Source organism: Rickettsia honei RB (genome assembly GCF_000263055.1).
Taxonomy (GTDB): domain Bacteria; phylum Pseudomonadota; class Alphaproteobacteria; order Rickettsiales; family Rickettsiaceae; genus Rickettsia; species Rickettsia rickettsii.
In genome coordinates this window covers 57,672-115,342 of record NZ_AJTT01000004.1, presented here as the reverse complement: position 1 = coordinate 115,342, position 57,671 = coordinate 57,672, and the positions used below count along the sequence as shown (strand labels likewise).

Genomic DNA, 57,671 nt, shown 5'->3' with positions numbered 1-57,671 from the left:
ATGGAGGATTGAGTTTTCATAAAGAAGATGCCGTTAGAAATTTTGTATGCTTGATAAATGAAGGGGCGACAATAATTGAGCTTGGATCACAATCAACACGTCCTTCTGCTTTAATTATTAATGAAGATGAAGAATATGCAAGGCTTAATAATGTTCTTGAAGAGCTTAAGGAAGTTATAGTCAGTATTGATAGTTTTACTCCTGAAGTAATTAAACGTGTTTAAAAAAAATACCCTATTTCCTGTATCAACTTGGTTAAAAATAATCTAGATGATTATACATTACGATTAATTGCCGATTATAATTGTAAAATTATTACTATGCATTCATTAACCGTTCCACCGCAAAAACAAAAATGTCTTGATTTCGATAAATCTCCGATTGCTAGCTTAAATATATGGACAGAGCAAGAAATAACAAAATTAGAAAAATGTGGATTTGATAGAAAAAATATCATTCTTGATCCTGGAATTGGTTTTGGAAAATCCGTTTATCAAAATTTATATATTACAATATATTAAAGAATTTAAAAATCTAGGATGTGAGATATTGTTAGGACACTCACGAAAATCTTATATTTCCTCTTTTTATAATTCCAAAGCATCGGAAAAAAACTTAGAAATAATAGCAATATCAAAATATTTAATGGAAAACGTAGTTGATTATTTACGAGTGCATAATGTTATAGAGCATCAAAGATTTTTTGTAGCAGACCATATGATTAACTATATTTTATGAAAAATAGAAAAATCATCGGTATAATGGCATGTGACCCACAAGGGGTGATAGGTAATAAAGGTCAGATGCCTTGGTCTTATACTAAGGAGTTTGAATATTTTTATCAGACGGTAAAAAATAATATTATAGTCATGGGATGAAAAACCTTTGACTCTATACCTACAAAGATTTTAAAAAATTGTATTTGTATTGTTTTTTCAAGAAATACACCATTACAATCTTATAATAATATATTTTTTATTAAATCCTTAGATGATTTTGGCAGGTAATAAAACCTTTTACTGATAAGAAAATTTTTATGGTTGGAGGGGCAGAAATAGCAACTCTTTTCCTAGAACAAAATCTTATTGATGAATTTTTACTTACAAAAATAAATAAAAATTATGATGGAGATACTTTTTTGCCTCTTAATCTTTTAGCAGAATGGCATTCTGTAATAATAGATAAAACAAACAATTATCAGATTTATAAATTTACTAAGAGGAGGTAAGATGAAATTTTTAGAACAGCTTAATATAAAAATCTTGAGCAATATAACCTCTTAAATCATCCATTTTTCAATTATGGCATATGGGAAAACTTACTCATTCTACTTTACAAATTTACACAAAAGAATATTATCATCACGTTACAGCTTTCCCACGTTATATTAAGTGCAATACATTCCAAATGTAGTGATATACAAGCTAGACAAATATTACTTGGTAATCTTATAGAAGAAGAACAAGGTGAAGAAAATCACCCGGAACTATGGAAACGTTTTGCTAAAGGACTTGGATGTTTAAGAAACCAACGCACTGCAGAACCTAAATTAGACTCAACTCAAAAACTTGTTCAAGGTTATTAAATTAACAGAGGAATCTTTTTCTATAGGTCTTGGAGTACTTTATGCTTATGAGCGTCAGACTCCTAAAGTATCTGACTCTAAAATTCAAGGATTACAAAAATTTTATGGAAATTCAGATTACAGAACTTTACAGTTTTTCATTGTTCATAGTAAAGTTGATCAATGGCATACACAAGAATGTGCAAATTTGATTAATAATTTAAGCTCAAAAGAACAAACATTAGCATATCAAGGAGCAAAACTACTATGGCAATTTCTAGACAGTATAAATGCAACGTATCAATAATTTAACTATTATTCTTTCATAAAATGAAAAATATCTTCCTACATTCCTTAAATCTTGAGAATTATCGTAATTTTAAAAATCTTGAACTAAAAACAGATAATACACCAATAATTTTAATAGGTGAAAACGGTAGCGGTAAAACTAATATTTTAGAAGCTATATCGCTATTTTATCCAGGAAGAGGGCTGAGATCAGCAAAACTTGCCAATGTATGCAAAACTTCAGAAGATCATTGTCTAGTTAAAACTCTATTGCAAAGTAAGCTAGGACTTGCAGAATTTACCACCCAATTTAAACGTAGTTCTAATAGAAGGATAACTGAGTATAACGAAAGTAAAATAGCCAATAATGAGTTAAGTAAATTCACTAGCATGATATGGCTGACTCCACACATGGAAGGAATCTTTACAAGCGGTAGCAGTGATAGAAGAAAATTTCTTGATAGAATAGTTTATAATTTTGATCCAAAGCATGCAGAGCTAGTTAGTAAATACGAATATTACATGCATGAGAGAAATAAAATTCTAGTAGAAGATATAAGAGATGATAATTGGCTTAAAATTATTGAAGAAAAGATGGCTGATATTTCTAACCATATTGCTAATAATCGCTTAAAAACCTTAGAATTTATGCAGCAAGCAATAGATGACCTTGAAAATGAATTTCCAAAAGCCGATTTATCGATTGACGGCATTGTTGAACAAAAAATATTAAACGGCAAAGAAAATATTGTTAGTTTTATTACTGCAGAACTTTATCAAACAAGAAGCAAAGATAAACTACTTGGTCGCACTAGTTTTGGAGTTCATAAAAGTGACTTTTTAGTAAAGCATCAAAAGAAAAATATCTTAGCCAAATTCTCTTCTACCGGTGAACAAAAAGCTATATTAATTGCAATAATCCTTGCTGAAATGAATTATGCTATAAAGCTAACTAAAATAGCACCGATTTTACTTTTAGATGAGGTCTTTGTGCATTTAGACGACAAAAGACGTCAATATTTAATCGAATTTTTTACCGGCTTAAACATGCAGCTATGGGTTACCACTACCAATCTAGAGGGAATAGAAAATTTTGCAACTAAAGCACAATTGATTAAGTTATAGTTTGTTTAATAATGTCATTCCTAGCTAAAAGCGGTGTTGTTTCATGACTCTTGATGTCATTCCTGCTTTCGCAGGAATGACATCAAGAGTATTTTCTGATCCATACAATAAAGCACTATCCCAATCAGATTCACAAGAAAAATTTCATCCTTCTTGATTTTTATCGCACCTCTTAAAAAACCAAAATAACTATTATTATTTTTCATAAAATAAAATTACACTTCACTTACATAATTATATGAGCATTAGTTAAATTTAAAGTTTTTTGTATATAAATAATATATTGCTTAATCTTTTGAAACTGCTTAAAATTGATTTTTAATTTATGTAAATAATGTAAATACTATGACAAAACAAGCTAATAAAATATCCTATGATGAAGTACCTTATTCTCCATTTACTTTCAGTTATACCTCCCCACCTTATTTAAGAACTATCGGTAAGCTATTCGGGCTAAACCCTCCACCTCTTGAAACTGCTAAAATACTTGAACTCGGTTGTGGAATCGGTGTTAATCTGCTTAACTTTGCTGAAACATATCCTAAATCACAATCTCTAGGTGTTGACTTATCCAAAACACAAATAGAATTAGGTAAAAAAATTATCAGTGATTTGAAAATAAAAAATGCCGAACTAAAGGCATTATCTATATTGGACCTTGATGAGTCATACGGTAAGTTTGATTACATAGTTTGTCACGGCGTATATTCATGGGTACCTGAAGAAGTACAAGATAAAATACTCAAAGTCTGTAATAAACTGCTAAATCCGAACGGCATAGCTTTTGTAAGCTATAATACGCTCCCAGGCTGGAATATGCAGAGAACAATACGTGAAATGATTATATTCCATTCAGAGCTATTTAATACTAGCCATGATAAATTACAGCAAGCTAAATTACTTTTAAAGTTCATCAATGACTCATTAGAAAGCTCCACAACGCCTTATTCTAATTTCTTACGAGATGAAACAAAATTATTATCTGCATATACGGACTCATATGTATTACATGAATATTTAGGCGAAATTAATACAGGTATATATTTTCACCAATTCATAGAAAAAGCTCAAAAAAATCATCTAAATTACTTAGGTGATACGTCGCTTACTGCAATGTTTATCGGTAATTTACCTACTCAGGCAGCAGAAAAGCTACAAGCCGTTAATGATATTGTTCGTACTGAGCAATATATGGATTTTATCACTAATAGAAAGTTCCGCTCGACATTATTATGTCATCAAAACATACCTATAAACAGAAAAATTGAATTTAACAATTTAAAAGAGTTTTTTACTAGCCTTAATATTAGACCGGTAATTCTAGAAAAAGCTGTTGATTTAACTAACGAACAGGAAAATGTTAGCTTCTATTACGAAAATTTACCTGAGCCTTTTATTTCAACCACTTCGCCGATCATGAAAGCTATTTTATATGTATATGCCGAAAATATTAGCAATCCGATAAGCTTAGAACAAGTAGCAAAAGAAGCTTTTAAAAAGCTTGGTAAATATCAATTACAAGATTTCTTAGCAGCATTAGAACAGCATTTTATCATATTCATTTTTCAAGGTTATCTCAAAATATTTGAGACAAAACCTCATGCTATAGCAACTATCACCGAAAAACCTAAAACTAGCGAATTTGCAAGATACCAAGCAAAACAAGCATATTTTAATAATGTAACTAGCGTGTTTAGCGTCACTAATAGACTTAACGATATGGTAGGTATACCGATACATGAAAAATATATTTTAGAAATGTTAGACGGTACGCATAATATTGATGATATTAAGAAAGGCGTTCTTGAAAAAATTAATTCAAAACTTTTAACTGCTCGTGACGATAAAGGACAGGAAGTAACAGATCCAAAATTATTAAAAGAATTTGTTGACTATGTAGTTAATACATCCCTTGAGAAATTCCGGATGAATTATCTGTTAGTAGAGTAATTAAAATGTTCGTGATCAAGTCTGCTTTGTTGCATGGATCAGCTTTTTCGTTATTGCAAGTAGTCGTAGACTACAGCCAATCCATAAAAATATAATCCGAGTAAATGAAGAGTAGCTATACGAAGATCAACTTGGAAAAGAGCAAGGAGCCTGTAATCCGAGGAGCAGAGCGTATACTTAATACGTGAGCATCCGAGGACTTACAAAGACGACACAGTCAATTTTTCAAGTTGAACGAGTATAACTATGCTACTAATTTTTCACGCAATACTTCAACTAACTTATTAATTGCTTCGGTTGGGTGGATGTTTTCAAGGATAGCAAGCTCGCCTGCAAGTCTATTTAAAGCTGATTCGTAGAGTGTTCTTTCACTGTAAGAACGATCATTATCAACATTTTTATGTAAGTCCCGTAATACTTCGGCTATAGCTACAATATTACCTGAGTTAATTTTGCCTTCATATTCTTGGGCTCTTCTACTCCACATTCTATTTCCTTGTTTTGGTTTACCTTGAAGAGTTGAATATATGACATCTAAATCTTTTCTGCTTGCAACCGCTCTAAGACCAACAACCGCAGCTCTACTAACAGGCACTTTTAATGTCATTTTATCCTGCGAAAAGGAAATTACATATACTTTAATTTCAGTACCTGCAATAGTATGATATTCTATATTTGTTATTTCACCAACTCCATGTGCAGGATAGACAATTCTCTGCCCTATTTTAAACTCAGATTTTTGTTCGGATTGTGTTGTATTTGCCATTATTAATTCCTCCGTAGTGGTTTTAGTGCCTAAGAACTTATATGTTAGACTATTATTTTCTATAGCATAGCACATTTTGCTTTTATTATAAAGTAGAGATTTTTATTGAAATAAAATTGATACGATCTTATTGTAGATAATATTAATAAGTTAAAGGAATAAATATGCGAAGTATTTTTATTATACTAATATTTTTATTATTTTTGAGTAGCTGTTCAGAAGAAAAAGCACAAGATAAGAACCATGAGGAAAAACAAATAATAGAGCACGAAACTCAAAATAACGAAACTTCTAAAGAAACGAATCAGGAAGCCGTAAATTCTGAAAATACGGCTGAATCAATAGTTCCTGCTAATGATAATAATCAGACTGATGAAGTATCAACGCCGGCTTCACAAAAACAAAAAAATCCTGCAATAAAACCTGTTAAAGTCACTTTTAAAGTTGATGATAATGATATGGTTCTTGGTAACAAAAAATCAAATGTTATAGTAGTCGAGTATTTTTCTCCTACCTGTCCGCATTGTGCTTATTATCATCAAACAATTTTTCCGGAACTTAAGAAAAAATATATTGATACTAACAAAATTGCATATGTGGTTCGTGAATTTATTGCTACTAAACAAGATTTAGATGCTGCAATTTTAGCCCGCTGCAAGGGGGATACAAATAGTTTTACACAACTTCATAATATCATATTAATACAACAAGATAAGTGGGCATACAGCAATAAATACAGAGAATTATTAACTGATATAGGACAACTTGGCGGTATTTCTCCGGAAGAATATAAACAATGTTTAAATAATGATAAAATTACTGCAATACTAATTGCTAATACCAATTTTGTAGCAAAAGCACCCCAATTTATAGGTACTCCTTCTTTCTTCGTTAACGGAGTACAAACAGGAAGTTATAGCATAGATACTATTTCCACAGCAGTTGATAAAGCTTTAGAGGAGCAGAAAGAAAAAGCAAAAAATGAAATGAGCTTGTAATTTAGATCGTCATTGCGAGCAGTCGTAGACTGTGCGGCAATCTCGTTAAATATCCTGAGATTGCTTCGTCGACGGCTATGGCGTCTTCTCGCAATGACGGAGATAAACTAATGAATACGGAAAAACTAAAAGATATCAAAGCAAGAATTAAAGACTTAAAAACTCCTAAGTTTTCTAATCCTAAAATTCGGCAAGCAATTAGCCCCTTCACTATCGCTGTAGATTTAGTTTCAGGTACAATGGTAGGTGTCGTAATTGGAATATTTACGGATAAAATTTTTAATTCTAAACCTTTATTTCTTATTATATTTACAATAATAGGAATGATTGCCGGCTTTAACATTATAAGGCAAAAAGTAAATAATAAAAAGTAAGGAAATGACTCATAGCCCTTTAGCACAATTTGATATCAAAAAATTAATAGACATCAAAATGTTCAGTTTTGACGTCAGCTTTACTAATTCGAGTATCTATATGTTACTTGCTAGCATCTTAGCTCTAACTTATTTTTACTTAGCTTTTTATAACCGGAAATTAGTACCTTCTAGATTACAAGTGAGTGCTGAAATAGTTTATAATCTTGTAGCTGATATGTTAAATCAGAATATAGGAGTAAAAGGACGTAAATTTATTCCGTTAGTTTTTAGTTTATTTATTTTCATTTTATTCTGTAATTTACTTGGTATGACACCTTATAGCTTTACTGCTACTAGTCATATTATCGTTACTTTTACCTTGGCAATTCTAGTATTTTTAATGGTAACTATAGTCGGTTTTGCAAAACACGGCTTACGTTTTTTAACCCTTTTTTTACCGCATGGTACTCCTTTATGGTTAGCACCGTTGATGATAGTAATTGAACTATTTACATATTTAGCAAGACCGGTTAGTTTATCATTACGACTTGCCGCTAATATGATGGCAGGACATGTTTTATTAAAAGTAATAGCCGGTTTTACCGTGTCATTAATGATTTACTTGAAATTTCTGCCAATCCCTATTATGGTGATACTAATTGGGTTTGAAATTTTTGTTGCAATACTTCAAGCTTATATTTTTACTATTTTATCTTGTATGTATCTTAATGATGCTATTAATTTACACTAGGCTTTTTGCACAACTTGCTTCTAAAGGTAATTTGTACGTCAATCCGATGCTTGAATCCTCAAGTACTTTTTTGTACTCTGCAGTTCTGTGCTTCGTGTTTCCTGCAAATTCCTCTTTATTAGCTTCGTTGTGCAAAAAGCCTATTATACAGATAATTAGATAAAATTTTTTGATTAATTAAAAGTGAGTTTTTTATGGACATGGTTTCTTTAAAATTTATTGGTACAGGACTTATGGCTATCGGCATGTATGGTGCAGCTTTAGGCGTTAGTAACATATTTAGCTCTCTACTTAGTGCAATAGCACGAAACCCTTCGGCTACAGAAAACTTACAAAGAATGGCTCTGATCGGTGCAGGTCTTGCTGAAGCAATGGGACTTTTTTCCTTTGTAATTGCTATGTTACTTATTTTTTCTTAAAATTCATTTTTAAATAAGATGCCTCAATTTGATATTGCTACCTATTATTCACAAATTTTTTGGCTTATCGTTACTTTCGGCTTATTGTATATCTTTGTTTATAAATTTATAATTCCAAAAGCTGAAGAAATTTTTAATAATAGACAGACAAATATTCAAGATAATATTACGCAAGCCGATACATTGACCATAGAAGTAGAAAAGCTAAATAAATATTATAACGAGGAAATAGACAAAACAAATGCTGAAATAGATAGACTAAAAAAAGAAAAAATAGACTCTTTAGAGTCAGAATTTTTAATTAAAAAAAAGAATCTAGAGCAAGATTTAAAAAACGCTATAAATCAAAACATTGAAGATATAAATTTAGCTGCTAAGCAATTTAGAACTAATAAAAGCGCAGCAATCATAAAGCTTGCCGTTAATATTATTGAAAAAATAGCTGGCACTAAAGCAGATATGAATTTACTACAAAATATAAAAGTAAAATAATGAATTTCCTAGATGAGAGCTTCTGGCTTGCCGTTAGTTTTGTAATTTTTTTATATTTAGTTTATAGACCGGCAAAAAAAGCCATTTTAAATTCTTTAGATGCTAAGATTTTAGAAGTCCAAGAAAAAGTTCTACAAGCTGAAAAGTTAAAAGACGATGCTGCTTTGCTCTTTAAACACACCAACGCACAAATAAAGAAATTAAAAACTTTACGCTCTCAAATGATAGAAGAAAGTAATGAAGTTACCAAGAAAATCATTCAAGAAAAAACTAAAGAAATTGAAGAATTTTTAGAGCATAAAAAATCTGATGCTATACAGTTAATGCAAAACCAAAAATCAACCGCAAGTAAAGAGCTACAAGATGAATTTTGTGATGAAGTGATAAAACTTGTATCCGAATATTTTAAATCAGTTAAGCTTTCAGAAAGCAATATTGCTAAAAATTTAATGGATAAATCTGATTTTCCTCAGGATGAGGGTAAAGCTACATAGCCACACTAACCACTAGCTAGCAATTTATTTAAAATTGCTTCATCATTAACACATACCCGTAATATTGAGCCATCAATAAAATATTCAGAATGTGCGTTTGTTATCTTATTTGTTAATTCAGGATAGGCTCTAACAAATTCTTTTACACAAGTGAAGTTTTTGCTAGAGCTGTTAATCGCTCCTAAGCAAATCGCTTCAAAACATAACATTTTAGCTATTTCTATATTTTTAAGGTCAGATAAAATTCCTAGTTGTTTTGCTATAAATATCTATCACCTAAATAGCCTTGCACCCCCAATTTCCTAAGATTGAGAACTTACTATTCCACTTATCTTTAGCAGCATTAATATATATTTTATTCAAAACATTCTTTTGTATTTTTTGTTTAATTTCTAATGTAACTTCCTCAAAATCGCCTCTTTATAATATAAACTCCCTAGTTTCATTATTTTTTATAAATTCTGGTGCAATTTTTTTGAGATAAGTTTTTAGCCTTGTAGTGACCTAAACCTAAAGTTTGACGTACATTAAATAAGATTGTTTATAAAACTCTATAGCTTCGTATGTATTATCTAATTTTCATAAATCACTCCGATATTATTAAGAGAGCTAGCAATATGAACTAATTCTTGATCGATTTTTAAAGCTTTCTTATAATATTTTAACGATTCTTCAAATTTACATAATATATATTCATTATAATAACCCATTTTTGATATAAATTTGCCTTTCTACATTTATCCATTTCAATATCATAATTTAATATTTTTACTACATGGGGATAAAATATTTTAGAATTTTCCCAGTCTTCACTTGGAACATCTGTTAATATTGGAAATAAATCATCTAAGATTTCATCTATCGCATGTTCTTTATTTTATTTATATATTGCTTTGTTATAAATTGCATTAATCTATGTAATTTAAAAATAATTCTTCAAAAATCTCTATACTGATAAACTCAGGGTCTAAATCTGCAGAATATTGTAAAATATCTGCCAAGCTAAAGGTGATTTTTCTAATAATTGTATTAATAAAACGGTTTCTATATGATCATCTTTGCTATTTTTAAAGTAATTATGTAATCATTTACTTTAAGTAATTTATTTGCTTTTAAATATGCTACTGCTTTAGATAGCCTATAAGGTGATGCAGCATCGTTACTACCAAAGTCTTCTACTAATTTATCAATATCTTTCTTGTTTAATCTATTTTTTAGAGATTTCTTTAAATATAATATCGCTTCTTTTTTACTAAAAGACTCTACTAATATAATATTTTCTATATCATTACTTAAATTATTATTTTTAGTAGTAATTATCACTTGTGCCTTATCATTAAGTATATTAATTATACTGTTAAGATAAGGCTCTATATCTTTATGATCTTCAACATTATCAAAAATAAATAATATAGCTGAATTTAAATTAGCAATCCTCTCATGGACTAATCTTATTATGTTTTCTTCCTTTTCATCTATTACATAAATAGTAAATTCTTTAGCAAGTTGTCTATATGCTTCAAGGACTTTGTCTACAGAATCTGCGTTAATAAAACGTACTATTTTCTTTTTCGCTTGTGTTTGTCTATCTCCATATTTTATAGCTAGCGTGGTTTTACCGGCTCCAGCGAAAGCACTAATTGTTACAAATCGTTTTTCGTTTAAAGTTTCTTCTATTTGTTGTAATATTTCATTATGGACAATCAAATTATAAGTTGATAAACTTACTTCAATTAACCTTAAAATTTGCTCTCTTAAGTCATCTACTTTAACTTTAGGTAAGTTTGTAAAGATATAATATTTGCCATATTGAGGTTCATATAGTTCTTTTATTACTTTTAACTGTTGTTTTATTAAATTTGGTATTTCTTTTACTCAATTTGCTCAACTGTGCTAGATACCAATCACTACTGCCCTTATTATTTGTATTTGCTATATCTACAGACAAATTTACTTCTTTTATACAATAATGACCTTTGTAAGAAAGTTCAAATGTTCCCTCAGGGGTTATGATCTCTTTTGATGGGCAACCTTGTGCGGCATTATTTTCTAAATGCTTATAAACCTCTAAAAATTGTCCGGTTGCAATATTACCGCTTATAAGCTGATCGATTACCTCTAAGAAGTTTCCAAATGTCGTTGCAGTAGCATTTTTATATATTAGATTGCTTGCTAAAGGTAATAAATATCAAGTGCTTTATTAATATGCGGATTACAGACATTTACAAAATTTGGAGCTGATAAATAAGTTGTTATATTTAAAATTTTTACGTCAAAGGTAGTTTCATGGCTATACATCTGCGGCTAAAGATTTTCTGTAGCTAAACCCGGGCTATCGAATGTGATTGCCTTTACTTTTGGATAATGAAAATCTCTATGAGCAAAATATAAACTAAGCTCTGCGAACCATACACCTAAAAAATGACCTGTGAAAAAAATTATAATTATTCTCTTCAGCATATTTGGTAATCTCCTTTGTAGCTTCATTTGCGGCCGCTTGCTGTGCCAATCTGTCCACCTAAAATACTTTTAAAATGAGCTTTAAACGGTGAATTAGTTTTGAGCAAATCTAATTTTTCAAATGTAGTACCTCGATAGGTAAGTACAATTTGTTTTACTTTTTCATTTACATATGCTACTGCGTAATATCTACCTATTTCTCAGGCTCCAGTCTTTTAATTGTTCATTTCGGGTTTTGACCTTTTCATTATTTTCTTTTTCTACAGCAAACTCTACAATATCATTTTCCGTAGAATCCATATAAGCATGTAAACTAAATAACCCATGGACAAAGTCGGTAGGGTGGTGCTTTATAGTTTTGATTATTTAAGATAATTTTACTTTCAATCTTTTGTACAAGCTCACTAGAAGCATTAGGCATCTTGCCCTAGCTTACATTACCGATAAAATTATTATTTTGGATTTTAGCAGCTATTTCCTCTAGCTGCGGAAGCGTTAAATGTAGATTGCTAAAATCTAAATGAACAAATGAAGAGGCATGCTTTTCTAGACACACTATAATTGTTTGATAGTCACTTATAGTTTGAGAATTCTGAATTTAAAATTAGATTATTTAAGATCTTATATTATAGGAAAATATAGAATGGTGACCCCTACGGGACTCGAACCCGTGTTCCCACCGTGAAAGGGTGGTGTCCTAACCGCTAGACGAAGGGGCCTTAATTTTAAAGTAAGCAATATAGTTAGCCATACCGTGGCTATGACCACGGCATGACATTAAGTTAGAAGTTTTATATAACACCTTTGCAAATATTGCAAGTATAAAAATTATAGGTTTACCTTAAGCTTAACACTACCTTGATGACTTCTATAATGTTTATTTAGATAATAATTATAATCCAACGAAATAGTAGTATTTTTGATACTGCCTATAATACCCGTTCCTAAATTATAGGATGTTTTCGGTTGCTTCGGTATTAGATAATTATGTTTGAATGTATTATCAAATATTTTAACAACTCTATTTATTCTTTGGGTTTTCTCTTTAAAATTATGTTCTACCGCTCCTTGGAATGTTAGACCTAAATTATTAAATTTTAGAGCATCTTTTAAAGGTACTGTGACTTTAGTACCGACAATTCCAGACAATATATTATTCTCTTTCATTGTAAGAGCTATTTCTTGTACGTTAACACCGGTTTCATTATATACCCCGTCTCGTGACTTCCCGTATCTTAAGCCGATATTCGGGGTAATAACGAGCTTGCTCTGCAAAAGATAATTATAATGCAGTAATGCTTCCGCATTATAACTATGATTACGATGTTTTACATTACTTCTAATTTTAGTATCACCATATGAATAAGTTGTTTTATCTTTAATAAAGTTTTTGGAAGCAGATACTAAAGCTTGTAGTGCAAAATTCTTCGGTAATTCTTTTTGTCCGTAAATAGAAACCACATGACTATTAATAAGTTCTTTATCATTATTTTTACTATTTTTAAATTTAAATACTGAATGAACATTACTATAAGCTATACCTACGATATTATTGTCGATTTCAGCATCGAACCCGATAGTAGCACCTTTGTTAGTACCTCTATAACCGGTCATATTCTCAACGCGTCCATGATTATTAGTGCCGTATATACCACGCATCCACAAACCTCTTTTTATATGAGACTCTTCTTCATCACCGGCTCCCACTGCTACCATATTATTAGATATATTCATAGATGCATCTAATCTGTTACGAATCATATTATTTACAATAGTATTAACAACTTTCGCTTGATTTAAAGTAGGAGCGTTTTCTGAAATTTGCGTTTGCATTTCTTTTTTTGCTTCCTGTTCAAGAGGAATAACCGTATCAACTTCCGTTATTTTAAGATTACCCCCATCGGAATCGGATAATTGCCCTATTGTTTCTTCTTCCTCTTCAAACCCTGAATCATAACTTTCTTCATCTTCGCTACCATCGCCTAATGCTAAACATTCCTTTTCTCTATCATCACTTAATGCTAATGCACTCTCATTACTTGATGCAAGTGCAGGTAATGAAGATAATTGTCTACTTACTTCTGTGTCTTCTTGTTCTTCATCTCCTGCAGGTAAGGTAGATTCTGATTTACCATCCGACACTAACATTTCTTGTAACAATAACTGAGCAAGAATATCTGTAGCTTCTTCGCGAAGTAACGAAGAAATTTTTTTATCATGTTCTTGTAATTGTGCATTTATTGCTAAAAGCACTTTTTCATCTAATTCCTCTACATCCTGTATACGATTACTTATATAAGCCATTGCTTCTTTAATATGATTAAGTTCCTCTCTAGAACTTGAACCAGACAATTCTTCTATTTCTTGTATTTTATTGCTTAATACTCTTATATAGGTATCTACATAATCTTTATTAATTTCTATATTTAGAGTATCTACCGGAGTTACAACATCACGACTACTCAAATCATCATCATTAGAGAAGCTGTTTATGCTACCAACTGAAGATGAACATGAAAATACTGGCTTACTCTCAGTTACCTTAGGTTTAGATTCAGTATCTAGATGCTTTATCTTCCCTTCTAACCAAATCTTTTCTTTATTTAAATTATCTAAACCACTAACCGAAGGTGAATGGGATAGATTTGATTCTGCATCACTAAGTACATTGCTTATGTCATCAATTGAATAGGAACGTAATATTGATACATCTGTGCTTGAAGACTTTTCATTTAAAGAAAATTCTGCTTCTATGGCTTTCCTTTTTTCTTTTAATTGTGATTCTTTTGAAGATAAGTCTAGTGCTTCCATAGCTAACCGCTTAAATTCTAGGTTTTCTGGATCTTGATATTGATTCAATTTGGCAATAGCTTGCTTTTCCTTAACTATTCTAGCTTCCTCTACTTCTAATAGTTTATCTTCTAAATCCAAATACTCTAATTTCTTGTCAAGCTCGGCACTTTTGAATAATGGTATAGGTAATTTTCGTTTACTAGTATTCGTGTAACTTATAGATGGCTTAGGTTGCTCTGTCTTATATATTGTTTCTGATGCTAAATTCTCATAACTAACCGACTCATATATAGTAGATAAATTAGATAATGGCTGTGTACCTTTTTTAATAGTACTATCAACCAAATTTAGTCTACCTTGTGATCTATCAAGTAAAGCTTCAGCTTCTTTTAGTACCTCAGGGGGAGCAGTATTATATATTGAAGCATCTACATCTGTAAGTTCTTTTACTATAGTACTATCAACCAAATTTAGTCTACCTTGTGATCTATCAAGTAAAGCTTCAGCTTCTTTTAGTACCTCAGGGGGAGCAGTATTATATATTGAAGCATCTACATCTGTAAGTTCTTTTACTATAGTACTATCAACCAAATTTAGTCTACCTTGTGATCTATCATTTATTATAATATTTTTATGATCTTCTCGAAATTGTTGAGCTTGCGGAGAGTTATATAGTGACCCTACATTTATAGGTGGGGTTACAGCTAAATTTTTTGGTAAGCTATCCATATTAGTAGTCACCATAGAATGACTATTTCCCCCATTTGGATTAAATCCAACATCTACATCTGTTTCTATATTATTAAAGTGTTTATCTGCTCTACTTTTAATAGCATCCAATTTTTTTTCTACTTTTGCATTATAAGCTTTTATATCTTTCGGTTTGCGTATTAATACCTGCTGTAATTCTTGAGAGATTTTAATTGTTTCTTGGTAATCATTTTCTATTTCCTGTAAAACTAAACTAAGTGATTTTCTTTGTGAAGGACTGGTTGTTTGCAGTATTGCGGTTCTCTTTGCATCTAAAAGGCTTATAAGCTGAGTTGCCTTTTTTGTGAATCCAATAACTACACTTAAACTAGACTCCTTATGATTCTCATTTCCCCAAGCGTGGCCAAATTTTCCCTCTTGATCTACTGTTCTTTGCTTTGAGGTTTCTCCATCTCTTTTCCTTTTTCTGTTCTCTGCATAATTTATTTGCAAAATTGACCCTACTTTTGATACAGCTCTCTTTATTATATTACCTTGTTTTTTCTTACTAGAAACTAAATAGGTACTTTCTTCAGTTAAAGTTTCTTGAGGTACATAATGTAAATCTAGCCCTAGATCATCCTGCACACCTAAAGTTTCTGTACGCATTTTTTCTGATTGCAGTTGTTGTATCTCCGGAATACTTCCACTTACATTATTTTTCCTCGATGAGTCACTTTTAGCAACAGTTGTATTTGGTGCTGGCGTTATTAAACCAAGAGTTTCTATAGTTAACGTATCAGGTTGTTTTAGATTCTGAACGAACGCGTCGCCAGCTAAATCTAAATATTCTAATCCTTTTTTATCAAGCTTTGGACTTGAAGAATATGGTGCAGAATTTTTCCAATTGTTGTCAGATCTCAAGCTTTCATCTGTAGTTGTGGTTTGTAACAATGCTGATTTTTCTTCAAAATTTGATGATATTACACTTTTAGCTGAAGACGAGCGTGATAATACTGGAGTACTGCTTTTTCTTGAATTCTCTTCATACTCTGCATAAGACTGAGATATTTCCGCTTGCTCATATACTTTTTGAGTTTCTGGAATTCTAGCTTGCTGAATTTCATATAATTGCTCGAACAAACCTTCATATGCCTTTATACTGGCAAGATGTGCAACCTCACCTAATTTTTGACTAAATTGATCCGCACTAAACTTTTTCATTTCTGTTGCTAAACTATCTATTACACTATCTATTTGAGCTTGATTTGACTGATTTGGCTGTATGCTATTCAAATAATTAATGTATTGTGAAGCCTTAGCCTCATAAATATCTTTTGAATGACTTGGAATAGGGTCCTCTATTGTATAAGGTTGCTGCTGAACTTTTATTGGCACTAAGTACCCCTCTTCATCCTCTGGTTGTTCACCTAAAATTCTCTGAAGCCCATGACTTAATGGTATAATTGGCTTTGCTTTTGGCGACTGCTTATAAGTAGGACCGGTAGAACTATTATAAACAACAGGAGTTACTAACTTTAGATTTTCCTCTATCTTATTTAATTGTTCAGAATCACCATTCATTTTATCTTGCATGACTCGTAATGCCGTTCTACTTGTTTCTTTTTTCGCACTAGCAGCTACTTCTTTAGCTTTTTCTTGTTTCTTTATTTCTGATAACTGCTTTTGTGCTTCTTGTTTTTTCTTTTCTCTTTTTGTTCCAGCACTACTTTTTCTTGCATTATCTCCGCTTGATTTATTTCTATTAAATACACCTTGCCGAGCCTCATTAATTCTTGCTTGCTGTGCTTGAAACGCACTAACTTCGGTTGACGCCGTTGTAACCGGAACTGTTTCCTGCGATTTTATCGAAACTTTATTTGCTGGAATATCTATTTTTTCTATTTTCTGAAATAATCTATCTGCTTTATTGTTTTTACTTGTTAACTCTTTTTCAAGTTTCTTTATTTTATCTTTATTTTCACCTATTTTGATTTTTGTTTCTATCTCTTCAGCTCTTGACTTGAGTGCTTCTGTTGTTTTTTGTGTTGAAGTTAGCTTCGTATACAACTTCTGCAATCGTTCTTTATCTTTTTTATCTGTGGTATCTTTAATAGCCTGTGTTACTTCAGCTAACTTGATTCCTATCATCTCATTAACTCGTGATATATTACTTACCATTCCTGCTACAATTTCAGTACTGCTTTTTTTTATAGGCAACGGTACAAATGTCGGCTTCGGAGGAACTTCTGGTTTAACCTGTGAGCTAGATTGCACTGCCTGTTGTTGCGGGTCGCTACTGCTAAACGATAATCTTCGTGCTGCCTTTGAGTTTGTGTTTATGTTTGGTGGTGTATTAGCTCCTAAACTATCATTTGGTTTAGAATCTGAAGTAGGCTGATACAGAGTCGCCGGTATTGATGATGGAGTACCAGGTGCCGTAGTATAATGTTCAGGTGATGTCAGGGTAGTATTTGGTGTATTAGGTGCAGTGATAAAACTATTTGAAGCTGGGCTAACAGTAGGCGAAGACGCTGTTATTATAATCTCTGATTTTTGAAGCATTTGTTCTGTCGATTCAGGAGTACTTTGTTCTGTTTTTTCAATGCCTGCAAATGTTTTGCGTCTAGTAATTGGTCGTACTTTTCTTGCTTTCCCGACATCAGACTTACTACGTGCTACCACTTTATAATGATCCTCTATAGGAACATCTTTTAATGGATTAGATGCCTTAGGTTTGTTAGATATTTTCATTTCTCTTATTTCAGATGGAGTATATGTGTTTATTTCTGGTTCCGGTACAATTACTGTTCCTATCTGCTGCGGGGTATTTGTCGTATCTTTGTGTCCGTTTAATTGTGACACGTGATTCAACAATTTATTACTGAGATCGATACGAAATGCTTCTTTACTCATCGCCATACCCTCAAAAGGTATTGCAGCTCCTACTGAAATGGAGGCAAGCAGAGAATATTTTAAAAATCTTGATTTTTTTAGTAAATATTGTCCTGTTAACTTATTCATTACAAATATCTCAATTTAAATTAAAATTTTATGTACATAACGTTGGAAATTATAATGAATAAGTTAATAAAAAGCAATATATAAGTTAATTTATCTTAACTTATAATTACAAGAGAATTTTGTTCTAATTATTGAAAATATAACAGATATAACGTATAATGTATTTTTAACTTTTGATAAAAAACACTGCGATATTTTAAAATAACTTTGGAAACAGAGTATAATGGTATTTTGTTAGTTTTATTTACGGTATTATTGTTTATTTTTCGCTTGATTTTGAGCTTTCATTTACAACAATTTTTTTCATTTTTTGTGTTTGTTTAATATTAACCTTTACTAGAAATTCTAATATATTTTTACAGTTACTTACTGAATGATTATTGCTTTTATTTTTGGCATATTCATCTCTAAATATCGTGTAACAAATTTACATAGCGAAATGCTTTATAAAGCTATCATCACTAAAATTAGCGGTAAAATAGGATCGATAAAACCGACTATTATAGGAGGATAAGTAGTGTTAAGTCGCATAAAGATAAAACAAATTAATAGTAACTTACAAAAAGTTAAAAAATTAGTATACCGAAAAAATATATACAAGAAATTAGGGTAAATAACCGAATTACTTTGCTTGCTAAGCTCTATAAGCCGCAAAATAGTATACTACCCGGGGGTTATGATTTTGGTTTTTACCCTTATCTATCCGATATTGGAGCAAACGGCTATGCGATGTCTGAGCCGCAAATTATAGAACATAATGAAACAAATTTTGATAGTTTTATTTATAGAGTGCGTTCCTATATTTATAATAATTTAATAGAAAAGCTAGGAAAAGATAAAGGGAATTTTCAGCTGCAATATTACTTGGCGAAACAAAAGGTTTAAACAGGCAAATAATGCAGGATATGAGGCAAAACGGTATATCACACGTGCTTTGTGTTTCAGGATTTGCATCTATCTTTAGTTGTGATGATTATTTTCCTTACTACAAGGTTTTTATTAAATCTTTCAAATTATTTGACATATAATTTCAATATAAAATTAATCTCTGCTTATTGTTCGCTAATAGGAAGCTTTGGTTATTTAGAACTAAGCGGTATGCAAATAGCAGCGACTAGAGCTTTTATTACTGCTGCAATTTTTATTTACGGTATTATATATCGGACGCTCTTGCTTTCCCCTTCATTCACTTGCAATTGCGGCTTTTATAATATTATCGTTAAATCCCGAATATATTTTTCATCCAAGTTTCTAATTATCTTTTATCGCCGTATTATCGCTTGTTGCCGGTTATGAATTTTACTTAAAGAATTCATGGTTACTTGGAGAAAAGAAAGGCATTTTTGGAGCAGTAAAATTTTATACAGCCTCAAATATTTATTCAAGCTTCTTAGCAAGCATCATAACGGCACCTGCAGTAATTAATCAATTCTTTATATTTGCTATTTACTCAGTACCAGCTAACCTCATTGTCGTTCCGATAACGTCATTTTGTCTTATGCCTCTTGCTTTGTTATCTCTGCCTTTTACCATGATCAGGTTTGATAACTATATTCTAAAGCTTATGGGATTCTTTATTGATATAATAATAAAATCAGCCGCCTATTTTAATAGTTTACCAACTGCTGTATAGTATTTCGGTTATATTACCAATTTCAGCATATTACTCTTTTTTATTCGGCTTTTTTGGCTTTGTATATGGAAAACTGCTTGGCGTTTGCTTGGTCTTGCAATCATGGCAATATCTTTTATATTTATGTCCTACTCCCCAAAGCCGGAATTAATATTTGATGCAAATCATATGGCGGTAGGCGTTAAAGATAGAGAAAATAAACTAGTAATACATGCTGATAAAATACCTGCTTTCAATAGAACTTACTGGGCTAATTGGTTTGGACAAAAAGATAGTATGGTGTTACCTTTAGAGAATAATATTTTTTAACCAACTACGGACAAAAAATTGTCATTAATAAAGATAATCATTGTGAGAAAGCCGAAATTCATATTAATCTCAATTATAAATCTAAGCCGCGGGAGCTTAATAACGATTAATAAAGATTTAAAAAAAAGCCCTATTATACTTATCTTTTGCAATAAAAAGGAATGTACGTAAAATCTTAGTACCGGACTGTTCTTGTTCTATGTCATTCCCGCTTGGCATTGTTGTGTGGATACTGAGTCGTCATTGCGAGGAAAAACTGTAAGTTTTGACGAAGCAATCCAGTAAAAAATGCTAGTTTTTAACATTTTTTTATTATTTTTCTGGATTGCCACGCTCCTTACAGTCGCTTGCAATAACGACTCAGTATCCACACAACAATGCCAAGCGGGAATGACATAAACGAGCCATATAACAAGGTCCAGTTTTTAGCTAGGATGACATCAAAGTCTTTTTAAAAACTATCCGATACTTTAGGTAAAATCGAATAATGCAAGTTACACACAAAATACTAAAAATCCCCTCAAAAGGATATAGAAAAATCTTGAGTCTCTTAAATGAAAAAGGACAAGCAAGACTTATAGGCGGCTGCGTACGTGATGCGTTACTAGATCTCTTGCATAACAAAACTAATAAAGAGGAATTTGAAGGAGACACGGAACGCAGAATCGCAATGTACATAAACGTACGTGAGGATTCGAGTACCGGATCGACGTACAAATTACCTTTAGAAGCAAGTTATCCAAGAGATCGACTTGAGAAAGGTAGCTGCGATATAGATATAGCTACTAATTTGACACCTAGTGAAGTAACAAATATTTTATCTGGAGCTAAAATAAAAACTATTCCGACCGGTTTAAAATTCGGCACGATTACGGCTACTTTAAATAATGAAAAATTTGAGATCACGACTCTTAGGAAAGATATTGAATGTAACGGCAGACATGCCAAAGTAATATTCACCAACGATTTTGCCGAAGATGCCGCAAGACGAGATTTTACTATTAATGCTTTAAGCTATTGTCCCTTTAAGAACGAGATATATGATTATTTTGAAGGGTTTAAGGATTTGCAGCAAGAAAAGGTTGTATTTATAGGAAAAACTCTAGATAGAATTAAAGAAGATTATTTGCGAATTCTACGCTTTTTTCGGTTTTCTAGCTATTATGCGAATCAGCTTGATGATGGCAGCTTTAAAGCATGTAAAGCTTTAAAAGACGGCTTAAAAACTTTATCACGAGAACGAATTAAAAGCGAAATGGATAAAATTATTGTTTCAAAAAGAGCAGCACAAATTTTAAAAGCTATGTTTGAAATAGGAATATTAGAACTAATATTCTCTATCCAAAATTATGAAATAAAATTTTTTGAGCAGGCAAATGATTTTAAATTAGAATTAGTTACTCGATATGCACTCTTATTATATTGTCAAAAAGATTTAAATTTAAAGGTCTTTCTAGATTGGAAATTCTCAAAACATGAAGCAATGCAAATATTATCAATAACGAACTTTCTGAATGACGCTAAATTTAACATGAAAAAAATTTGGTTTGAAAAAAAGAATTATAAGGAATATTTATTAGCAGCTAGAATAATCGGTAAATTAAATCATTCACAAGTAAAAGAATTTATTCTTAAATATGATGCGTTATTACGTCCTAAATTCCAAGTAAACGGTAATGATTTGTTAAATATGAATATAGAAAAAAAAAAGATAGGAGCAAAACTAGAATATCTAAAAAATTTTTGGATAGAGCAGGATTTTAAACCTAGTAAATTAGAGTTGTTGGCGAAATTATGAGAGCTAGTACGTCAAACCGTCATTGCGAGGAAAAATTGAAAATTTTGACGAAGCAATCTCGTGCCAAAATCCTGAGATTGCCACGCTCCTTTCAGTCGCTAGCAATGACGATTTGGTATCAACGCAAGCAAGCCTTCACAGAGATGACATACCTAGCATTACTATTTCTTACATTCCTCAGTCTTACTAGCTATGCTAAGCCTAAGATAGTTGTAAGTATTACGCCAATCGGCAGTATTGTTTCGATGCTTGTTAAGGATAAAGCGGATATCGAGAGCTTAGCTATTAGTAGTGACTGTCCACATCATTATAATTTAAAACCTAGTGATTTAGTAAAAGTCAAAAATTCTGATATAGCAATTTATATTAATGAACAATTTGACGGTTTTGCCGAGAAATTAATTGATAATCATAGCAAAAACATTATAAAAATCAGTGATATTAAATCTTTAACCACTATAAAAGATAATTGGCATATTTGGCTTGATCTTAATAATGCTGTGATTTTACTACAGGAATTTGCACAAATATTTAGTGAAAAATTTCCTGAGCTACAAGAAGATATTAATAATAACCTTTCAACAGCACTTAAAGAATTAAATAAGCTACAAAAGATTAAAAATAATGAGCTTGCAACGATAAAAGACGTAATTTTATTAAGTGACAGTAGCGAGTATTTTTTTCTTAATACTAATATTAAAACTGCAAAATTATATAGCGAAAGTCAAAAAAGCCTCCGATATATAAGCAAGCTAGAAGATTTAATTAAAGAGTCTAATAACAAATGTCTTGTTTTAAGTAATGAACAAAATTCACGATTATACGACAAATTAAACGCTAAAATAATAATATTAAATAGCGAAAATTGGAATATGCAGAATATAGGTTCCAACACTTTTCAAAATCAATATTTACAAATGATTTATCAAGTTAAAAAATGCATACACTAAATAGCGAAGAAGAGACAAAGAAGCTTGCAAAGCTTTTAGCACAAAGCTTAAAACCAAATGATATAGTTTTACTTAACGGTGACCTTGGAGCAGGTAAAACATTTTTTTGTCGTGAAATTATTAAATATTTTTGCGGTGAAAATACAAGCATTATAAGCCCTACTTTTAACTTACTGCAAACGTATAAAGCATCTAACTTCACTATATATCACTATGACCTGTATCGCCTTAAATCACCTGAAGAAATCTATGAACTTGGATTTGAAGAGGCATTAAACAGCAATTTAATTTTAATAGAATGGTCTGAAATTATTAAGCATTTACTTACTCCGCCTTTAATCGAAGTAAATCTAGAAGTATTAGATAATAATAAACGTTTATGTAGTATAATAACAAATTATAAAGAAAATTCACAAGAATCTTCCCTTATTGATTTTTTACAAGATTCTCCGCTATTCGATACAAAACTTGATATTCAAAGAGATAAAAGCCCTACTAGAAAAGTTAAATTATAATTATGAACTATTTAATTTTTCTTTTAAATAATTTATAAACTTCTCCATCATTTCTTTTTCCTATAAGAAAGATATTTAATATCTTATTTAAAAAATCCTTACTCTCTTCCTCTGACAAAAAACCACTTTTACTCGCATTTTTTGCTTGCATTGCCCAATACATATCTTCAAGCTGATTAATTTTCTCATATTCTTCATGTGATATAAGAACAACTATGAGCTTACCGTATTATTAATATCTAACTAATCAATTGTCATGTAATAAAAACGCCTTTTCAATAGGAAGTAATTTTAATTCCGGTAACATCGGCATAATTAAATCTATTCCGGCTTTTTCGTTACTATTACCGTGTACCAATATAAAAAAAAGAACCATTTTGAACTTTTTCGCCTTTAGCAAGCCATGCATTACTCCCAAGCGGAATAAATCCCAAATCTTTTAATTTTTCTATTAATGTTTGATCGGAAACTAATCCAGGAAAACGAAAGAAAGGTGACGGAGCAATATTATAACTTACTAATATTTTGCCTGCTTCTAATACTTCATTTTCAAAATCATCTTTATTTGAAAGAAGGAAATTATCTTCAAGAGGTTTATCTTTAAAATAAGGATGACTAAATGAATGATTAACCCATGTTATTTGTAAATAACCGTTTTCTTGTTGTTTTAATAACCATAAGAATTCTTCTGTATGCTTATTAATCCATAATCCTGAAACACATATAGCAATCGGAATAGGTTTATTTAGTTTGATCGATAATTCTACGAGCTTTTAAAAAAAATCTTCTTCAAAGCTTTTGGAAGAAGAACACATGTCAATTGTCAAGAACTGTCCTTTTACTTTATACATGCTACTCGTAGCACCGTAATTTTGTTGTATATAAGGTGTAGAGCTATATTTATTTAAAACTTTAATATACGGAGTTTTACTTAATTTTTTTAGAAGATTTTCTTTTTCTATTTTATTCGTAGGTAAAATTACCAGCTCTTGTAGGACTATTTCAGTTTTAAAAGAATTCGGATCTACTAAAACGAAATATGATTTTTCATTATTTAAATAAGAACGAATAGCAATTCTTATTTTTTTATTTTCAGCAATTACAGGCAAAAATACCGGTTTATAATCAGTTATAATTACTGCTTTTTCACTTGCATAGCTTAAACTAAAAAACAATATTACAAAAATAAAACTTAAAATTCTTTTAATTTATTCGTCTCCATAACGCTCGTATAAAATTCCGCAATTTTCTCTTTTACAGCTAGAGGATCGTTCATTAAATTAACAGCACCTCTAAACTCTGCTGAATTCGGTAAACCGCTACTATACCAGCCAATATGCTTACGTGCAATAGGTACGCCCACAGATTCACCATAATAATCAAGTATTGCCTCATAATGCTCGGTTACGATATCTAGCTGCTCTGCTATAGAGGGAGCAGATTTTTCTTCACCTGTTTTAAGATAATGATCAATTTGTGAAATAAGCCAAGGTTTGCCATATGCTCCTCTACCGACCATAATACCGTCTGCACCGGATTTTTGTAGGGCTTCTTTTGCCTTAACAAAATTAGTAATATCACCATTAGCAATAACCGGAATCTTTACCGATTCTTTAACTGATCGTATAAAATCCCAATCGGCATTACCGGAATAAAACTGGCATCTAGTTCTACCGTGAACGGTAATCATCTGAACACCTGAGCTTTCAGCAATTTTGGCTAAAGTCGGAGCGTTTTTCGTATTATCATCCCAACCCATACGCATTTTAACGGTTACCGGCAGCTTAACCGCTTCAACGGTAGCTTCAAAAATTTTAGCTGCCAGCTGCTCATCCCTCATTAGAGCCGAGCCTGAATAACCGCCTACTACTTTTTTCGCCGGACAGCCAAAATTAAGATCGATAATTTTTGCCCCCATACCCTCATTCATTTTAGCAGCTTCTGCTATCACATTCGGCTCACAGCCTGCTAACTGTACGCAAGCACTTGTTGCATCATCACACATAATGGCACTTTTTTTTAGTGACTGCCTAGATTCCACAATCATTGCTCTACTTGCTACCATTTCAGAAACTACAAGCCCTGCACCAAATCTTTTCACTAATCTTCTAAATTCCAAATCCGTAACACCCGACATTGGAGCTAGTATAATATTTGAAGAAAGCTCAATATTGCCGATTTTGATCATAAAAACCGTTATAAAAATAAACACTCATGATATCATAATTAAGTATTTTTGTCTAATATTACTAATTAAGAATAGACAAAAGCCGATTAATCTATTATAAAGCTTAAGTTATATTTCCTTACACCCTAATAAATGAAAGAATAGTATAGACGAAGATCAACTTGGAAAAGAGCAAGGAGTCTGTAAGCCGAGGAGCGGAGCGTATACTAATACGTGAGTATCCGAGGACTTACAAAGACGACGAAGCCAAATTTTCAAGTTCATAGAGTATATACGGCCACGTAGCTCAGTCGGTAGAGCAAAGGACTGAAAATCCTTGTGTCGTTGGTTCAATTCCAACCGTGGCCACCACTATTCCTTACTTTAAATCCAGTTATTTTATATCTTCAATTAAATTTCTATTGCATCTGTAAACTTATTTTTGTAATTAACTTTAGGTTAATAAAGATAAATTATGTTTATACGTATAAAAAAATTTTTGGAATACATAAAGAATCAACACCTGAAGAATCAGATGAAATATTATATAATCAACTAATATCTTTACTAGAAAAATTAATTGATAAAATAAAAAATACTAATTTATTTAATCAATCCGATGAGGATGGTAATACAGCCTTAATTTTAGCTGCTGATGCAGGTTTAGAAGAAGGTTGTTTAAAAATTATTCCCAAGATGTCTGACGAGGCTATTAATACGATCGAGAATATACGTGGTCAGCCTGCATTAACAAAGGCTATGTGGCGTGATTTAGATAATGTTTGTATAGAGCTTATTCCAAGAATGTTTGAGGAAAATATTAACTCTATTGATAAATTCGGAAGGACATTGTTAATGCTTGCATCCAAAAAAGGCATAATAGCAGTTTCTCTAGAGTTTATTAAGCTGCTGCCACCTGAGATGATTATTCGTGCTGATAATAATGGGAATATGGCTGCAAGCTACGCAGATACGGACAAAGCATTTGCCGAGGTAAGGGAATTATTGCAAGAAAAACAACAAAACTTATTAAAAAATTTAGCTTCATTTCTAAATAAAACTTTTTTATAATAATAGTTTAGATAATTTTTTTAAAATTGCATATGCTACAAAATTCTATAAAAAAGTGAAAGTAAATAAGGAACTATTAGCATCTTATTTACAAGAACAAAATAATAATCCTGAATCTATTATAATAACGATGAATAATTTTATGAAATTATTCCCATTTGCCATTGCAGGAGTATATACAACCGGAAATTCAATCGGATTCTACCCCCCCTTTTTTACATTTATCATGCTTACCAAATGAAGCAATATGTTGTATTATCTCCGACTTAGAAAATGAAAAATGGGGGATAGATGTTGAGTTGTCTGGAAAAAGTAACGCTACATAGAATTAATAAAAAGGGACCATTTTGCCTTCATCTTTAATTTTTATGATGCTTATAAATTTTGTTATATAAAAAAGTATTACTTAATATACTGTCGCTTAGTGGAGCAAATCGTCTATACTCTTCTGCTTTCAAAAATTGCTCTCTCATTTTATCAAGGATTCGCATCCTCACCTCTCAAAATAAAATTCAATTCTTGAAAGCATTTGAGTATACTTGCCTCCACCATTTAAATTCTGCTTATCTAATTACTCCCAGTTAATCAGTTTTTTAAAGTAATTAATTTTAATGTAACAAAAAGTAATTTTCATTACTTTTTAAAGCTCGTATGTTCAATACAAAATCATTCTTATCATAGATAAAAAATTTAACTAAGTTTAGATATAATACAGTGCCAAGAATAATTGAACGAAATAAACCAAGCGATGCTTTTAAAAGTTGTTTATCGATTATACGTATAATTTTCGGTATGGTAAATTGAATAAATTTCTAATTAATTTGTAGTAAGAATATTATGTGTAAAGTTTTTTAACTAAAATAAATTCTATTCTTAATTCCCTATTTATACCATTTGGATAAATTTCACGTAATAATTCTTTGTCTTTAATAAAAAAAATCTAGATATGGCTCAATAATAGCTATTTCTACTGTTTTAGTGTTCATAACGGCTTAGTTCTTCATTAGTTAAACTTAAATGATTCAAGTTTGATCACCAAGAAGCTAAGTTAAAGCCCGATTGGTGATCAGGGAGTTAGAAACACCGTCAACAAGAACAGCTGAGTAGTTTTTTAGGCTTAAAGTTAATACTCTAAGCCCTGAGAACACGACTACTACCTCCCCGACCGTAAAATATCGAGGAATAAACCAATTTAACGGTGATTTTACCGCCTGTTGATGGAGGTTTCTATACTCCAGAACAACCTTAGCTGTTCCAAGATGATTCTAAGCAAAACTTTAAACAATTAGAATCGTTTATTCCTAGTCCTGCAAGCATTATATTCTCTATTCTCGTCACATAATCATAAGTTGCAGAATAACCTGAATTTATTAATGCTTCTTTTTGTTCAGCTGTGATATCAAAACTTAAAGCTGATATATTATGATCATCAATAAAAACTGTTCTATCATGATTCTGAAAACAACTTATCAAGTCAAAGCTTGTGAGAACTTCAGCTAATGCATATAGTTGATCCACAACAGTAGTAGTATCCACAAACGGTTTTTAGGTTCTGTACCATTCTGATAAGCTTCTAATATTTCTTTATTGATTGGTTTAAACCCAAGAGTTTTATAATTTTTATTATCTGTTTGAGGGAGGCTTCGTACTGCAGTTTTATCATCAAACACCTCAACCAGGTAATTATTCGTAACTCCACCATCCACATATGTTGAAACTACTACTCCTTGAACAGTTTTTTGTACGGGCTGAAAATATATAGGAAAAGCCCCTGAAGCGTATACGAATTTTACAACTTTCTCATCAGGAGCATTTTCATAAGATAGAATTTCCGGAAATTTTGAGTACTGAGATTAGTACACACTACGTATAAATCTATATTTGTTTTTTGACTGTCATGTAGCTGTTTAAAAGTAATATCGGGGTCAAATCCCTTGTCTTTTAATATTGCCTTAAAAATTCTTCTAGATATTTCTCAGAATTTAACCCTCCGTAGAATACAAGATTATACACTTGGTCCTATTTACTAGTATGATCTGAAAATTTATTAAAATCAATTTTCTTAAGTATATCCTCAATTTCTTCCGGTTGATATCCTAGTGCTATGGAGAAAGCAGCTATTGCACCACCGGAAGCTCCAACTACTTTTCTGGATATTTTTTTAAACAATCTTTGTCTTTTAATGCCTTTAGAGCCCCTGCATACGCTATGACTTTTACTCCACCACCTGCAAAGGCTAAGTTGTTTATTTCTAACATTTTCAATACCTTGACTTAGTTAATATAATTTAGGCTTTATTAAAAGACATTAGATTATTAATATTTTTGTAAAAATTGATAAGATTTGTACTAAAATAGCTACTTCTATTTCAAAAAAGCTTTATAATTCAGTAACAAAAAATAGCTACAATATATTAATTTAATTCTTCTTAATAAAACGTAAATTAATATTTGTGACTTTTTATCTATTTTTTTCCTAGATCTTACAATCAAGTAGACGTTGTTGCGTGGATCGGTTTTTCCGTCATTGCGAGGAATTTGCATAGCAATTGACGAAGCAATCTCAGGAGTTTGTTATTATTTCATGAGACTGCCACGCAGCCTACGGCTCTACGGCTGCTCGCAATGACGACATCATTCTTTACTTAGCAATACCTTTTATTCCACCTGTAAATTTTGTTGCATAATAAAACTATCACTTATATACTGTCGCTAATGATTAATTTGCTTAAAGTTATATGGTAAGTAGTAATTTTTATAAAAATCTAGGGCCACGAAAACTAACAGCAATTATAGATTTTTTACACGATATTATAGCACCTCCTAAGATTCATGAAGATATAGCTATTCATGATATTAAAATTCTGCAGGAAGCATCACCAAATGATATTAGCTTTTTAAGCAATCCTAAATACTCCGAATTTTTAAAAACTACCAAAGCTGCTGCTTGTATAGTGCCGAAAAATTTTACGGGAGAAGCAAATCCAAATACTGTTTTATTACACGCCCAGAACTCATATTTTGCTTACGGCAAATTAATAGATTTTTTTTATGCTCCTATTAAATCATACCCTGCTAAAATAATGAAATCCGCTATTGTTGCAGATTCGGCGACTATCGGAAAAAATTGTTATATAGGTCACAATGTAGTTATTGAAGACGATGTTATTATAGGTGATAATAGTATTATAGAAGCTGGAAGTTTTATAGGTAGAGGAGTAAATATCGGCAGAAACGCTAGAATAGAACAACATGTTTCAATAAATTATGCAATTATAGGCGACGACGTCGTAATACTTGCAGGTGCAAAAATTGGACAGGACGGGTTTGGATTTTCTACCGAAAAAGGCGTACATCACAAAATATTTCATATAGGAATAGTTAAAATCGGCAATAATGTTGAAATTGGTGCAAACACTACTATTGATAGAGGATCACTTCAAGATACAATTATAAAAGATTTATGCCGCATAGATAATTTAGTACAAATAGGGCATGGCGTCAAAATAGGTAAAGGCTCTATTATCGTAGCACAGACAGGTATAGCAGGAAGTAGCACGATCGGTAAATATTGTGCTCTTGGAGGGCAAGTAGGAATCGCCGGACATCTAAATATAGGCGATGGGGCACAGGTAGCGGCACAAGGCGGTGTAGCACAAAATATAGAAGCAGGTAAAATTGTCGGCGGCAGCCCTGCAATTCCTATTATGGATTGGCATAGACAATCTATTATTATGAAACAATTACTAAAGACCTCTAATAGCAAATTAAAAAAGTAGATTGCTATTGAAAAGAGCTTTGTTGTTGCATAAATACCTGAGCCGTCATTGTGAGCAGCCATAGGCTACGGTGGCAATCCAAAAAAATTAGCAAAAAGTGCTGATTTTAGTACTTTTTACTAGATTGCTTCGTCAATTATTTCATAATTTCCTCGCAATGACGGAAAATTTACATTAAAGAAGAGATCTAAATAAATGATCATAGATATTACCGAAATCATGGATTGGATACCTCATCGCTATCCATTTTTATTAGTAGATAGAGTACTTAAAATCGATCCTAACAAATCAATAACAGGTATTAAAAACGTTACTGTTAACGAACCGCAATTTACAGGACATTTTCCGGCAAGGCCTGTTATGCCCGGTGTTCTAATGGTTGAGGCTATGGCACAATTAGCTGCTATATTAGTTGCTAAATCTTTAGGTTTTACTAAGAATAAAGAAGTGTTTTTAATGACTATCGAAAATGCAAAATTTCGTAGAATTGTTCAGCCGGGGGATACTATGCATATCCACGCTGTTATTGATCAGCAAAGAGCTAACGTATGGAAATTTTCAAGTACGGTTACGGTCGAAGGTGAAATAGCTGTAGAAAGTAAGTTTACCGCAATGATTAAAGATAAAACATAGGGACATAGTGTCAAATTCTAATATCCATACTACAGCTGTAATTGCAGAAGGTGCAAAGCTTGGTAAAAACGTAAAAATCGGACCGTATTGTATTATAGGTCCTGAAGTTGTGCTTCATGACAATGTCGAGCTAAAATCCCATGTAGTAATTGAAGGGATTACCGAAATCGGCGAAAATACCGTAATCTATCCTTTTGCATCAATAGGTCAACCTCCACAAATCTTAAAATATGCTAATGAGCGATCAAGCACGATAATTGGCTCTAATAATACTATTAGAGAATATGTTACGGTACAAGCAGGAAGCCAAGGCGGCGGAATGATGACAAGAGTAGGAAATAATAATTTATTTATGGTCGGCGTCCATATAGGTCATGATTGTAAAATCGGCAATAATGTAGTATTTGCTAATTATGTAAGCCTAGCAGGTCATATTGGGGTAGGTGATTATGCAATAATCGGCGGACTGTCTGCCGTACATCAATATGCTAGGATCGGTGAATATTCGATGATCGGCGGGCTATCGCCGGTCGGAGCAGATGTAATACCGTTTGGGCTTGTAAGTAGCAAACGTGCGGTGCTTGAGGGCTTAAATCTAATCGGTATGAATAGAAAAGGGTTTGATAAAGTAAAGTCTTTAAGTGCTTTAAAAGCTATCGAAGAAATCTTCTCAGGTGAAGGTAATTTTGCTGAGCGTATAAAACAAGTTGCTGAGAAATATAACAATAATTCTATAGTAATACAAATTATCGATTTTCTTAATCAAGATAGTAGTAGAGCATTTTGTCGTTTTGAGAAGTAAATTTATTTAACTAGCGATATGTAACACTTTGTGTTACAATTAAATATTATAAGGAGGATAAAAAGTATTACGACTAGTATACGCTTAGAAATAAATTTAAGTAAAAAACTTGAAAAAGCAACTTATGATTTACACCGTGAAAAAAGCTGGATAATTAGTGAAGCAATACATAATATCTTAAACAACTAGAAAATTCAGACCTAGACAAAGAAGCTAAACGTCAATCCTTATTAGCTAGTAAAGAAAACAATCCTGATGCCAACTTATGGTTAAAACACAATGAAGAAAGTTGGTTAGATGAATGGAAATAATAGAAATTAAAAAAGATATATTGTTGCTTGGTGTAATATCTGGAGATTATGGTAAACCTCGCCCCGTTGTTGTTCAATCTAATTTATATAAAAATCATCCCAGTATAACAGTTTGCCTTCACAACGTATTTAATAGATGACCCACAACTTTTCACCTGTTATTGACTCCTACAGAGCTAAATGGTTTTAATTTAGAATCTCATATTATGGTTGATGAAATTAGTGCTATAAGAAGTGATAAAATTCAAAAAAATTGGTGAATTATCACCTGAACAACTAGAAGAGTTAATTGAAGCTATTATATTAAATTATGGATGAATTAGCCACTAATTTTCTCATTTTTTCTTGCAAAGAGTTTTGGCGTAAACGAGTTTTCAAGCTCTTAAAATCAACTATTTCTGCATTTTGATTTTGCTGGCTACATGCAAAAATATATTTCTGCTCTCCTTTAACTTTTTGAATACATTGTCCGCAAATTCCTTTCATCATACATTGCATCGATGAATTAACGCTAACTATTATTTTTGTATTTTCACTGAATATTTCATTTTTTAGACTTTGCAATTCTTCTATTATTTCAGGAGAAGCATTAATTATTACTATATCCACTGAAACTAATTTACGGATTTTTATATCAGGATAGGTAACAAATATAACTTCATTATTATTTTCTTTTAGAACTTTTAATAAGCCTATAATATTACCGACTTCGAAATCAACAATAACTATTTTTTTATTTTGAGGTATTTCTAGCGGCGAACCTGTCGGTCCCATTAAAACTACTTTCTCATTTTCGGATAATGTTTTACATAAGCTAGTAGATTTACCGACTTCAAAAACTATAAAGCTTATTAAGCCTTTTTCTACATCAATATCGATAGGGCTTAAGGCTACAGGCTCTATTAACTTAGCAGCATCTTCAGAATAATTTTGTAAGCGAAAAAACTGTCCGAACTTAAAATTTTTAGCAGCAAGCGGCGAATGAATTATCAACTCAAAAGTTTTATCATCTAAAATATTTATTTTATTAACCCTAGAAGTCAGCAAATAATCAAGCTGCGTACAAAAATCTTTATAACTACCTTTAAAGCTAGGATTATTATTTATAAGCTTTTTGTTAATAGCGTCGTACCCTTCTTTGGTACTAGCAAGAGCCTTCACTACACTACCCGAATATTTAGGATTACAATCACCGAAATAGCTATATTTATCCTCATCGAATTGAGTGTTATTTTCTATACCGATTGCCATAATCACGGTTTTGGTTTTGATGTCATTGCGAGGAAATGCGTAGCATTGACGCGGCAATCTTGTTAAGCCAAACTCCTGAGATTGCCACGCAGTCTTTGACTGCTCGCAATGACGGTTTCGATTCTCAAACTCCACAGATTCCACATGACCGTATTTATTAACATTAATCCTTAAAGGTTGCATATTTTCCTTAAAATCAACACCGAGTGCTAATGCATATATTAGCTCCTCGTGATTTAATTTATATGCCGGCGAATCTTGCAATCTTCCACGATAGTAGACAGTAGCACCCCCAAGCTTATTAAAAACCTTTCTTAATTCTTCATTATTCTTAGCTTCTTTAAACAATTTTGCATGAGCAATAAATTCTTCAGCTATTTCTTTATCTTCCTCCGTCAAATCTTTTTCTATATAATCTTCGGCAAATTCCTCTACTTGTTTTTTATAGTAATATAAACTTTCCGTTGCTGCGTCTAAGGAAGTAAGACCGCCGCCTATTACCGCAATCGGCATCCTAATTACCATATTAGTACTAGAATTTTTCAAAAATGCCCCTCCGTTTTGCAAAGTCATTAAGAAATCAGAAGCCGTTTTTACGCCCTTAGCTTCAAAATTTTCTATATCCAAAACTTTCGGCTGACCTGCTCCAATGCAAAAAGCTATATAGTCAAAACCCAAATCGAAAGCTTGTTCTTTCGTTATATTAAAATCTAAAGCTACTCCGTCATAATATTTGAAATTATTATTTCTCTCTAATATTAGCCGCAATATATCGAGATTGTTTTTATCCCACCGAACGGTAATCCCATATTCCGCTACCCCTCCAAATCCTCTTGGCATTCTTTCCGATAACAAATTTTTATATTCATGCCAAAATTTTATAGGCTTATGAACGTCAAAAGGCAGTAGAGTAATTCTTAAACCGTCAATAGCCACAACATTATGACCTGACCGTAATAAATAATAGCTAAGACTAAAACCTGCAGGACCAAGACCGGTAACTAAAATATTATAATTAGTAGGTTCTTTCGGAAGCGGTGCATAAATATTAAGCGGATTCCAACGAGTAAGCAGTAAATATATCTCTAAGCCGTAAGGTAATTTAAGTGTTTCTTCTAAAATATTTGATTCTATTAATGGGATATTTACCGGATCTTGCTTTTGGTAAATACAAGCTTTTGAGCAATCATTACAAATTCTATGACCTGTTGCTGCAACCATCGGATTATCAATAACGATAATAGCAAGAGCACCTAGGTTAAAACCTTGTGCCTTAATATAGTTCATTTCAGAAATTTTTTGTTTTAACGGGCAGCCTTGTTTTAAATCCGTCATTGCGAGCGACTGCAAGGAGCGTGGCAATCTCGTCAAATCTCCTGAGATTGCCACGTCGCTTCGCTCCTCGCAATGACGATTCTGAGGTTGCAGTAATCCCTTAGAACAGCTATCCTTATCTTGCTTATGGCAATAAATACAATAATGAGAATGGTTTAAAGCTTCATCTAGATTTAAAAAAGAATCTGTATAGTCAAAATCTACTCTCTCATTTTTTTGATATTTTAATATTTTTTTATCGTCTATTAGATTTTCTTTATCTAGTTTTTGTGGGAGGTTGAATAGGATGTTATCCTGTGGCTTGATACCCCCACACAAATAAACCCTATACGCAGCATACCTAGCTGCTATGTCTAATTCTTCTGCAAAACTTTCTTCTGCCTGTTGCCATATAATTATTTGTTTGGCAAATTCTCTAGAAGTAAAATTCGCACCTATTAAATCAGTTAGTTTTAAATACACATCTTCAAAATCAATATCTTTTATTTTTTCCGGTGGATATTTTTTTACGGCAACACGTTGAACAAATTTTCTTTTACATTCATAAATAATATCAAAATCTTTATGTTTTAACCTTGATATCGTTATTTCTTTTGAAATACAAAATAACTCTGCTAAAAAATCGTCTAAATGAGGGGAAATTTTTAGCAAAAATTCGGAATAATCTTTTGGAATAATGGAGAGAGGAGTCGATCTAAATAACATTAAATCTTTATGCAAAGATCTATCGGCTTTAAAGAGATAATCTAAAAATATTTGATCTAATTTTTTAAGTCCGGTTAAATCTAATTCATTAAAATCTAGATTAAAACCAAGTTTCATAAATAATAAATAACTCTTTTAGAAAATTGTCTATAAATTAAATAACTGATACAAACAGTAATAAATGCAACTATAATAGACTTAACTATCAGCATCATATCCGGTAATGTTCCGTCAATCACCAACGCTTGTACGGGTCTTATAACTAAAAAGAACGGATTAAATTCAAAATATATCTTTTTAGACTCCGGAATTAGCGAATATGGATAAACTATCGGTATACTCCAATAAATAACTCCAAGAATAACACTCAACATTTGCGGAATATCTCGAATATACGGCGTTAAAAATGCTACTGCGATAGAACCGCTAATCACACATATTATTAAGGGCAAAATTAATATCGGCATAAATATTATTTGCCAAGAAAATTTTTCTGGAAATAATAAAATAAAAGCAAAATACATTGCCGAAAATGAGCAAATTAAAGTATATAATTGCCCTAAACTATCCGCAACAGGAAAAAAAGTCTTAGAAATTCTAACTTTTTTTATTATTTGATCACGTGTAACTAAAGAACTTGAACAAATCGTTAAGCTGCTTACTATAAAACTCCACAAAGGAATACCACCGACTAAGTTCATTACCATAAATTCTCTCGGCTGTCTTAATAAAAAACCGAAAAAATATGAAATTACCATTATGTGAATAAAAGGCTGAATTAAACTCCATAAAGAACCTAAAAAAGAATCTTTATTTTGCCTAATTATAGAAGCTTTAACTAGTAATGCTATTGCCCGCCAGTATTTTTTAGAAAAAAAATACTTTATCATTTATGAATTTCCTTGTTGTTGGTTATAGATTTTAAACATTTCCGATGGTGTACCATCACCTATAATATTGCCGTCTTTTAATAAAATACATCTATCGCAATTATCTTTTATAATTTCTTCTTGATGGCTTACTATTATTGAAATAGGAGTATTTTTAAATTTATTCTTCATTAAACTAAGAGATTTTTCTATAAAATAGCTATCGCCTGCCGCAAAAACTTCATCAAGTAATAGAATCTGCGGATTTTGAAATATCGATACAGAAAAAGCAAGACGTGATAACATACCGGAGCTATAAATTTTTATTGGTAAATCAATTTTACTACCAAGTTCTGAAAAATCTATAATTTCTTTTTCAATTTTTTTGCTATATTTATCCAGCATATTATTATATAACATTAACATTTTTATATTTTCACGACCAGTTTGCTCAGACTCAAAACCAACTCCCATATCTATAATTGCCGCAATATCTCCATGAACTTTGACTGTACCGGATTTTAACGGATATATTCCGGCGATTAACTTTAGAAACGAACTTTTTCCCGAACCGTTACTCCCTATAAAAGCTATTTTTTCTCCCTCATAACAAGAAAAATTAATATTGTTTAATATAGGTATATTTGGAGAAAGAGAGACTCCTTTTTTCAAGAAGAAATGCTTTAAACCTTGAGCTCTTTTATGAGTATCAATACCTTCAACATAACCATTAGTTATCTCTATAAATACTTTTGGATAGCTAAGTGACATAAAATAAATATTAAATAGATTTATTAATCCAATCTAAAAGAGAATTTTTTTGTTGCAAACCTATTTTAGTATCTTTTTGTTCACCATTTTTAAATAACATTATCGTTGGAATACTACGAATACCGTATTCTGAAGGAGTGTTAGGATTTTCATCAATATTCATTTTAAGTACTTTTACTTTGCCTTGTAATTCTTTACTGATTTCATCTATTATCGGTGTTAACATTTTACACGGTCCGCACCATTCTGCCCAAAAATCAACCAGTACAGGTAAATCCGATTCTAATACTTCCTTTTTAAAAGAGCTATCCATTACGTTATTTGCCATAAATTCCTCTATGTTTTTGTAGCATTGTGTCCATATATGGCTTTTATGTCATTCCCGCTTTTAACAGCCTTATTGCATGACTCGTTTATGTCATCCCGCCTACACGCGGGGATGACATCGAGTAGGTTTTTCAATCTATACAACAAAGTTGCTTTTAGCTAGGAATGACATAGTGTTGCTTTTGGATTTATATGGACAACATCTATATTTATAAATAAAATTATAAAGTACAGGCTTCTACTTGTAAATAATGAAAATCTTTTTATTTATTATATTTATTTTTTCTATTATAATATATTCGCATTATTAAAGCTGCTGTTTCCTCTATTGATCTAGTCGACACATCAATTACCGGCCAATTTCTTTTATCACAAATTTTTCTGACTTCTAGGCACTCTTTTTGTACTATATTAAAATCCGTATAGCTTTTATTTTCGTTAATTTGTAATAGATTTAATCTAGCTTCTCTTATCTCAATTAACCTATTTGGATTAATAACAAGTCCTACTACCAATTGATCTATATCTTTTTCTATAAAATCAGGAAAGGGGCAATTATAAACATAAGGAATATTAGCAGCTTTTAAACCGTTATACGCTAGAAATACGGAAGTCGGTGTCTTAGAAGTTCTAGAAGGACCTATTAATATTATATCAGCCTCTGATAATTCATTAAGCATTTGTCCGTCGTCATGTCTTATAGCATAATCTATGGCATTAAGTGTATCAAAATAAGTTTTATCAAATTTATAATTGTAATTCTGTTCTTTTTCTATTTCAATACCTGAAAAAACAGACATTTCTTTAATAATTTTACCTATTACAGAAATACATGGAATTTTTAATTCATAGCAAAATTTCGTTAAAGTTTTTCGGAGTTCTTGATCGGCAATCGTGTATAATACTATCCCATGTTTATATTCTATTTTACTTAATACTTCATTTAGCAATTCCAAATTTCTAATCATTGGCCAATGATATAATTTTGGTTTTACGGAAGTAAATTGTGCAAGGGCAGAATTTGCTGCATATTTTGCAGTTTGCACGGAAGAGTCTGAAACTAAGTGAATAATTAGCTTTGTCATACTTTACACATGTAATTGTGGATAAATTTTTTAATAACTTATTATTTTTCCTATTAAAACCTATTAAAAATTTCCTCAAATCCTTATTAAATCAAGTAAATCTAGTGTATTTTCTTTTAAATAAATAGTTTGTGGATAAAATTGTGAATAAATATCATTTTTCTTTGAAAAAATAGTCTTTTCTAAGCTAGAAATGAATTTTACACTTAATTATCCACTTGTATAAATTCATTACAAACTTATGTGAATAATAATTAAAAATACCTATATTTTTAAGAAAATTTTAATGAAAATTTTGTTGATAACTCTGTTTAAAACATTTAATCTACATAATTCTATTTACATAAACAACAAATAATAAATATATTTATTATTAATATTTTTAGCAATAGCATGAAGCAAATTATAAATCCGTTAAAAGGAAATAGTAATAAAGTACCTATTTGGTTTATGCGTCAAGCAGGTAGATATTTGCCGGAATATAAAAAAGTAAGAGAAACAACAAAAAATTTTCTAGATTTTTGTTATGATGTTAGCAAAGCAACAGAAGTAACCTTACAACCGATAAAACGTTATGGATTTGATGCAGCTATTATTTTTTCCGATATATTAGTTTTACCTCATGCTCTTGGATGGGAAGTGGATTTTAAAGAACATATAGGGCCTATATTAAAGCAATTCAAATCACAAGAAGATTTTAAATATCTGCAAATCAATCCGAATTATAAATTAGAAAAGGTTTATGAAATAATAAAAAAAGTAAAAAAAGAATTACCATCCCCCATTTCTTTAATAGGATTTGCAGGTAGTCCTTGGACAGTGATGAGTTACATGCTAGAAGGAAAAGGAAAACAGGATTTTAAAACGAGCAAAAAATTCATATATGAAAATAAAATACTTGCTGAAGAATTATTAAATTTTATTACGGAAAAAACAGCTGATCATCTTATAAATCAAGCAAAATCTGGAGCAGATGTTTTAAAGCTTTTTGATTCATGGTCAGGAGTACTTGCAGAAGAGGAATTTACTAAATTTGTAATAGAGCCGACAAAAAAGATTATACTAAAAGTAAAAGAAGTTTTTCCAAAAACTCCTGTAATTGCTTTTCCTAAAGGAGCAGGATTATTGTACGAAAACTTTATAAAAGAAGTACCGATAGATGTTTTAGCCGTAGATCAAATGGTCCCTCTTGAAAAAATGAAAGAGTGGAGTAATAAAGTAATAGTACAAGGTAATTTAGATCCGGTTGTATTATTAACTAATAAAGAAATTATTAAAGAAAAAACTTATAAAATTCTTCAGGCAATGAAAGGAAAGAATTTTATCTTTAATTTAGGACATGGTATTTTGCCTGAAACACCTACGGAAAATGTAGAATTTTTGACAGAGTATGTTAGGTTATATGAAGAAAAGAATAGCAATAGTACTTTTTAATTTAGGCGGTCCAAAAAACCTTAAATCAGTGAAGCCTTTTCTATTTAATCTATTCTATGACAAAGCTATAATTAATCTACCAAATCCTTTGCGTTATATTATCGCTAAAATAATTTCTATTACTAGAGAGAAAAAATCTCAAAAAATTTATTCTTTAATTGGTGGTAAATCTTCTTTACTTCAGGAAACAGAGGAGCAGAAATTAGCACTAACCGAAAAGCTAAAGCAACTTATAAAAGAAGATTTTGCTATTTTTATAAATATGAGATATTCAGCACCGTTTGCTAAAGAAGTAATAGGTCAAATAAAAAAATATAATCCAAGCGAAATAATATTATTGCCTCTATATTCTCAATTTTCAAGTACTACGACAGGATCATCGGTTAAAAATTTTTTACAAAACCTTGATATTGATATTCCAATTAAAACAATTTGCTGTTATCCTCTAGAAAAAGATTTTATAAAAGCCCATGTTTCATTAATTAAAGAAAAACTATACTATAAAAATTTTCGTATATTATTTTCTGCTCACGGGTTACCCGAAAAAATAATAAAAGCAGGCGATCCTTATAGTTTTCAGATAAAAGAAACAGTACAAGCAATAGTTAAAGAATTAAATATAAAAGATCTAGATTATAAGATAACTTATCAAAGTAGAGTAGGACCTATAGAGTGGTTAAAACCGAATACGGAAAACGAAATAGAGCTAGCAGGGAAGTTAAAAAAAGACATAATTATCGTACCTATATCCTTTGTATCCGAACATGTTGAAACACTAGTAGAGCTTGATATTGAATATAAATTAATCGCAGATAAATATGAAATTCAATATACCCGAATTCCGACACTTGGAACAAATAAAATTTTTATTAATAGTTTGACAAATATATTGTTACGATTTATTAATAAGGTTGATACTAATTTAGTTATGAGTAGCTCTAGTACAAGAATATGTCCAAACGAATTTACTAAATGTTTGTGTAAATTAACAAGTTAATAAGGAAAAGAATGGCAAGTTACTATCTATGGTTTAAGTCAGTCCATCTGATATCTGCTATATGTTGGATGGTAGGGCTTCTTTATTTACCTAGAATATATGTTTATCATATCAAAGCTAAAATAGGTAGTGAGCTAGATAGTACTTTACAAGTAATGGAGCTAAAATTATTCAGATTCATTATGAATCCAGCAATGATTAGCACATTTATTTTTGGTTTAATAAATGCTCATATTTACGGGTTTGTTGCTCTTGATACTTGGTTTCACATTAAAATGTTTGCAGTATTAGTTTTAGTGATATTTCACGGTTTACTTGCAAGATGGCGAAAAGATTTTGCAAATGGTAAGAATGTCCATTCAGAAAAATTTTATCGCATAGTTAATGAGATTCCGGCTATTTGCATGATTGTTGCAGTGATTATGGTTATAGTGAAACCATTTGACTAGTATACTCTTTGTTATTTGAAAAGGGATTGTTAAAGATATATCGTCATTGCGAGCAGGAAATAATAACAAACTTCTAAGATTGTGTTTCGTCAATATTTTCTTTTGAAGTAAACTCTGATACGAGTTCAGGTAGGCTCTTGTTAGTTTGGTTGGATATGTAGTTACTCCCGATTAATTAAACTAAAGCATTGCTTTTAAGCTCTGGACATACCCATTATAGCTGACTTTTGGTAGAGATTGCTACACCCCGAAATAGTGTTTTACTAATGGTGGTTTTCAGGTAGTAGGAGCATTGACTGATAGTAGTGACCCTGGAGCTTATTGAAGAAAACTAAAACAAAGGTTAAACGAAGAAAAAAGTGAGGTCATGACAAATTGTCACGGACTGAAATTAACTGCCACAGATGGAAAAAAATATATAACAGACTGTGCAAATACAGAGTCATTACTTCGTATTATACAATCTATTCCGTCTCCAAAGGCAGAACCATTTAAACAATGGCTTGCTAAAGTCGGTTATGAGAGGATTCAAGAAATTTCTGATCCGGAAAAGTCAATTGATAGAGCAAGGGATAAAAGGTTGCAGGTAAAATAGGAGGAAGTATAGCTAAAAACGCTAAAACGGCCTTGGAAAATAAAACTGGTAAAAAAGTAATCTCAACAGAACATTATTTACCGCCTAAACTTACAAAGTAAAAAATTTTGTTATAGTGAAATGCATTGAATTAGGTGAGATTTTTTAATTTTTAAATAATATATCTCATATCGTAAATGGGTTGGCATTCGCTATATCCTTAAAAAAATAAAATATTTCTTATAAATATCATCTAATTCAATGCATTTCACTATAAACCAAGGATTGCATTGGTTTTGTGGAAAATACTCTCACTTTTGGCAGAAGTTTCAACACACCGAAATAGCATTTTGCCATTCCGGTTATGATTTTAAAAAAGTCAATTAAACTTTACTTCAGGTGGCAATGACATTAATATTGCTTCGACATTTCCATCGGTCATTAAGCCGAATTTAGTACCGCGGTCATATAGCAAATTAAATTCTACATATCTACCTCGCCTTATAAGCTGGTATTCTTTCTGCTCAGCTGTCCAAGGTAAAAATAACTTACTTCTAACGATTTCAGGATATACCGACAACAAAGCCTTACCTACGTCCTGTGTAAAGGCAAAATCCTGTTCAAAATTACCGTTATTTAAGTAATCATAAAATATTCCGCCTACTCCTCTCGGCTCTTTTCGATGCTTTAGATAAAAATATTCATCACATTGCTTTTTGAATTTAGGATAATAGCTAGAATCATACTTATCGCACGCTTCTTTAAAAGCTGCATGAAACTTTACAGTTTCGTTTTTTTCCGGATAAAAAGGTGTTAAATCGCCACCGCCGCCAAACCAACTTTTAGAAGTTTCTATATAACGAGTATTAAAATGCATAGCGGGAATTAGCGGCGATTTAAGATGTGCGACTAATGAAATGCCTGTTGCAAAGAATTTCCCGTCTAGCTCTGCTCCTGGAATTTCGTTGCGGAATTCGGGAGAAATTTTACCAAATACGGTAGATATATTAACCCCGACTTTTTCAAATACTGCTCCTTTCATGAGAGACATGACACCGCCACCGCCGCCGTTACGTTGCCAGCTTGAGCGTACAAACTTAGCCGGTTTTAAACCTTTGGTTTGTGCATATTCTTCTTCGATTTTTTCAAATTCTTTGCACAATAAATCACGTAAATTAGTAAACCAACTACTTGTTATTTCTTTATTTTCTATGTTCATAATTATTAAGCAACGATTTAATTACTTTCCTCATCATATACATAATCACTAAAAATACGACAGCAATAATCATAATATAAAAAGCCGGAGCATAAAATAAGCCTGTGCGCTCTACAAGCCAACGAGAAATAATAGGTGAAGTTCCGCCGAATATCGCTATTGCAAAATTGTAGCTGAAAGCAACACCGGTAAATCTTTGTTCTGCCGTAAACAAGGATATAACGAGTATATAAGCTGTACCTGCTATGCTTCCTGCGAGCATACCAAGCATTGTAAGAGCTATAATTTGTTGCCACATCTCTTCTGTCGACATAAGTAACATGGTCGGTAAAATCAATATCAAGATAGCAACACCAACAAGCATTGCCATTTTAAATTTTCCGATAATATCGGCAGTACCGCCGGCAAGCGGCATCGCTATCATCGCAATAAACGAACTATACGCTAAATATGATAAAGCAATAGTATTACTAAGATGCATTACATTATAATAGAAAACATTTATATATGTTTTTACTAAATACATAACGCTGCTAGCGATAGCACCTATACACATAGTTAAAAACATCGATCTCCAAGCAGTTCTAATTACATTGGAAAAAGGTGCTTTAAGAACTTGTTTCTTTTTCTCAAGCATTTTAAAAATCGGTGTTTCCGATACGCGCAATCGCAAGTAAAATCCTGCAAGACCCATAAATCCGCCAAGCAGAAAAGCAAAACGCCAAGCAAAATCTATATGAGAGAAATAACGTTCTATTATAATACCGATAAATGTTGCAATTAAGGTACCGGCTATATTTGAACCATGTACTAAACCTGCCGTAAAACCCGGTCTTAAATTTTGACGATGTTCAAGGATAAAAATAGCCGCTCCCGTTCCTTCACCGCTAATACATAAACCTTGAATAAGCCGCATTATAACTAGAGTTATAGGGGCATAAATCCCAATACTTGCATATGAGGGTATGAGACCCATAATAAAGGTCGGAATAGTCATACCTAGCATCGAGATTATTAAAGCGATACGTCTACCGTATCTATCACCGATATAACCGAATAATATGCCTCCTATCGGTCTTGTCAGAAAGCCAACCGCAAATACTCCAAGGCTTAGAAGAATTCTAATGAATTCTGATTCGCTTGGAAAAAAAACTTGTCCAATAATCAGCGAAAAAACTGAATATACCGTAAAGTCATAATATTCGAGTACATTACCTGAAATAGCAGATAAAAAAATGAACTTAGACCTATTATTCATCGAACTTTAAATAACTTAATTACTAATTAGTTATTATAGACAAGTTACATAATTTATAAAGTGTAATTTATAATATTTAATTGTCGGCATTTTAATTCTTGTGGTGATAGTAATATGTTTTTGTGGTTATAAGTTCTTGTTTAATAAACAACCTGAATCAGTTACAAATGATTTTGAAAAAGAATTAGCAGAATGTGATAAAGCTATAAAACAAAATCCGAATGATGCATATATTGGATATGGATTTAGACTAAGAATACTGGGACTTAGATTTCCTGAAAAATATGAGTTGGCCCTTGAAGTTTATAACAAAGCAATCGAAGTAGATCCAAGTCATCCTTATGCTTATAACAATAAAGCAGAAATATTAAGAAAGCTTGAAAAATACGAACTAGCACTTGAAGCATACAATAAAGCAATTGAAATTGATCCTAATTATTCCGATGCTTATTTTAATAAGAGTAAATTATTCGATGAACTTGGAAATTACGAAGCAGCTCTTGAGGCATATGATAGAGCACTCACATATAGGCATGATGACGATTTAGATTATTCTGACATATATTATAATATAGGAACAATTTTGAGTAGGCTTCAAAAATATGATTTAGCTGTTAAAATGTATAATAAAACAATACAGCTTAATCCTGATGATTTTAGAGCTTACATGAATAAATGAATAGTTTTAGGAATTCTTAAAAAATATAATTTAGCATTAAAATGATGCAGCACTTAAATTAAATATCAATGATTATAAAGCACATCTTAATAAAGGTCTTACTTTGGAAAAATTAGGCAAATACGATTTATCTCTTGAATCATACAACAAAGCATTAGAATTAGAGCCAAATGACTTTGAGACACAAGCTCAAATACAAGCATTAGACATGCAAAAGGCTAAATAATAGTCATAATTTATTATGACTATTATAACGTACATATTAATTTGGTCATAATTATTATAATATACACGTTATAATGGTCAAGCACTTATAAACTAGTTATCCTCTAGTGGTATCGGGTAGTGGTACTGGAATTCCTACTTTTGTAAGTTTAGCTCCTTTTGGCTTTTTAATTCCTGCAAATTTCTGTTCTTCTTGTTGTTTTCGTAGTTTTTTTCCTATTTTTGCAGCTTCTCTGCTACCTTTAAGAGCACTTTTTACGGGCTTTGTGTTTAATATTCGTAACACCTTTGAAGTCTTAATACTTCAAATCTTTATCAAAATATTTTACGTTTGTAGCAATACTTAAATGGTAAACTCCGCTACCTTTTTGTATAAACTGATTTTGATTTTGTAAAGCTTTACCTTCTAAATCTAAGAATTTACCATCTTTACCAAAATCACCTACTTCTCCAACTTTTGTACCACTAAGATCATATGCGTAAAGTTTTTCTTCATGGAAATCTAGGTTGTTTAAAAAGTTCTCTATAGAATTCTTATCATTAGTAAAATTGCCTAATTCATGGGTGCCTATAATTTTCTCTTCTTTGCTTACTACTTTTTCCGTATTTTAATAATTCCAAGATAGGCTAGAGCTTTTTTAAACTTACCCAAATTACGCTTTACCTCAACTTCTACGGGTCTAGAAAATTCTTTTTCTTTTACTTCTTCAACTTCTCCTATAACTAATTGCCCATCTATGGGGCTGGCCAGTTCATCTTTAAAATGAATTAATTTGGCATTTTACTCTATTTAAGTCAGTTTCTTCAGTTTGAAAATGTAGATGTTTTTTTCTGGCATAAATTCCTCCTTGAATAAATTGTGGTTTATTTCAAATGTAAAGGAATAAATTAAATTTTTGCAAGAAGTTTTTATTGTTAGTTATTTCTCAATAAATAACAAATATTAAGAATTAAAAACTACTGTGCCATCCAGCCGCCATCTATCAAGAGTCCACTACCTGTTATTGATGATGCTTTTTTGTCACATAAGAATATTACTAAGCTTGCTATTTCATCAACTTCTACAAATTTTTTCGTAGCTTGAGATTTAAGGATTACATCCCTTAACGCTGATTCTTCACTGATATGTCTAGCTTTAGCAGTATCTGCTATTTGATTCCTTACTAATGGTGTATTGACGTAACCGGGATAGATAGTATTAACTGTAATATTATTCTCAGCCACTTCTAAAGCAACGGTTTTGGTAAGCCCAAGGATACCGTACTTTACTGCTACATATGCCGACTTGAAAGGTGATGTGACATATGCATGAGCGGAAGCGATATTAACAATTCGCCTGAAGCCGTTTTTTTCATAATCTGTATTGCGTATTTTGTAGTATAGAAAGATGCTATTAAATCTATACGTAAAATTTGCTCCCATTTATCTTCAGGAAATTCATCGATAGGAGCAACATGCTGAATACCTGCATTATTTACTAATATGTCTATTTTACCGAATTCTTTTATTATCCTCTCAAACATAGAATGAATTTCATCAGGTTTTTCCAAATTTATTCCTTGATAAATACAGCCCTTGCCCCAAGTTCTTTCAATGCTGTTGAAATTGTGGCTACTTCATCTTCTTTTGCAAAACCGTTTTTGCAAAATGTTTTGCTATCTCAAGCCCGATACGGCTAGTAGAACCGGTAATAACTGTTACTTTGTCTTTCATTTTTTATCTCCTTATAAAATATGTACTGTCATACCGTGGCTTGTACCAGCCAGCTAAATCGTCATTGCGAGCAGAGCCATAGGCTGCGTGGCAATCTCAGAACTTTAGTACTAGATTGCCACGCAGCCTATGGCTCTGCTCGCAATGACAAGAAAATTAGAACCATACAACAAAGCTGATCAAGTCACGGGATGACATATTTAATCAAGTAATATTTGTCTTTTATTTAAAAGTAACTTATATTAGATTACACTTAAAGAAATAATGTATAAATCTATGGAAATTGTTAATAGCGTTGATGCATCTGTATCTTGCCAGGGCAAAGAACCTCCATATGACCATCCGAAAGTTTATTTAGAGATAGATAAAAAAAAAGGAAGTTATCTGCCCATATTGTAGTAAGAAATTTAAACTAGTAACAAAATGACTATAAAATTTCTGTCATACAGTACTATCAACCGAATTGCTGCCGGTGAGGTTATAGAAAGGCCCGCATCGGTAGTAAAGGAATTAGTTGAAAATGCTGTTGATGCAAGTAGTACTAAAATAGATATTATTTTAGAACGTGCCGGTAAAAATCTAATCATTATTTCCGATGACGGTATCGGTATGACTGATAAGGAATTAGAAATTGCTGTTGAACGTCATACAACTTCTAAGTTTGATGAAAGCGATTTTCTAAATATTAATACTTTTGGTTTTAGGGGTGAAGCACTGCCGTCTATTGCTGCTATTAGCAAAATGCTAATTACTTCTAAAAAACGAGATGCCGACAAAGCATTTCAGATTAAGTTAATCGGTGGCAATGAAAAACAAGTTACTATTTCTGTTCATAATGAAGGTACTAAAATAGAGATACGTGATTTATTTTTTGCAACACCTGCACGTTTAAAATTTCTTAGAGCCGATAAAACAGAGCTTGCAGTAACTGTAGATGTGGTTAAGAAAATCGCTCTAGCACATCCTAAAATTTCTTTTAGTTTAACACATGACGGCAAGAATTTATTAAAACTAAAGGGACAAAATAAAGATGCTGAAACTAACCTAAAACAGCGTATAATTGATGTAATAGGTGATGATTTTATAAAAAACGCCGCTTATATAGACTTCAAAACACCTGATTTCTCTATTTGCGGTTATACTAGTAACCCGACATATAATAGAGCTTCAAGTGAAGATCAGTTTTTATTTATTAATAATAGACCAGTAAAAGATAAATTATTACAGGTAGCTTTAAGGGTAGCATATCAAGATTATTTAGCTCGTGATCGTTATCCGCTATGTGCTATATTCTTACAAATCGATCCGCAACTTGTTGACGTTAACGTACATCCGGCAAAAGCAGAGGTTAGATTTCATGACCCGAATTATGTGCGAAACTTATTAATAGAAGCAATTAAAAATGCTTTAACAAATAAAAGCCATGTTACTTCTACTACTATCGCCTCTGATGCTCTTGAGTTATTTAAAAATCCTTTAGTTAACAAACAATCGCCAGTAAGTAAAGTTATAAATGTTAATAGTAAATCGGCAGATTATAGACCTACTACTCATTCTACACTTAATACAGTTCCTCAAAATCATGTTTGTCAAAAATTAATCGATACATTATCACATGCTAAAATAGAACAAGAAGTAGAAAATCGTATAGAACATGAACAGCAAACCCGTAAACAATATAAACTTGGGGCAGCTAAAGCACAACTTCATACGACTTATATTATTTCACAAACCGAAGATAGTATAGTGATTACCGACCAACATGCAGCACACGAACGTTTAGGGTATGAAAAAATAAAAGATTACCTTAAAACGGAAGAGTTAATCAAACAGCGTTTGCTTATCCCTGAGATAGTAGAACTGCCAAATGAAAAAAAAGCAGATTGTTTATATGACCATAGAGAAAAACTATATAAACTTGGTTTAACTCTAGAAAAATTCGGCGAAAAATCTATTATAGTAACTGAAATTCCAAATATCCTTGGAGATGTAAACGTACAAAAGTTAATTCAGGATCTCGCCGATCATTTATCGGATTTTGGCAAGAATGTAGCTTTGACAGAGTTAATCGAGCATGTAACGGAAACTTATGCTTGTCATTACTCTATTAGAGCAGGACGAAAATTATCGGCAGATGAAATGAATGCCTTACTGCGTCAAATGGAAAATACGCCGCTTTCAGGTCAATGTAATCACGGCAGACCTACTTATATTGAGTTGAAGCTTAAGGATATCGAACGCTTATTTGGACGGTAACTCGTTTAATTTGAAAAATTGGCGTCATTGCGAACGACTGCAAGGAGTGCGGCAATCTCGGGAAATTAAAACTAGATTGCCACGCTCCTTTTAGTCGCTCGCAATGACGTATCTCTCTTTATTTTGCAATACCTAGTTTTTACTTGACTATTTTTCAATTTCGTTTTATTCTGCTTTTCTTAGAATAATAAAATAATATCTTGATTTAAGGTGTCAGCTAATGGCAAAGAAAAATAAAAATGTTTTGGTAAGGCTAGTAAGTACTGCCGGCACAGGTGTTTTTTGGGTAAAGAAACGTAATCCGAAGACCCAAACCGAGAAGCTTTCTTTTCGTAAGTATGATAAAGTAGTTAGAAAACATGTTCTTTTTAAAGAAGAAAAAATAAAATAATTGTAAGTAATATAATATGGCAGTAAAAATTCGTTTAGCTAGAGGCGGTGCTAAAAAGCGTCCTTTTTACCGTGTAGTAGTAGCTAACGCAACAGCACCTCGTGACGGTGACTTTTTAGAAAAAGTCGGAACTTATGATCCAATGCTTGCTTTAGATAATAGTGAGCGTGTTGTTTTAAAAAAAGATCGTATAGAATATTGGCTTGGCACCGGTGCTAAACCAACTGAGCGAGTCGCAAAATTTATTGAGCAAGCGGGTGTTACTCTTCCTGAGAAAGTTAAAAAGGAAATGGAAGTGAAAGCAAAAAACCGCAAAGCTAGACTAAGTAAAAAGGAAGCTAAAGAAGCTTAGTTTATAGTGTATTTTCGTCATTGCGAGCAGGCATTGACTGTGTGGATCAATTCAGCCCCTGTCATCTCCCGCTATTTGATTGCAGGATTTAGTAAATTTGACTATTACAAGTTATTTCTCTAAATATTGTGGTCAAGCCACGGGTATGACAGCACATATCTCTTCTCTATAATCATATTAATATGCCGGATTAGCTCAGTGGTAGAGCAACCGCCTTGTAAGCGGTAGGTCATCAGTTCAAATCCGATATCCGGCACCACCAAAATTTTTCTTGTCATACTGGGACTATCTTTATATAGATACCAAATCGTCATTGCGAGCAGCCGTAGGCTGCGTGGCAATCTCATGAAATTAATAACACACTTCCTGAGATTGCTTCGTCGAATTACTGTGTAATTCTTCTCGCAATGACGATTTACCGATCCATGCAAGCAAGCTTTCACAAGATTATATAGAAAAAAACATAATAGTGACATCCTTTAAAATTTTTATATATGATAGTAATCGATAAAACATCTTATAGAGCTGTGGGATTTGATAAACGTATTAAATTTCTAGTGCTACATTATACACAGTGTGATTTTAAGCAGTCTTTAGATTTTCTAACCGGTGAAAAGTTAAGTAGCCATTATTTAATAAACAATGAAAACCCTGAACATATATTTCAATTAGTAGAAGAGCGTGATAGAGCATGGCATGCTGGAGTAAGTTACTGGCAAGGTCATGAGCGTATTAATGATACATCAATCGGTATTGAAATCGTAAATCCTGCTTTTGAAGTAAATGCAAAAAACAATGATATAGTTTGGCTACCGTATTCGGAAAGGCAAATTAATAGTGTTATAAGTTTGTGTAAACAGATTATTGCTAGATATGATATTAAACCTACTAGAGTAGTTGGGCATTCTGATATTGCTCCAGGTAGAAAACAGGACCCTGGCCCGCTATTTCCTTGGAAACTATTATATGATAACGATATTGGAGCTTGGTATGATGAACAGGTGTTTAACGATCTATTGCCGCAAGTCGACATAACCGATATTGCAGCAATTCAGCAAAAATTTATTACATACGGTTATAAACTTGAAGTTACCAAAATTTTAGACTCTAAAATGAAAGATATTATAATTTCGTTTCAAATGCATTTTCGTCCTAGTAATTTTTCTGGCGATTTGGATGCTGAAACCATAGCAATTTTAGATGCATTAATATTGAAATATAAATCTGAATTAATATGATAAGATTTATAACTATACCGGATTTTGCGGATTATCAAGTTACTTTGAAATTAATGGAAGATTACGTTAACAAAGTAATTAGTGATCATGAGCCGGAAATTATTTATTTAGTTGAACATTCGGAAGTATATACAGCCGGTACTAATTATAAACAAGAAGAATTATTAAATTACGGTGATATTCCGGTAATTTACACAGGACGTGGCGGTAAATTTACTTTTCATGGACCGGGTCAGCGTGTTATTTATCCAATTCTTAATTTAGCTTCACCAAATCGACACAAAGATTTAAAGCTATATATAAAAATGCTTGAAGAATGGATTATAAATAGCTTAAACTATTTTGGAGTTAAAGCATATATTATTAAAGATAAAGTAGGAATTTGGGTAAAAGTAAGGAAAGATGAATTTGCTAAAATTGCTGCAATAGGTGTTAGAGTAAGAAAATGGGTTACATATCACGGTGTAGCTATAAATATTTCAACAGATTTAAGTAAGTTTAGTGGGATTATTCCTTGTGGACTTGAAAATTCTTTAGTAACATCTTTAAATCAGTTAGGGATTCATGTTGAAATGTCTGAATTTGATAAAATTATTCAAACTAAATTTAATAAAATATTTAAATGATCAGAAAATTTTTACTCACAATTTTTGCTCTTTGGGTCGGTGGTTTTGGTTATTATTTATATTTAATAAATTCTTATAAGCTTAATAGTAATACCACTAATGCGATAATAGTATTTGCAGGAAGAGGACATAAAATTGAAACCGGCATTGCTTGGCTTAAGGCAGGTTATGCACCTATATTATTTATTACTGGCATAGAATCTACAGAGCAATTAAAAATTTTGTTAAAGGAACGTAATGTTATAGAACAGCAGGTAATATTTGCTCCGAATAAAATAATGTCTGAAGAAGATAATATTAAGAAAGTGGTTGATTTTATTGTAACTTACAATCTTACTTCAATAATTTTAGTAGAGCATAATTATAATATGCCTTTTATGCTAAATAAGCTTGAAAAAGCGATTCCTTCTTCTAATAATATCTATATAGTACCATATCCTGTTTTTTCCAAACAAAAATATGATGTGTTATTAAAATCCTATCATCGTTATTTAATGAGTATACTCGTTTAATTTGCTTCTTTACTCTTTTCCAGTACAATATTTTAGAACGGCTACGCCAAATAATGCAGAAATTAAAGAGCCTATTATTACTGCAGCTCTCATAGAGTTTGAAGGGTAGCTGCTCTCAAACGTAAAATACTACCTATAAATAAACTTAGGGTAAATCCAATCCCTCCAAGTATAGCTATAGAATAAAATTTTAACCATGAAGTATCACTTGGTAAATTACAGAGTTTAAATTTTACAAATGGATATGAAAATAGCATAATACCTAATTGCTTACCTACAAATAAACCAAATATTATCCCATAAATTAAAGCAAGTATTGAGTTGGAACAAATGCCTTTAAATGCAAAATATTCTAAAAGGATACCGGAATTCATAAATACAAAAAGCAGTAAAATAAAGTAATTTACAAAAGGACGAGTTAAGTTTTCAAGTTTTTTAAAAGAAGTGTTAAATTCTCCTTTTATATTAACAGGTATAAAAAGTGCTATAATGGCTCTGCATAAGGTATCGTGAATACCTGACTCCACCATACTAATCCATAATAATAAACCTACAATTATATAATAAAATAATTGTTTAACTTGTCGATAATTCAATATAAACAAGATGAATATAATTATAGAGGAAATTAATAATGCCGGAGTATTGATTGTTTTAGTATAAAACAAAGCTAGTATAATTAACGCAAAAGCATCGTCAATTAATGAGAAACCTATAATAAAAGCTCGTAATTCTAAAGATATATGTCGGCTGAAAAAAGATAAAATACCAAGGACAAAAGCAGTATCAGTTGCGATAGGAATAGCCCATCCTTTTATTAATCCCGGTTTATCGTAATTAAAAAACATGTATATTAAGACAGGAATTACCACACCTCCAAGGGCTGCCGCTGCAGGTAATATTAGTTTTTTTATTTTTATGTTCACCTTCTACTAGGTGAAATTTCATCTCTAAACCTATTAATAAAAAAAGAAAGTCATGAGACCGTCATTAACTAACTCTATAAAAGTTGTTTTTTGTACTTTTATAAGCTTGTATAATAAGTGTAAGAAGATATAATTATTAATTACAAAAAAATATCTAAGCAATTCTTATGTTAGCAGAACAGCAAACCGAATGGATTATCAGCAATAACCTTGTAAATAAGGGATGGTATATAGATAATGATACTAAAAAGAATGTTTATTTCCAAAAACCAAAATCAAAAACAGAACAGACAAGATTAAACGGAAAAAGACCGGATCATATCTTATATGAAAGTAATAATGATAAACCTATTGCAATAATAGAAGCAAAAAAGCAGGAGTGGATTTAAGGCAAGCTTTAGATCAAGCAACGGAATATGCAAAATTGCTTGATGTACCTATAGTGTTCGCAATGAATGGAGCTTACTGCGAAGCTCGTTTTGTTGCTAATAATAAAGAGATTATATTAAACGGTGATGAAGTAAGGGAATTACTAAATGAAAAAGAATTATTATCTGCTTTTTTAGAAGCAAGCAGTAATGAAGTTTGGACTATACCGAAAGAAATTAAAGTATCACGTGAAGAATTAATATCGATATTTAAAAACTTGAATAATCTTTTAAGAAATGAAGGGCTCCGAGCAGAAATAGAAAGATTTAGCGAATTTGCAAATATATTATTCTTAAAATTATTAAGTGAAAACAACGAAAAATCCTGGTGGAATAATATCAAAGCACAATCAAACGATGATATTATCGGTTACATTAATAGCTATGTTATAGAACAAATTAAGAATAAATACGGTGGTGATGTTTTTACGCCTATTTCTCTAGGCAATTACATTACTCTCCGCCACATTATCGATGCAATTGATCCTCTTATTTTATCTACGATAGATACAGATATAAAAGGCGACGTATTCGAGTATTTCTTGGAAAAAACTCTAGAATCGCTAAGATGAATATGATTTTGCATGGTGACGGACATAGCGGAATTCAGCAAATAAATAGTCTTGAGAACCCTAATGATGTTAAACCCTTAAAACTGATCAGCAGTTAAAGTTTGATGTAATTGTTACTAATTGCCATTTTCTCAAACTATCACTAAAAAAACTAGCAAAAACGGCAAAACTATAACAGAAAATCATATAGCTTCTCTTTTTAATAACGGCATTGCAAAAAATAACGGTGATGCTGTTTGTGTTTTGCATTGCCTGCAAAATTTAAAAGAGGGTGGTAGAATGGCATTGGTAGTACCTGAAGGGTTCTTATTCAGAAAAGACACCGCTGCTGTTCGTCAATTTTTACTATCAAAAGCAAAGCTACAACTCGTTATCTCTCTACCGCAAGGTACTTTTTTACCTTATACAGGAGTAAAAAACGTCAATACTTTATTTTATCGATGCACATAAACCGAATAATCAAAAAGAATATTGGTTTTATGAGGTTAAGAATATCGGCGTTACGTCTAGACAATAAAAAAAGAAAAATTGTCGGTATAAATGATTTAAATAGGCGAGGATGGAAAATTAAATTTATCTAAAATTCTTTTTATAGATCTCGATTTTTATCAAATAGCTAAAAAGGATTGGTGAAAAACAATGATATTTTAATGTGTAAAGACGGAGCATTAACGGGTAAAGTGTGTTTTGTAGATGATAAAATTTTACCGCAAATAGAAGTAATGGTTAATGAACATGTTTATATTTTTAGAGGGAAACCGAATATTATACATCAATCTTATTTATTTTATTGTTTAAATAGCGATATAATTCAAAATCAAATAATAAGAACTTAGCTTATAATAAAGGTGCTCAGCCTGGTTTAAATAGAGAACATATAAACTCAATTTATATTCCTCTTCTGTCTCTAGAAAAACAACAGAAAATTATTGAAGAATTGAATAGCTATCAAAAGATAATAGAGTGGGCAAAACAGATAATAGATAATTGGCATCCTTATTTTGAAATAAATAAACAACGGGAAATTGTTAAATTTGGCGATATCGTTATCAATAAATTAAAAAGTAATATTTTATCTCTTGAGCATAAGGAGTATACAACATTAATAGTAGGTAAAAAAGGTAAAATGATTAACATTAATACTGCAATTAAGGGGGATATTCCAGTAATAGCAGCTGGTCGGGTTAGTCCTTATTCACATAATCAATATAATTTTAACGGTAACATAATCACTATTTCTTCATCGGGAGCATATGCTGGATATATTTGGTATCATAATTCACCAATGTGGACTTCAGATTGTAACGTAATCTATTCAATTAATGAAAAACTATTGTTAACTAAATATCTATATTATATTTTAAAATCTCAGCAAAATATAATATACCAAAAGCAAGCTGGATCAGGTCAACCTCACGTTTATTTGAAATATTTAGAGGATTTACAAATTCCTATCCCGCCTCTTGAAGAACAGCAAAAAATGGTAACAGAGCTTGATAATAATCAAAGTAAGATTGACAACCTTAAAAACTATATAAAACAATTTGAAAACAAACTAAAAACCACATTAAATTCTCTTTGGCAATAATTGATGTACATTAACTACTTAAAAGATTTGATTGGTTTTAAGTCTGTAACTCCTAAGAGCGATGGAGCTATTGAGTATATTAATGATTTGCTTAAACAGCACGGCTTTAAGACCGAAATAAAAATATTCGGTGATTCTAAAAGTGAGCAAGTCACTAATCTTTATGCTGTTTTCGGTAGCAATGAGCCTAATATTTGCTTTGTTGGTCATGTAGATGTAGTGTTGGCAGGTAATCATGAGCTTTGGCATAATGCGAGGCCATTTAAAGTTAGCCAGCAAGATGGTAAGATATATGGCAGAGGTGCGGTGGATATGAAAGGGGCTATAGCGTGCTTTCTAGCTGCCAGTTTAGATTTTATAAAAAATAATACCGATTTTAAAGGTTCCATTAGTTTCTTACTTACTAGTGATGAAGAGGGAAAAGCAAAGCATGGTACTAAAGAAATGCTGCAATATATTTATGATCAAGGATATAAGATAAATTTTGCTATTGTCGGTGAACCTACTTGTGAAAAAGAAATAGGCGATGCAATTAAGATTGGCAGAAGAGGAAGTGTTAACTTTAAATTAAATATAGAAGGCTTAAGTGGGCATGTAGCTTATCCTCATAAAGCAAATAACCCATTGCCTTGCTTAATAATAATATTGAATGAGTTAACAAATATAAAACTTGATGAAGGTACTGAATTTTTTCAACGTTCAAATCTTGAAGTAACGAATATCGAGGTCAGTAATAATACTTCAAACGTAATTCCGGCAAGTGCGGAAGCATCTTTCAATATACGTTTTAATAATTTACATAGTGCAGAAACTTTAGCAAAACAGGTAGAAGAAATTATTAAACAGCATTGTAAAGAATATAAAGTAGATTATAAGTTAGAATATAGTAGTTCTGCTGAAAGTTTTATTCAGAACCCTAGCGATAAAATAAAAGAATTTGCTAAAGTAGTAGAGCATACGCTTAAAATAAAGCCTGAATTCTCTACAAGCGGCGGTACGTCGGATGCAAGATTCGTCAAAAATTATTGTCCGTTAGTAGAGTTTGGTTTATTATCCGAAACGGCACATAAAATAAACGAATACACAAAAATTAGCGATTTACAAAAATTATATGATGTGTATTATAACTTTTTGATGGAAATACTTTGATGTCATTCCCGTAGAGGCAGGAATGACATAGAATCCATGCAACAAGGCCACCCTTTTACAGGAATGGCATTACCATACGCGGATGTGATGGAACTGGTAGACATGCAAGATTTAGGTTCTTGTGCCGTGAGGCGTGGGGGTTCAAGTCCCTTCATCCGTACCACTTAAATTTTCTCATAAAAAATAACATAAAATTTTTATGCAGCAATTTAGTATTTATCAAACAAGCGATGAATTGCTTCTAAAATCGATATTGCTTCTGATAGAAAAATGCTATCACTCTGATCTTAAAAGCGTGATATTAACTGCAGATGCAGATCAACAAGAAATGCTCAATAAAAATCTTTGGACTTATTCACGTAAGCAATTTATACCTCACGGTAGTAAACTTGACCCGCAGCCTGAAAAACAGCCGATTTATATTACCGATGAGTTACAAAATCCTAATAATGCTAGTGTGCTTGTTATTATTTCGCCTACAGATATAGGAAAAATTTTACAAGCAAAAGAGTATATAAGAGTTTTCAAAAGGATAATTATAATAACTGATTTACCGGAAGATTTAAAAGAATTAACAGTTAAAATAAATAAATTTACCGGACAGG

59 protein-coding genes, 4 tRNA genes and 11 pseudogenes (2 of these 74 cut by a window edge) are annotated in these 57,671 nt (G+C 31.6%); 47 read left to right on the top strand and 27 right to left on the bottom strand.

The genetic code is table 11. The features are described from left to right. The 5 genes and pseudogenes from folP to WSW_RS0105095 all read left to right on the top strand — a co-directional run. Positions 1-738: pseudogene (gene folP, locus WSW_RS1000000113150) on the top strand (dihydropteroate synthase) (it extends 388 nt beyond the left edge of the window). Continuing rightward, a pseudogene (locus WSW_RS1000000111710) lies at positions 735-1,228 on the top strand (dihydrofolate reductase). The pseudogenes folP and WSW_RS1000000111710 overlap by 4 nt, the downstream one beginning before the upstream one ends. 78 nt (positions 1,229-1,306) lie before the next feature. After that, positions 1,307-1,871, top strand: a pseudogene (locus WSW_RS1000000114135) (CADD family putative folate metabolism protein). 23 nt (positions 1,872-1,894) lie between these two features. After that, positions 1,895-2,977 carry a DNA replication/repair protein RecF gene (gene recF, locus WSW_RS0105105; RefSeq protein WP_016917328.1) on the top strand — a complete coding sequence of 361 codons (1,083 nt, stop codon included), beginning with the start codon at positions 1,895-1,897 and terminating at the stop codon, positions 2,975-2,977. Positions 2,978-3,322: 345 nt separating this feature from the next. Further along, complete coding sequence (locus WSW_RS0105095; RefSeq protein ID WP_016917326.1) at positions 3,323-4,927, top strand: methyltransferase regulatory domain-containing protein; 1,605 nt, start codon at positions 3,323-3,325, stop codon at positions 4,925-4,927. Between the two features lie 244 nt (positions 4,928-5,171). On the opposite strand, the gene WSW_RS0105090 is transcribed toward WSW_RS0105095, so the two are convergent. After that, positions 5,172-5,693: a CarD family transcriptional regulator gene (locus WSW_RS0105090; protein ID WP_010976718.1), complete on the bottom strand. Its 522-nt coding sequence runs from the start codon at positions 5,691-5,693 to the stop codon at positions 5,172-5,174. Between the two features lie 164 nt (positions 5,694-5,857). Between WSW_RS0105090 and WSW_RS0105085 the strand changes: the two genes are divergently transcribed. From WSW_RS0105085 to WSW_RS0105075, 3 genes are all read left to right on the top strand, one after another. Then, a complete protein-coding gene (locus WSW_RS0105085; protein WP_016917324.1) occupies positions 5,858-6,691 on the top strand; it encodes a DsbA family protein in 834 nt (277 codons plus the stop codon). 110 nt (positions 6,692-6,801) lie between these two features. Further along, the gene (locus WSW_RS0105080) at positions 6,802-7,065 is read left to right on the top strand and encodes an AtpZ/AtpI family protein (RefSeq protein WP_029375005.1); all 264 of its coding nucleotides are present in this window, start codon (positions 6,802-6,804) and stop codon (positions 7,063-7,065) included. A 4-nt stretch (positions 7,066-7,069) separates the two neighbouring features. After that, positions 7,070-7,798, top strand: coding sequence for a F0F1 ATP synthase subunit A (locus WSW_RS0105075; RefSeq protein WP_016917322.1), 729 nt, complete (start codon positions 7,070-7,072; stop codon positions 7,796-7,798). Here WSW_RS0105075 and WSW_RS1000000110870 read toward each other — a convergent pair. After that, entirely contained in the window at positions 7,790-7,933 is a 144-nt protein-coding gene (locus tag WSW_RS1000000110870) for a palindromic element RPE1 domain-containing protein (protein WP_083832945.1), read from the bottom strand. The two genes, WSW_RS0105075 and WSW_RS1000000110870, sit on opposite strands and share 9 nt — an antisense overlap. A gap of 59 nt (positions 7,934-7,992) precedes the next feature. Between WSW_RS1000000110870 and WSW_RS0105070 the strand changes: the two genes are divergently transcribed. From WSW_RS0105070 to WSW_RS0105060, 3 genes are read left to right on the top strand one after another with little or no spacing between them, the layout of a single operon-like run. Further along, positions 7,993-8,217: a F0F1 ATP synthase subunit C gene (locus tag WSW_RS0105070; RefSeq protein WP_016917321.1), complete on the top strand. Its 225-nt coding sequence runs from the start codon at positions 7,993-7,995 to the stop codon at positions 8,215-8,217. 18 nt (positions 8,218-8,235) lie between these two features. After that, a complete protein-coding gene (locus WSW_RS0105065; RefSeq protein ID WP_016917320.1) occupies positions 8,236-8,709 on the top strand; it encodes a F0F1 ATP synthase subunit B family protein in 474 nt (157 codons plus the stop codon). Beyond that, a complete protein-coding gene (locus WSW_RS0105060) occupies positions 8,709-9,203 on the top strand; it encodes a F0F1 ATP synthase subunit B (RefSeq protein ID WP_016917319.1) in 495 nt (164 codons plus the stop codon). Before WSW_RS0105065 ends, WSW_RS0105060 begins: the two co-directional genes overlap by 1 nt. Positions 9,204-9,208: 5 nt before the next feature. Here WSW_RS0105060 and WSW_RS0105055 read toward each other — a convergent pair whose 3' ends face one another. The 7 genes and pseudogenes from WSW_RS0105055 to WSW_RS0105015 form a co-directional block, all read right to left on the bottom strand. Then, complete coding sequence (locus tag WSW_RS0105055; protein WP_016917318.1) at positions 9,209-9,412, bottom strand: hypothetical protein; 204 nt, start codon at positions 9,410-9,412, stop codon at positions 9,209-9,211. Positions 9,413-9,775: 363 nt separating this feature from the next. After that, a pseudogene (locus WSW_RS1000000111705) lies at positions 9,776-9,948 on the bottom strand (tetratricopeptide repeat protein). Between the two features lie 299 nt (positions 9,949-10,247). Then, positions 10,248-10,910: an AAA family ATPase gene (locus tag WSW_RS1000000109500; RefSeq protein ID WP_050542979.1), complete on the bottom strand. Its 663-nt coding sequence runs from the start codon at positions 10,908-10,910 to the stop codon at positions 10,248-10,250. Between the two features lie 597 nt (positions 10,911-11,507). Beyond that, on the bottom strand, positions 11,508-11,663 hold the full coding sequence (locus WSW_RS1000000113145) for a hypothetical protein (RefSeq protein ID WP_016917316.1): 156 nt from the start codon (positions 11,661-11,663) through the stop codon (positions 11,508-11,510). A 427-nt stretch (positions 11,664-12,090) separates the two neighbouring features. Then, positions 12,091-12,219 (bottom strand): hypothetical protein, encoded by a 129-nt coding sequence (locus WSW_RS1000000113630; protein ID WP_016917314.1) that lies wholly within the window; start codon positions 12,217-12,219, stop codon positions 12,091-12,093. Positions 12,220-12,307: 88 nt separating this feature from the next. Then, positions 12,308-12,382: transfer RNA gene (locus tag WSW_RS0105020), tRNA-Glu, on the bottom strand. A gap of 109 nt (positions 12,383-12,491) precedes the next feature. Further along, positions 12,492-18,170 carry an autotransporter outer membrane beta-barrel domain-containing protein gene (locus WSW_RS0105015; RefSeq protein WP_016917313.1) on the bottom strand — a complete coding sequence of 1,893 codons (5,679 nt, stop codon included), beginning with the start codon at positions 18,168-18,170 and terminating at the stop codon, positions 12,492-12,494. A gap of 373 nt (positions 18,171-18,543) precedes the next feature. Here WSW_RS0105015 and WSW_RS1000000112060 point away from each other — a divergent pair, with 373 nt between their 5' ends. From WSW_RS1000000112060 to tsaE, 7 genes and pseudogenes are all read left to right on the top strand, one after another. Next, the gene (locus WSW_RS1000000112060) at positions 18,544-18,684 is read left to right on the top strand and encodes a hypothetical protein (RefSeq protein ID WP_016917312.1); all 141 of its coding nucleotides are present in this window, start codon (positions 18,544-18,546) and stop codon (positions 18,682-18,684) included. Between the two features lie 113 nt (positions 18,685-18,797). Next, positions 18,798-19,055 (top strand): hypothetical protein, encoded by a 258-nt coding sequence (locus WSW_RS0105005; protein ID WP_029375004.1) that lies wholly within the window; start codon positions 18,798-18,800, stop codon positions 19,053-19,055. An 11-nt stretch (positions 19,056-19,066) separates the two neighbouring features. Beyond that, positions 19,067-19,803 (top strand): annotated as a pseudogene (locus tag WSW_RS1000000113960) (ComEC/Rec2 family competence protein). Between the two features lie 102 nt (positions 19,804-19,905). After that, a complete protein-coding gene (locus WSW_RS0105000; protein WP_014362268.1) occupies positions 19,906-20,112 on the top strand; it encodes a hypothetical protein in 207 nt (68 codons plus the stop codon). Between the two features lie 487 nt (positions 20,113-20,599). Further along, the gene (locus WSW_RS0104990) at positions 20,600-21,910 is read left to right on the top strand and encodes a palindromic element RPE1 domain-containing protein (RefSeq protein ID WP_016917310.1); all 1,311 of its coding nucleotides are present in this window, start codon (positions 20,600-20,602) and stop codon (positions 21,908-21,910) included. Beyond that, entirely contained in the window at positions 21,907-22,860 is a 954-nt protein-coding gene (locus tag WSW_RS0104985) for a metal ABC transporter solute-binding protein, Zn/Mn family (protein WP_029375003.1), read from the top strand. Before WSW_RS0104990 ends, WSW_RS0104985 begins: the two co-directional genes overlap by 4 nt. Then, positions 22,848-23,375, top strand: coding sequence for a tRNA (adenosine(37)-N6)-threonylcarbamoyltransferase complex ATPase subunit type 1 TsaE (gene tsaE / locus WSW_RS0104980; protein WP_016917308.1), 528 nt, complete (start codon positions 22,848-22,850; stop codon positions 23,373-23,375). The genes WSW_RS0104985 and tsaE overlap by 13 nt, the downstream gene beginning before the upstream one ends. Before the next feature lie 7 nt (positions 23,376-23,382). Here tsaE and WSW_RS1000000112335 read toward each other — a convergent pair whose 3' ends face one another. From WSW_RS1000000112335 to dusB, 3 genes and pseudogenes are all read right to left on the bottom strand, one after another. After that, positions 23,383-23,526: a hypothetical protein gene (locus tag WSW_RS1000000112335; protein WP_172795061.1), complete on the bottom strand. Its 144-nt coding sequence runs from the start codon at positions 23,524-23,526 to the stop codon at positions 23,383-23,385. A 96-nt stretch (positions 23,527-23,622) separates the two neighbouring features. Beyond that, positions 23,623-24,583: pseudogene (locus WSW_RS1000000109490) on the bottom strand (polysaccharide deacetylase family protein). Continuing rightward, complete coding sequence (dusB, locus tag WSW_RS0104965) at positions 24,568-25,563, bottom strand: tRNA dihydrouridine synthase DusB (RefSeq protein WP_029375002.1); 996 nt, start codon at positions 25,561-25,563, stop codon at positions 24,568-24,570. Before dusB ends, WSW_RS1000000109490 begins: the two are co-directional and overlap by 16 nt. 275 nt (positions 25,564-25,838) lie before the next feature. Here dusB and WSW_RS0104960 point away from each other — a divergent pair. Further along, positions 25,839-25,914 (top strand) — tRNA-Phe (locus WSW_RS0104960). Continuing rightward, positions 25,882-26,613 carry an ankyrin repeat domain-containing protein gene (locus WSW_RS1000000113140; protein ID WP_238528515.1) on the top strand — a complete coding sequence of 244 codons (732 nt, stop codon included), beginning with the start codon at positions 25,882-25,884 and terminating at the stop codon, positions 26,611-26,613. The genes WSW_RS0104960 and WSW_RS1000000113140 overlap by 33 nt, the downstream gene beginning before the upstream one ends. A gap of 1,245 nt (positions 26,614-27,858) precedes the next feature. Here WSW_RS1000000113140 and WSW_RS1000000113135 read toward each other — a convergent pair. From WSW_RS1000000113135 to WSW_RS1000000113115, 5 genes and pseudogenes are all read right to left on the bottom strand, one after another. Next, positions 27,859-28,131 (bottom strand): hypothetical protein, encoded by a 273-nt coding sequence (locus WSW_RS1000000113135; protein WP_016917304.1) that lies wholly within the window; start codon positions 28,129-28,131, stop codon positions 27,859-27,861. Then, positions 28,110-28,319 carry a hypothetical protein gene (locus tag WSW_RS1000000113130; RefSeq protein ID WP_016917303.1) on the bottom strand — a complete coding sequence of 70 codons (210 nt, stop codon included), beginning with the start codon at positions 28,317-28,319 and terminating at the stop codon, positions 28,110-28,112. Before WSW_RS1000000113130 ends, WSW_RS1000000113135 begins: the two co-directional genes overlap by 22 nt. An 18-nt stretch (positions 28,320-28,337) precedes the next feature. Beyond that, a pseudogene (locus tag WSW_RS1000000113950) lies at positions 28,338-28,442 on the bottom strand (patatin-like phospholipase family protein); the annotation flags it as partial. Between the two features lie 190 nt (positions 28,443-28,632). Beyond that, positions 28,633-28,782, bottom strand: a complete 150-nt coding sequence (locus WSW_RS1000000113120; protein ID WP_016917302.1) for a patatin-like phospholipase family protein — start codon at positions 28,780-28,782, stop codon at positions 28,633-28,635. After that, positions 28,755-28,871 (bottom strand): hypothetical protein, encoded by a 117-nt coding sequence (locus tag WSW_RS1000000113115; protein WP_016917301.1) that lies wholly within the window; start codon positions 28,869-28,871, stop codon positions 28,755-28,757. Before WSW_RS1000000113115 ends, WSW_RS1000000113120 begins: the two co-directional genes overlap by 28 nt. 479 nt (positions 28,872-29,350) lie before the next feature. Here WSW_RS1000000113115 and lpxD point away from each other — a divergent pair, with 479 nt between their 5' ends. The 5 genes and pseudogenes from lpxD (at position 29,351) to WSW_RS1000000113110 (ending at position 32,397) form a co-directional block, all read left to right on the top strand. Further along, entirely contained in the window at positions 29,351-30,391 is a 1,041-nt protein-coding gene (lpxD, locus tag WSW_RS0104925) for a UDP-3-O-(3-hydroxymyristoyl)glucosamine N-acyltransferase (RefSeq protein ID WP_016917300.1), read from the top strand. Positions 30,392-30,586: 195 nt separating this feature from the next. Then, positions 30,587-31,024: a 3-hydroxyacyl-ACP dehydratase FabZ gene (gene fabZ / locus WSW_RS0104920; RefSeq protein WP_016917299.1), complete on the top strand. Its 438-nt coding sequence runs from the start codon at positions 30,587-30,589 to the stop codon at positions 31,022-31,024. Between the two features lie 7 nt (positions 31,025-31,031). Further along, positions 31,032-31,826 (top strand): acyl-ACP--UDP-N-acetylglucosamine O-acyltransferase, encoded by a 795-nt coding sequence (gene lpxA, locus WSW_RS0104915; RefSeq protein ID WP_004997001.1) that lies wholly within the window; start codon positions 31,032-31,034, stop codon positions 31,824-31,826. 30 nt (positions 31,827-31,856) lie between these two features. After that, a pseudogene (locus WSW_RS1000000113945) lies at positions 31,857-32,137 on the top strand (hypothetical protein). 23 nt (positions 32,138-32,160) lie between these two features. Beyond that, positions 32,161-32,397: pseudogene (locus WSW_RS1000000113110) on the top strand (type II toxin-antitoxin system PemK/MazF family toxin). 43 nt (positions 32,398-32,440) lie between these two features. On the opposite strand, the gene WSW_RS0104900 reads toward WSW_RS1000000113110, so the two are convergent. The 5 genes from WSW_RS0104900 to WSW_RS0104880 form a co-directional block, all read right to left on the bottom strand. Then, positions 32,441-35,545 (bottom strand): FAD-dependent oxidoreductase, encoded by a 3,105-nt coding sequence (locus WSW_RS0104900; RefSeq protein ID WP_016917297.1) that lies wholly within the window; start codon positions 35,543-35,545, stop codon positions 32,441-32,443. Then, the gene (locus WSW_RS0104895) at positions 35,542-36,318 is read right to left on the bottom strand and encodes an ABC transporter permease (protein WP_004997009.1); all 777 of its coding nucleotides are present in this window, start codon (positions 36,316-36,318) and stop codon (positions 35,542-35,544) included. The genes WSW_RS0104900 and WSW_RS0104895 overlap by 4 nt, the downstream gene beginning before the upstream one ends. Then, entirely contained in the window at positions 36,319-37,068 is a 750-nt protein-coding gene (locus WSW_RS0104890) for an ABC transporter ATP-binding protein (RefSeq protein ID WP_004997012.1), read from the bottom strand. A 10-nt stretch (positions 37,069-37,078) separates the two neighbouring features. Continuing rightward, positions 37,079-37,396: a thioredoxin gene (gene trxA / locus WSW_RS0104885; RefSeq protein ID WP_004997015.1), complete on the bottom strand. Its 318-nt coding sequence runs from the start codon at positions 37,394-37,396 to the stop codon at positions 37,079-37,081. Positions 37,397-37,658: 262 nt separating this feature from the next. Further along, complete coding sequence (locus WSW_RS0104880) at positions 37,659-38,480, bottom strand: pyruvate, water dikinase regulatory protein (protein ID WP_016917296.1); 822 nt, start codon at positions 38,478-38,480, stop codon at positions 37,659-37,661. A 393-nt stretch (positions 38,481-38,873) separates the two neighbouring features. Between WSW_RS0104880 and hemE the strand changes: the two genes are divergently transcribed. The 4 genes from hemE to WSW_RS1000000109895 all read left to right on the top strand — a co-directional run bounded on the left by hemE (position 38,874) and on the right by WSW_RS1000000109895 (position 41,955). After that, positions 38,874-39,914, top strand: a complete 1,041-nt coding sequence (gene hemE / locus WSW_RS0104875) for a uroporphyrinogen decarboxylase (protein ID WP_016917295.1) — start codon at positions 38,874-38,876, stop codon at positions 39,912-39,914. Then, the gene (gene hemH / locus WSW_RS0104870; protein ID WP_016917294.1) at positions 39,871-40,911 is read left to right on the top strand and encodes a ferrochelatase; all 1,041 of its coding nucleotides are present in this window, start codon (positions 39,871-39,873) and stop codon (positions 40,909-40,911) included. Before hemE ends, hemH begins: the two co-directional genes overlap by 44 nt. A gap of 11 nt (positions 40,912-40,922) precedes the next feature. Continuing rightward, complete coding sequence (gene hemJ, locus WSW_RS0104865; protein ID WP_016917293.1) at positions 40,923-41,360, top strand: protoporphyrinogen oxidase HemJ; 438 nt, start codon at positions 40,923-40,925, stop codon at positions 41,358-41,360. A gap of 367 nt (positions 41,361-41,727) precedes the next feature. Beyond that, positions 41,728-41,955: a BRO family protein gene (locus WSW_RS1000000109895; RefSeq protein ID WP_016917292.1), complete on the top strand. Its 228-nt coding sequence runs from the start codon at positions 41,728-41,730 to the stop codon at positions 41,953-41,955. A 358-nt stretch (positions 41,956-42,313) separates the two neighbouring features. Here the strand turns inward: WSW_RS1000000109895 and hemF are convergent, their stop codons facing one another. After that, complete coding sequence (hemF, locus tag WSW_RS0104855) at positions 42,314-43,153, bottom strand: oxygen-dependent coproporphyrinogen oxidase (protein ID WP_004997036.1); 840 nt, start codon at positions 43,151-43,153, stop codon at positions 42,314-42,316. Continuing rightward, a complete protein-coding gene (locus WSW_RS0104850) occupies positions 43,137-44,411 on the bottom strand; it encodes an MFS transporter (protein ID WP_016917291.1) in 1,275 nt (424 codons plus the stop codon). Before WSW_RS0104850 ends, hemF begins: the two co-directional genes overlap by 17 nt. Before the next feature lie 136 nt (positions 44,412-44,547). Between WSW_RS0104850 and WSW_RS0104845 the strand changes: the two genes are divergently transcribed. Then, positions 44,548-45,090, top strand: coding sequence for a tetratricopeptide repeat protein (locus tag WSW_RS0104845; protein WP_016917290.1), 543 nt, complete (start codon positions 44,548-44,550; stop codon positions 45,088-45,090). Between the two features lie 103 nt (positions 45,091-45,193). Continuing rightward, positions 45,194-45,316 carry a tetratricopeptide repeat protein gene (locus WSW_RS1000000110810; RefSeq protein WP_014273887.1) on the top strand — a complete coding sequence of 41 codons (123 nt, stop codon included), beginning with the start codon at positions 45,194-45,196 and terminating at the stop codon, positions 45,314-45,316. 96 nt (positions 45,317-45,412) lie between these two features. Here WSW_RS1000000110810 and WSW_RS1000000113105 read toward each other — a convergent pair whose 3' ends face one another. Further along, positions 45,413-45,601: a hypothetical protein gene (locus WSW_RS1000000113105; protein ID WP_016917289.1), complete on the bottom strand. Its 189-nt coding sequence runs from the start codon at positions 45,599-45,601 to the stop codon at positions 45,413-45,415. Between the two features lie 671 nt (positions 45,602-46,272). Further along, positions 46,273-46,865 (bottom strand): annotated as a pseudogene (locus tag WSW_RS1000000112055) (3-hydroxybutyrate dehydrogenase). Between the two features lie 427 nt (positions 46,866-47,292). Between WSW_RS1000000112055 and WSW_RS1000000110800 the strand changes: the two are divergent. The 8 genes and pseudogenes from WSW_RS1000000110800 to WSW_RS0104790 all read left to right on the top strand — a co-directional run bounded on the left by WSW_RS1000000110800 (position 47,293) and on the right by WSW_RS0104790 (position 52,403). After that, a pseudogene (locus WSW_RS1000000110800) lies at positions 47,293-47,455 on the top strand (zinc-finger domain-containing protein). Further along, on the top strand, positions 47,452-49,284 hold the full coding sequence (gene mutL, locus WSW_RS0104820; RefSeq protein WP_016917285.1) for a DNA mismatch repair endonuclease MutL: 1,833 nt from the start codon (positions 47,452-47,454) through the stop codon (positions 49,282-49,284). The pseudogene WSW_RS1000000110800 and the gene mutL overlap by 4 nt, the downstream one beginning before the upstream one ends. A 220-nt stretch (positions 49,285-49,504) precedes the next feature. Then, positions 49,505-49,675, top strand: coding sequence for a 50S ribosomal protein L33 (gene rpmG / locus WSW_RS0104815; RefSeq protein WP_004997072.1), 171 nt, complete (start codon positions 49,505-49,507; stop codon positions 49,673-49,675). 16 nt (positions 49,676-49,691) lie between these two features. Continuing rightward, the gene (gene rpsP, locus WSW_RS0104810; protein WP_016917284.1) at positions 49,692-50,027 is read left to right on the top strand and encodes a 30S ribosomal protein S16; all 336 of its coding nucleotides are present in this window, start codon (positions 49,692-49,694) and stop codon (positions 50,025-50,027) included. Between the two features lie 184 nt (positions 50,028-50,211). Then, positions 50,212-50,286 (top strand) — tRNA-Thr (locus WSW_RS0104805). 235 nt (positions 50,287-50,521) lie between these two features. After that, the gene (locus WSW_RS0104800; RefSeq protein ID WP_016917283.1) at positions 50,522-51,265 is read left to right on the top strand and encodes an N-acetylmuramoyl-L-alanine amidase; all 744 of its coding nucleotides are present in this window, start codon (positions 50,522-50,524) and stop codon (positions 51,263-51,265) included. Continuing rightward, entirely contained in the window at positions 51,262-51,891 is a 630-nt protein-coding gene (lipB, locus tag WSW_RS0104795; protein WP_016917282.1) for a lipoyl(octanoyl) transferase LipB, read from the top strand. The genes WSW_RS0104800 and lipB overlap by 4 nt, the downstream gene beginning before the upstream one ends. Beyond that, positions 51,888-52,403, top strand: coding sequence for a YdcF family protein (locus tag WSW_RS0104790; RefSeq protein WP_016917281.1), 516 nt, complete (start codon positions 51,888-51,890; stop codon positions 52,401-52,403). The genes lipB and WSW_RS0104790 overlap by 4 nt, the downstream gene beginning before the upstream one ends. 89 nt (positions 52,404-52,492) lie before the next feature. On the opposite strand, the gene WSW_RS0104780 is transcribed toward WSW_RS0104790, so the two are convergent. After that, positions 52,493-53,323, bottom strand: coding sequence for a Na+/H+ antiporter NhaA (locus WSW_RS0104780; RefSeq protein WP_029375000.1), 831 nt, complete (start codon positions 53,321-53,323; stop codon positions 52,493-52,495). Between the two features lie 173 nt (positions 53,324-53,496). Between WSW_RS0104780 and WSW_RS1000000113100 the strand changes: the two genes are divergently transcribed. The 8 genes from WSW_RS1000000113100 to WSW_RS0104735 form a co-directional block, all read left to right on the top strand. Next, complete coding sequence (locus tag WSW_RS1000000113100; RefSeq protein ID WP_016917279.1) at positions 53,497-53,718, top strand: hypothetical protein; 222 nt, start codon at positions 53,497-53,499, stop codon at positions 53,716-53,718. Continuing rightward, complete coding sequence (locus WSW_RS1000000113095) at positions 53,709-54,329, top strand: hypothetical protein (RefSeq protein WP_016917278.1); 621 nt, start codon at positions 53,709-53,711, stop codon at positions 54,327-54,329. The genes WSW_RS1000000113100 and WSW_RS1000000113095 overlap by 10 nt, the downstream gene beginning before the upstream one ends. A 120-nt stretch (positions 54,330-54,449) precedes the next feature. Next, entirely contained in the window at positions 54,450-54,779 is a 330-nt protein-coding gene (locus WSW_RS1000000113090; protein ID WP_016917277.1) for an N-6 DNA methylase, read from the top strand. 179 nt (positions 54,780-54,958) lie between these two features. After that, positions 54,959-55,165 carry a restriction endonuclease subunit S domain-containing protein gene (locus WSW_RS0104755; RefSeq protein WP_016917276.1) on the top strand — a complete coding sequence of 69 codons (207 nt, stop codon included), beginning with the start codon at positions 54,959-54,961 and terminating at the stop codon, positions 55,163-55,165. A 101-nt stretch (positions 55,166-55,266) separates the two neighbouring features. Then, positions 55,267-55,917, top strand: coding sequence for a restriction endonuclease subunit S (locus WSW_RS1000000110790; protein ID WP_016917275.1), 651 nt, complete (start codon positions 55,267-55,269; stop codon positions 55,915-55,917). A 3-nt stretch (positions 55,918-55,920) separates the two neighbouring features. Next, positions 55,921-57,066: a succinyl-diaminopimelate desuccinylase gene (gene dapE, locus WSW_RS0104745; protein WP_016917274.1), complete on the top strand. Its 1,146-nt coding sequence runs from the start codon at positions 55,921-55,923 to the stop codon at positions 57,064-57,066. Between the two features lie 78 nt (positions 57,067-57,144). Next, positions 57,145-57,229, top strand: a tRNA-Leu gene (locus WSW_RS0104740). Positions 57,230-57,265: 36 nt separating this feature from the next. Continuing rightward, positions 57,266-57,671, top strand: the 5' portion of a protein-coding gene (locus tag WSW_RS0104735) for a DNA polymerase III subunit chi (RefSeq protein WP_004997101.1). It continues 59 nt past the right edge of the window; only the first 406 of its 465 coding nucleotides appear in the window; the start codon lies at positions 57,266-57,268; its stop codon lies off the right edge, out of view.

What these genes read in the sequence shown, in the direction of transcription:
- WSW_RS1000000112060 (WP_016917312.1), top strand. Translation starts at nt 18,544, where the DNA reads ATGATTATTGCTTTTATTTTTGGCATATTCATCTCTAAATATCGTGTA.
- WSW_RS0104890 (WP_004997012.1), bottom strand. Translation starts at nt 37,068, where the DNA reads ATGTCACTTAGCTATCCAAAAGTATTTATAGAGATAACTAATGGTTAT.
- WSW_RS0104985 (WP_029375003.1), top strand. Translation starts at nt 21,907, where the DNA reads ATGAGAGCTAGTACGTCAAACCGTCATTGCGAGGAAAAATTGAAAATT.
- WSW_RS1000000112335 (WP_172795061.1), bottom strand. Translation starts at nt 23,526, where the DNA reads ATGCAAGCAAAAAATGCGAGTAAAAGTGGTTTTTTGTCAGAGGAAGAG.
- hemH (WP_016917294.1), top strand. Translation starts at nt 39,871, where the DNA reads ATGTTAGGTTATATGAAGAAAAGAATAGCAATAGTACTTTTTAATTTA.
- WSW_RS0104790 (WP_016917281.1), top strand. Translation starts at nt 51,888, where the DNA reads ATGATCAGAAAATTTTTACTCACAATTTTTGCTCTTTGGGTCGGTGGT.
- WSW_RS0105090 (WP_010976718.1), bottom strand. Translation starts at nt 5,693, where the DNA reads ATGGCAAATACAACACAATCCGAACAAAAATCTGAGTTTAAAATAGGG.
- trxA (WP_004997015.1), bottom strand. Translation starts at nt 37,396, where the DNA reads ATGGCAAATAACGTAATGGATAGCTCTTTTAAAAAGGAAGTATTAGAA.
- tsaE (WP_016917308.1), top strand. Translation starts at nt 22,848, where the DNA reads ATGCATACACTAAATAGCGAAGAAGAGACAAAGAAGCTTGCAAAGCTT.
- WSW_RS1000000113145 (WP_016917316.1), bottom strand. Translation starts at nt 11,663, where the DNA reads ATGCTGAAGAGAATAATTATAATTTTTTTCACAGGTCATTTTTTAGGT.
- WSW_RS0104895 (WP_004997009.1), bottom strand. Translation starts at nt 36,318, where the DNA reads ATGATAAAGTATTTTTTTTCTAAAAAATACTGGCGGGCAATAGCATTA.
- rpsP (WP_016917284.1), top strand. Translation starts at nt 49,692, where the DNA reads ATGGCAGTAAAAATTCGTTTAGCTAGAGGCGGTGCTAAAAAGCGTCCT.
- lpxD (WP_016917300.1), top strand. Translation starts at nt 29,351, where the DNA reads ATGGTAAGTAGTAATTTTTATAAAAATCTAGGGCCACGAAAACTAACA.
- rpmG (WP_004997072.1), top strand. Translation starts at nt 49,505, where the DNA reads ATGGCAAAGAAAAATAAAAATGTTTTGGTAAGGCTAGTAAGTACTGCC.
- WSW_RS0104800 (WP_016917283.1), top strand. Translation starts at nt 50,522, where the DNA reads ATGATAGTAATCGATAAAACATCTTATAGAGCTGTGGGATTTGATAAA.
- WSW_RS0104900 (WP_016917297.1), bottom strand. Translation starts at nt 35,545, where the DNA reads ATGAAACTTGGTTTTAATCTAGATTTTAATGAATTAGATTTAACCGGA.
- WSW_RS0105070 (WP_016917321.1), top strand. Translation starts at nt 7,993, where the DNA reads ATGGACATGGTTTCTTTAAAATTTATTGGTACAGGACTTATGGCTATC.
- WSW_RS0105000 (WP_014362268.1), top strand. Translation starts at nt 19,906, where the DNA reads ATGGCAATATCTTTTATATTTATGTCCTACTCCCCAAAGCCGGAATTA.
- hemJ (WP_016917293.1), top strand. Translation starts at nt 40,923, where the DNA reads ATGGCAAGTTACTATCTATGGTTTAAGTCAGTCCATCTGATATCTGCT.
- WSW_RS1000000113100 (WP_016917279.1), top strand. Translation starts at nt 53,497, where the DNA reads ATGTTAGCAGAACAGCAAACCGAATGGATTATCAGCAATAACCTTGTA.
- hemF (WP_004997036.1), bottom strand. Translation starts at nt 43,153, where the DNA reads ATGAACATAGAAAATAAAGAAATAACAAGTAGTTGGTTTACTAATTTA.
- mutL (WP_016917285.1), top strand. Translation starts at nt 47,452, where the DNA reads ATGACTATAAAATTTCTGTCATACAGTACTATCAACCGAATTGCTGCC.
- WSW_RS0105075 (WP_016917322.1), top strand. Translation starts at nt 7,070, where the DNA reads ATGACTCATAGCCCTTTAGCACAATTTGATATCAAAAAATTAATAGAC.
- WSW_RS0105095 (WP_016917326.1), top strand. Translation starts at nt 3,323, where the DNA reads ATGACAAAACAAGCTAATAAAATATCCTATGATGAAGTACCTTATTCT.
- WSW_RS0105015 (WP_016917313.1), bottom strand. Translation starts at nt 18,170, where the DNA reads ATGAATAAGTTAACAGGACAATATTTACTAAAAAAATCAAGATTTTTA.
- WSW_RS0104850 (WP_016917291.1), bottom strand. Translation starts at nt 44,411, where the DNA reads ATGAATAATAGGTCTAAGTTCATTTTTTTATCTGCTATTTCAGGTAAT.
- fabZ (WP_016917299.1), top strand. Translation starts at nt 30,587, where the DNA reads ATGATCATAGATATTACCGAAATCATGGATTGGATACCTCATCGCTAT.
- WSW_RS0105055 (WP_016917318.1), bottom strand. Translation starts at nt 9,412, where the DNA reads ATGTTATGTTTTGAAGCGATTTGCTTAGGAGCGATTAACAGCTCTAGC.
- WSW_RS0105065 (WP_016917320.1), top strand. Translation starts at nt 8,236, where the DNA reads ATGCCTCAATTTGATATTGCTACCTATTATTCACAAATTTTTTGGCTT.
- WSW_RS0104990 (WP_016917310.1), top strand. Translation starts at nt 20,600, where the DNA reads ATGCAAGTTACACACAAAATACTAAAAATCCCCTCAAAAGGATATAGA.
- WSW_RS0105080 (WP_029375005.1), top strand. Translation starts at nt 6,802, where the DNA reads ATGAATACGGAAAAACTAAAAGATATCAAAGCAAGAATTAAAGACTTA.
- hemE (WP_016917295.1), top strand. Translation starts at nt 38,874, where the DNA reads ATGAAGCAAATTATAAATCCGTTAAAAGGAAATAGTAATAAAGTACCT.
- WSW_RS0105060 (WP_016917319.1), top strand. Translation starts at nt 8,709, where the DNA reads ATGAATTTCCTAGATGAGAGCTTCTGGCTTGCCGTTAGTTTTGTAATT.
- WSW_RS1000000113115 (WP_016917301.1), bottom strand. Translation starts at nt 28,871, where the DNA reads ATGTTAGAAATAAACAACTTAGCCTTTGCAGGTGGTGGAGTAAAAGTC.
- WSW_RS0105085 (WP_016917324.1), top strand. Translation starts at nt 5,858, where the DNA reads ATGCGAAGTATTTTTATTATACTAATATTTTTATTATTTTTGAGTAGC.
- dapE (WP_016917274.1), top strand. Translation starts at nt 55,921, where the DNA reads ATGTACATTAACTACTTAAAAGATTTGATTGGTTTTAAGTCTGTAACT.
- WSW_RS0104880 (WP_016917296.1), bottom strand. Translation starts at nt 38,480, where the DNA reads ATGACAAAGCTAATTATTCACTTAGTTTCAGACTCTTCCGTGCAAACT.
- dusB (WP_029375002.1), bottom strand. Translation starts at nt 25,563, where the DNA reads ATGATCAAAATCGGCAATATTGAGCTTTCTTCAAATATTATACTAGCT.
- WSW_RS1000000109895 (WP_016917292.1), top strand. Translation starts at nt 41,728, where the DNA reads ATGACAAATTGTCACGGACTGAAATTAACTGCCACAGATGGAAAAAAA.
- recF (WP_016917328.1), top strand. Translation starts at nt 1,895, where the DNA reads ATGAAAAATATCTTCCTACATTCCTTAAATCTTGAGAATTATCGTAAT.
- lipB (WP_016917282.1), top strand. Translation starts at nt 51,262, where the DNA reads ATGATAAGATTTATAACTATACCGGATTTTGCGGATTATCAAGTTACT.